Source organism: Prolixibacteraceae bacterium, from assembly GCA_019720755.1.
In the GTDB taxonomy this organism is placed as follows: domain Bacteria; phylum Bacteroidota; class Bacteroidia; order Bacteroidales; family Prolixibacteraceae; genus Halosquirtibacter; species Halosquirtibacter laminarini.
The window spans coordinates 2,998,914-3,056,584 of record CP081303.1; the positions used below are offsets into that span (position 1 = coordinate 2,998,914).

Here is a 57,671-nt window from a genome sequence, read left to right on the forward strand (position 1 = left end):
GTCATCTCTTTTAAAACCCAGACCTATTAATGTCTGCTCAATAGATGCCATGTAGTTACCAGCACCGATTATCTGTAAACGATCCGTTAAATCTGTAACTTTATGAATAAGATCCATATACGATTCAGACTCATAATCTTCTCTAACAGCCAACGATTCGTTGAGTTGTTTTAACTCATTTTCTAAAATCAAAATTTCCTCAAAAGCGGATTCAGCCTCTTCAAGCACCGTACGATTATCATTAATCATCATATGCTGTGGAAGATAACCAACAGTAACATCCTTAGGACATATAACCTCTCCAGAGGAAGCCTCTTGTTGCTTGGCAAATACTTTTAACATCGTTGATTTTCCTGCACCATTACGGCCAGTTAAACCAATACGATCCTTGGGATTTATTTTAAACGTAATATTTTTAAAAAGATCAAAACCCCCAAAGCTGACTGTCAGCTGCTCTACAGATATCATGGAACTCTATTTTGGATTAAACCTAAGGTGGACAAAGATATAATATTTCATCTCGGAATTGCGATTTTAACTAATGATATACATAAACTTTTTTACCCAATACCATGTTTATAGTTTATTATGAAATGAAAAAGACACCAGGCACATTTTTTGAGTTCAAAATATTTATTTTTCTTTTGTGTATTCAAAAAGATCACTGATCGAAAAAACACACAACAACAGACTAATCTTGAAATGACACAAAACAACAGAAACGACATACTTAGAAAACTCTTAATTAGCAGCTTACTACTAATATTCACTCATAATCTCTATGCAACAGATAAATATGAACAATATAGAGCTTACTACTTTGTCAGTAAATCAATAAAACCCAATTGGACCTATATCGGTGCTCTTGGAATTCATTATATTCCGAAAAAAGATGATTGGAATAGAACTGAAATAAGAAACGAAATAAGCTATCGATTCCGAAGAGACATTAAATTTTCCGTAGGAGCACGTATTAATTATGTTGGTAGGTATGGAGAGAAATATCAATTCGAATTACGTCCATATCAAGCAGTCTCATTAACATGGCCAAGATTCAACAGCTTTAAATTTACCAATCGGTTTTTAATGGAAGAAAGAATTACATGGGATCTTACAGGAGATAATGAGACCATAGTGCAAGGACGTTTTAGATATCGTCTAGACACCAAAATTCCAATCAACAAACCGGCACTTATTCCTAAAACCATTTATATACGACCAATGATAGAGACTTTTCTATCATTTGGAGAAAATATAGACAATGCTTATATTTCTCAAAACAAATATACAATAGCCCCAGGATATATCATCTCCAAGAAATTAACGTTAGAATTTCGATATGAATTTCTAACTGGAAACTCCTTGAACGACCATACCTTACAGAGCACGACGAATCTTTTTAGGATTCAATTAACACAGAAACTATTCTAAAAAATTGGATTATGTCTCAAAGAAATAAATTACAGAAAACAACTATCTTATTTGCGATCGTACTAGCAGCTACAGCAATCACGATATTTTGGAATAACAGTAGACAAAAAGAAGTATCCCAACCAGAAGAGAAGGAACACGTCGAGTTATCGGATAAAGTTGTCTCAACACCACCTCAAGACAACAAGATAAAAAATAAAAATAACAAATCTCAATGCAATAATAAAAGAAAAGAGAAGATAGATATAGATCAAAATAAATTGATCCCAATCAAACAACACACCCCTGTTCCAAATACAGATAAAGTAATCCCTAAAGAAGGAACTCACAAACACCCTCCTTTAGTACATCATATTCCATCATTTTCGTTAAGCAATTACGACAAACAAGAGGTAGGTCTATTTCCGAATTTTACGACAACCATCTATAAAGAGAAATACAAAACCCTTTGGGTAGCCTCCATTGATAGAGTATCTAAGTTTTTAATTTACGATTCTACCAAAATCAAATATGTTCATAGTCTTCACTATCCAAACCCATCCAACTTCAAAAAGTTTGATACCGAAAAGTTACGTAGTGAAGTAAAAGAGTTTCAGTCTATCAATGCACTTCACAACAAAGTATCTGAGATATATAAACAATATCAAATGGAGTTCCCTATTGTTACAACCACCTATAATAACCAATTTGTTATTGGAAAAGGAAACTCCCTATTTTACTATGCGGATGAAGAGTATGACTCTCCAAATGCTGCAATTGCAATTCAAGATATATGGAATATTCCTAAGAAATTAAAAAAGGATAAAAACACCAAGATTATATCAACAATTACATTTGATAAGTCTCTATTAGTACTCCTCTCCAATGGGTCTCTAATAGAGTTAAATACAAATAACAAGATCATAGGCAGTCTTAAACTTAAAAACACACAAGAGTATACTCAAAATATTATTAAAGAAGACAATTTAATTGTAGTGGTCTCCAATAAAGGGATATATGAAATTAAAAAAATAGACACCGAGTGGAAGGTTACAAACTTTAGTGCTTTCTCAATATATAACGACAGAAAAAGAAACTCAGAACCCACAATTATATACCAGGGGGATAAAAAGATATTGGTAATGATGGTGGACCCTGACATGCCTAAAGTTCTTTTTTATCAGATTGGACAACGCGATGCTTCGTTTTCTTATTTTCTTTACACCGTTCCATTTGAGGGAGATTCACGTAATATTATGACGCAAGTTGTACACAACAATCTATATCTCTATAAAACGGGGAATGCCGGAAAACTCTTAAAGCTAAAGGTCGATTACCTAAATAAAAAAGTAGTAAAACAGTGGGAAAGAGACGAGAACAATTTTATCATACTTCATAGCAATAAGACAGATAGAGTACTTGCTGTGGTCAAAGAGAGTGGAAAGTGGAAAGTGAAAGCAATATCAGTAGAAGATGGAAAAGTGTTAAGCTACTTTAAACTTAGTGCGGATCAAACTTACATTCCCTCAAGTACCAATATCGAAAATATAAGCCCAAACCACTTTATTTACTCAGGAATTATGGACTTAATTGAATGCCAAATAGTAGAGCCATAACTTTTTTTTAAAAACAACAGAATTATAGGGCTTCGTTTGATTATATTTGTCGACAAATTTTTAAGTTTTACGTTTTGGGTAGAAGTAGAAGAAAAAAACCGTTTTACGAGAATGTTCGTATCACCGATGTAGGTGCCGAAGGAAAAGCAATTGCTAAGATTGATGATATGGTTGTTTTTACAACACATGTAATTCCTGGTGATGTAGTGGACCTTCAGGTCGTAAAAAAAAGAAAAAGATACCAAGAGGCTAGAGTAACTAAAGTTCATGAGTACTCTAAAGACAGACAAGATGCATTTTGTGAGCATTTTGGGACTTGTGGTGGCTGTAAATGGCAATTCTTGCCTTACGAAAAGCAACTTTTTTACAAACAGAAACAGGTAGAAGACCAGCTGAATAGACTTGGAAAAGTAGAACTTCCAACCATGGAGCCAATTCTTGGATCAGAGAAGACTACATTTTACCGTAACAAACTTGAGTATACATTCTCAAACAAGAGATGGTTAACTTACGAAGAGGTTGAATCAGAAAAAGAGTTCGAACATATGAATGCACTAGGTTTTCACATTCCTGGAATGTTCGACAAAATTATCGATATCAATAAATGTTGGTTACAACCGGAGCCATCCAATGAGATACGAAACGAAATACGTAAGTATGCTTTAGAGAATGGTTTAACGTTTTTTGATCTCAGAAATCAAGAAGGATTCCTTAGGAACTTAATCATTCGCACTGCATCTACAGGCGAAAATATGGTGATAGTCTCTTTCTATCATGAAGATCAAGAAGCAAGAGAAGCATTACTTCAACATTTAGCAGACAAATTTCCACAGATCAATGCACTTATGTATGTCATCAATGCAAAGGCAAATGACACCATTGCAGATCAGAAGATTAAAGTCTTTAAAGGCGAAGATCATATCTTCGAAGAGATGGAAGGAATCAAATTCAAGATTGGTCCAAAATCTTTCTATCAGACAAACTCTGATCAAGCATACGAACTATACAAGATCACTAGAGATTTTGCAGGACTGACAGGGGACGAAAATGTTTATGACCTTTATACAGGAACAGGAACCATAGCAAACTTTGTTGCAAAGAAAGCAAAACAAGTGGTTGGTATCGAATATGTCCCTGATGCCATCGAAGATGCAAAAGTCAACTCTTTAAATAACAAAATTGACAATACATCTTTCTATGCAGGAGACATGAAAGACATCCTGAACAATGACTTTGTACAAGAACATGGACAACCAGATGTGATTATTACAGACCCTCCACGTGCAGGAATGCATGAGGATGTAATCAATGTAATTCTAAATGCAGAACCTACACGTATCGTATATGTAAGTTGTAACCCTGCAACCCAAGCAAGAGACCTATCTCTATTGGATAGCAAATACAAAGTTACAAGAGTACGTCCTGTAGATATGTTCCCCCACACACACCATGTGGAGAATGTTGTTCTACTAGAAAAGAGATAAAGCTTTATTCTTGGTACAAGAATACTAAAACAGCCTATTCAAAGAATTGAATAGGCTGTTTCTTTATAAAATTAAACACTATTTTATTACAATAAAGCAGGTATATTATCCGTATATTTGGTATAAAATAGCTCTAAGGCATTTTCTTCTGGAATAAAAGCGGTGCGGTATTTTATTCCAATACCATAATTGTCTATAATTGTTTGATCTACATCTTTTAAAATATTTAATACAACGACTTCACCATCTGTAGTTTGATAAATAAACTCACATTTCTCCATCTTATTCAGAGGATCTCCCCAATTAATCACAACGGAATCATCTTTTCTAGTTATAGATGTAATCTTTCTGTTTAATAAGGTTGAATTATATCGATCTCCATATACAGTACCAACAGACTCAAAGGATAAAGATTTATTCTTATACATATCATAAGATATTGTATTAAATACATACTTTTTTTCTATTAGATTTGGAATAACTAAATTAAAAACGCCTCTTTTGCCTTCAATAGACACATCAACAGAATCTAAAAAATCATTATAATAGACTCTTAAAAAATCAATATTTTGTGCATTTGAATATATATCTAGTTGCACTTTTTTATAACCACTCCGAGAAATAACACTATCAATTTTTGCTGCATATATAATCTCTCCTTGATCAAGATAAGGTTGATGAAGACTGTTCATCTTTTCACAAGAATTGAGAAATATAGAGAAGCAAATAAAACAAATAGACGTCACATATTTTTGTAGTCTACTTCTAAGATTTCGACAATCTATTCGATAAGAAATATTATTATATTTAACTGTCATATTTAAGTATTTTTTATTATTCTCTATTATCACCAAAAACTTCTAATTCACACATTTGGAAATTATCTCCATTTGACCAAGTTTGCTTGACCTTAAGTCGAAGATATCGTACTTTGGGATTGTCAATAGAAAATGTAAAATCTTCTCCATTATTTGCAACATAAATATCTTCATTAGAAACTTTTCCAAAAGGTAATCCTGAAGGTTTAATAGATTCAAAATCTCCTAGCATAGTCCATGAATCCCAATCTCCTGAAGGGTCTAAAGTTTCGCAACCCCAAACTTCAAACTTTCTTACATTACCTTCTGCAAACACAAATGATTGAGATCTCTGATAAATCCGAATGCGGCTTAACATTCCAGTCTTACCTAGATCAATAGTAATCGAATGTGGCCAAACACCAGATCCACCTGGAGAACTATATCCATTATAGCCATTACCTTTTATACCATCCCATAGTTTAGGCCTAACCCATCCAAATACACCAGGCGACTCTCCTGGTAAATCCACAGCAGTAAATAGCTTACGATCGAATTTTGTTTCATAAAATGGACTTATGGTATCATAGACAGTTTCTGACTTATTCTCCCATCTGTCTAAAATATAACACTTAATTCTCTTTTCTTTAGTATCTAATCCTCTGACTGAAAGCTCACCTGAGGCAGCATCACTATAATAAGTTTTTATATTAGAGTATTCATTTGACAAAGAATCTTGAACCCACAAAGAAACTGCCACTTTAGCAGCAAATTCGTTGTCCCATGATAAAGCTACACCTCCAAAATCAGGTTTAAATTTTAACGAATTTGCTATGGATATATATGGAGGAGTTTTAGGATTAATTTTTACAATCGTAGGTTCAGACTCATTTTGACTCCTATCTACGGCAATAAGCTTAACCTCCTTCTCTTGAACATCACTAAATCCATTAACGACAAGACTATCACAATATAATGATGATTTTGATTCACACAATTCCTGACCTTTTCTTGTATAAATAGCCTTTACGTATAAGAAATCTTCATCAATAGGATTATCATAATGTATAACTGCACTTCCAGCTTTATTTGTTACATTTACATTAGTCACAACATTAGGACTAATATTATCAATAGCTTGCTGCCCGATAGGTTCTTCTTCACATGATAAAAGTAAAAGCAAAGAACAAATAGTTAATATATATTTAATCATAACAGAACTTTTATTGGTTTTATTACCATCCATAATTTTGAATCAAATGTTCATTAACATCTAAGTTACTCTCCTTTAATGGCCAAAAATAATCCTTTACACCAAATTCAACTGGTTCAACTGCAATATTCAAGACCTTATAAAACTCTTCTTGATTATCGGCCAAAATATTCCAACCACGAGGTTGCTCATTCAGAACTTCAATTTTTTTCCATCTTCTTATATCCCAAAAACGCTTCCCTTCAAAAGCTAACTCAATTGTTCTCTCTTGATGAATAATATCTCTTAATCCATCCTTAGTATCAGGTTTTGTAGGATTTATCGAATATTGTGTCCATGACTCCTTGACACCTTGTAATCCAGCTCTAGATCTGATATCATCTAAATACTTAAAAACTTCAGAAGAAGGGCCTGAATATTCGTTAAGAGCTTCTGCATACATTAAGTATAGATTTGCCAAACGATAGATAGGAAATGAGAAATATTTTTTTGTAGAATTATTATGGGATAAAGCATCTTTAAAGCTATGCATTTTCTTTACAGAATATCCTGTAATAGAATATCCACTACCTCCTTGATAGCCGGACTTTCCAAAATTAATAAAATTACAATACTGAACATTACGTGTCTCACCTGTAAAATTATAATAACCGCTTCCAAAGTAGACTCCTTTATCAAAACCCAAACTCGCATAAAATCTAGGTTCTCTATGAAAATGCAAGTATACGGTTTGTTTGTTTAATTCTACCTTCATCCTCTCGTCTACGTTAGAAGGTTCTGGTCTTAATTTAAATCTTTGATTGTACCAATTATTATTTACCCAATCTTTATCTTCATTAATCGGGACACCATTTTCTGAATAATACTTTTCAATTAGCTTTATTGTAGGGGCCCATTCACTAGTTGCTTTATTAAGGTTCTCAGCAGACATTCTAACAATTCGAGCAGAAGCATTTATACTTAAGAACGTTGTATTTATATTTGTACTTGGCCATATTAACTCTTTATTTCTCAAACCACATATAGCTTCTCTATAAGTAGTTTGTTCTTGAAAAAAAGGATCTTGACTACTTACTAAAGGATCAACGACACGATGTAATAATTTACCATGAGCTGCACATTCATCTATTGCTATTTTACAAGCATCAGCAGCATGTTTCCACTTTTCATCATCATAACTTTGAGGAAACAAACTGATACCTCGCTCATCTTTGAAATTGACATAATCACTATTACCGTTAAATAATGGACTTGCCTCATATAATAATACTTCTGCTTTCATTGTTAAAGCAGTTAATCTATCAGCTCTTCCAAGTTCAGTCTCTAATATCATTTGTTCAGGATAAGGCAAATCGGGGATAATTTGATCCAGTTTCTCAACAATATACTTAAAAACCTTATCGACAGGATCCCTAAATACTTGTACTTCATCCACACTTACATTTATTGGCAAATTATGATCTGTAATAGGAATTGGTCCATAAGATTTAAGTAGATAAAAATGATAATATGCTTTTAAGAATTCTGCTTCTGCTATCATTCTTTTCATCTCACCTGGCTGAAAATCAACGACCTTATACGCATTCTCGATGAAGATATTACAGTCTCTAATCCCCTGCCATAAAGATCGAGATCCTTGACGTCCATCCCATGTATTTAAAATTGGATCTGATACATTTTGATAACCTCTAGCTAAATAGCTATTTGTAAAAACATAACGAGTTTTATTATAGCATTCCCATGTTTCGTCTCCACCATTCATTGCAGGATCCTTGTCAACTGATCCCACAGGAGGTCGATAACTGTAGCATGAGAATAAAAACTTCTCAGCTCCAATTCTGTTTCTAAAAGAGTGTTCTATTGTTGGAACATTGTCTGGAACAACATTCAAATAATCATCACACGAACATAATAACAACAATACTACTATATAATAAATAATATTCTTCATATTAATTCTTTAAAAAGTAAACTTTAAACCTAAATTATATACCTTCTGAACAGGATAAGCAAAACCATTCCCTCCCATTTCAGGATCCCATAACTTAAACTTACTAAAAGTCAATAAGTTGGTTCCACTAAGATAAATTCTTAGATTATTCAACTTCACTTTAGATATCAAGTTCTGTGGTAAAGAATAACCTATTTCTAAAGATTTTAATCTAAGAAATGCCCCATCACGCATGAACCAACTAGAAGTCTGAAGGTTATTTGAGATCTTTTCATCAGATAAACGTGGCCATAATGCATAGGAATTTCTATTATCTTCAGACCAATGATCATCAGCATAAACAGCAAGTAAAGCACTCTGATTGTTAATAAATGGAGAAGTTGCATCCGCATTAATCCAAAAAGATTCTCGATCTAATCCTTGGAAAAAACAGTTGAAATCGAATCCCTTATAACCAAATGAGAAACCAAAACCATACACTATTTCTGGACTTGTAGGATAGCCTAAAGGAACCTTATCCATTTCAGTAATCTTCCCATCACCGTTAATATCCTTATATTTTATATCTCCGGCCATATAATTACCAATCTGTGTAGGTGAATTTTTGATCTCTGATGCATCAATAAATAAACGCTCAGCAACATATCCCCATGTTTGGTTCAAACTATATCCAATACGTGATCTCCAAGGTGTATTTGCATATGAAGGTTCCTCATATACATCAAATTGACTCTTAGCATATGTAAAGTTTCCCATGGCTGTAAGCCAAAAATCGTTATTGAAAGAATGATTCAAATTTAATGACAAATCAATACCCTTGGATGATGCCTCTCCAACATTTGCTCTAGATGATGCCTGTAGTCCCATTGTTGTTGGTATAGAACTTCTTGTCATCAAAATATTGTTCCTCTTTTCTTGAAATAGATCAACCTGTAACTCTAAACTATTCCATAATCCAATTTCAGTACCTAAATTTAATTTTTTAGCAGTTTCCCATGTAATATTATCATTGGCATAACGAGAAATAGATACTCCGTTATTATGATACCCCTTTTCGGTACCAAAACTTGCACCTTTGTTAGAATCATTCAAATTAACATTTGAAAGATAGAAAAATCTATCATTAGCACTACCAATCGCGTCATTACCTGATATCCCATAAGTAGCTTTGAATTTAAATTTATTAAAAGTAGATGATAAGTTAGATTTCCAAAATGGTTCATTGGATACCATCCAACTTAGACCCGCAGAAGGGAAAAAACCAAATCTCTCTTTCTTTGAAAAACGCTCGGAACCATTATATCCAAAATTAACTTCAATAAAATATTTGGAATCATAACTATAGGTAGATCTTCCAGCGATACTAATGTTTTTGTATGGCAGAGATTTTTGTAGATCACCAGCATTTGCTGTCAAATGTTGTCTCATGGTACCAACTAATAGTGTACCAAAAGAGTGTTTTCCAAAAGTATTACTCCAGTTTATAGCTCCTTCAAAATAGGTTGTTGAATTTACGTTCTTTTTACCTTCTTTATAGTTAAGATATTCAGTACCTGTGTTCTGATTTAGCAACTCCAACGAATAGTCGTTACTTTGCTCATCATAAGTTGCAATTTTATATAGAAATGGATTGTAGAATCTACTTACATCAAAGTATGAATACCTAGAGGTATTAAAAATACCTCTTAAACTTAAACCCTTAAGCAAGAAATCCAAATCTTGATGCAACTCAAACTGGGCAGACATATTAGAAGTTGTATAATTCTTATAACCTTTCACCATATCTGCATATGGATTATTATAATTTCCACTTTCAGCATTTCCAAAAAGGATATGTTGTGTATTTTTATTTTTATCATCTGGTTTATAAAAAGCAGGGAATAAAACAGGATTACTTTGTAAAACTTTCCCATAAATAGCAGACCCTCCATCAATAGGTCCAGTATAATCATCAAATGCACCCTGCAGACGGACATTGACTTTTGTTGTTTTTGTTACACTAATATTCACATTTGAACGTAACATATATCTCTTCAAATCAATGTTACTATTGAAATTGTTTTTAGGGTCAACCTTCAATAATCCATTATCACTTGACAAACTTCCTGCAACATAATAACGTGCGACTTTTCCTCCACCACTGATATTCAAGTTCATTCGTTTATTTAACGCATAATTTTTGAATAGCTCATCATACCAATTTGTTGTAGGATAAACGTCAGGATTTACTCCTGCTTTAGTTCTATCAATTCTAGTTTCACTATACATGGCTGGGCGTAGAGGATCTCTTGTTTTGATTGCCTCATTATGTAGATACATGTATTGAATTGGATCTGCAAGCTTTACTTTCTGTGTAGGCATTGACATAGACTCTTCTAAACGAACATTTATCTGAGCTTTTCCTTCTTTTCCTTCTTTAGTTGTAACAAGAATAACACCATTTGCTCCACGTGACCCATAAAGAGCAGTGGCAGTAGCATCTTTCATAATAGAAAAGGATGCTATATCATCAGGATGTAATTTTGACAGTTCTGTTGAACTAACTTCGTTGTGATCAACTAATATCAAAGGATCTTTCTTGTAACCAAATGTTGTCACACCTCTAATAAAAAATTCTGCATTATCTTGACCTGGCTCACCACTTCTTTGATATGAAATAACACCAGACATCCTTCCAGCTAATGCTGTAGTCAAATTACTTGAAGGTACTTTTAATTCAGATGGTTTTACTGTAGTAATAGAGCCTATGACACTCTCTTTTTTCTGTTTACCAAAAGCAACAATAGTTATATCTTCTAGTTCATTATGCATAATAGATAGTTGCACATTTAATTGCATCTTGCTACCTACTTTGACAATTTTAGAATCAAATCCAATAAACGAAAATATCAATTCATCTTCGTTAGTTACTAGTATCTCATAACTTCCATCAACTCCAGTTATAACACCTTTAGTTGTTCCCTTTATAATCACATTTGCTCCTGGAAGAGTTTCACCTTTGGGATCAGTAATAACCCCTTTTATCCAACGCCTTTTTGATTGCTGACCTATCGTTTCAACAACTCCGATATTAATACATGTTGCCATCGTATTTATATGACATAACAAGAGTATTAAAACTATGGTCGTTAGTTTTCTATTCATAAATTTGGCTTGATTAATTAGTTATTAAACACCTGATAAGTATTGTGCTTTTATTCTTATCAGTTCTAAAGTAATGAGTTTGTTATGATAAGATGAGTTTTTTATATCATCTCACAAACAAGTACAATACTTTCATTTTTTTAGTAGTAAACAGATCATGGAGACCTCATGTGCTTGAATTTGTTAGAGAAATTATTAATAAATAGAAATGAACTCATTATTTTATAATATTGACGTATTAAAAATGAATCCATTGTCACATAAATTTTATTTTAGGCAATTATATTATATAGCATGTTAAAAACTTTAGTTCAATAAATATTATTCACTGACACATTGTGATCATCATAATATATCTAACTTAACAATTAACTAAATCAAATTTAGTAAACATTAATCCTTGATGAAATACACAAAATGATAGATATATTGCATTTTTTATTATTGCTTTTTTAAGGTTCTTCCATGAATTGCGTATATGAACAAAAAGACTGGTAAACATATTCTATAGTTATTTCTTATATAAAACACTATAGACTATGAATACCAGTAGTATATATCATTGTTTAGGATTACAAGACCAGCAATTATTATCCACATCCTATGTTGGAGATACCATCCAACTTAAAGTTAAAACAAAAAAAGACAAACTACGTTGTAGTCGCTATAAAAGAATGCATGTTATTTGTTGTGGAGTTATTGAACGTAGTTTCAAGGGGCCAATGATAGGCAAAAAGAAGTGCGTTATTATCATAGATATTCAACGCCTTTATTGCAAGAAATGCAAGATCGTACGTCAGGAACATTTAAGGTTTGCAAAAGAGCAGAAGTCCTATATTCGATCTTTAGAGAAGATGGTTTTACTTCTCTCTTCTCATATGACGATTCAATCAATCAGTCGACTTTTAGACCTTAACTGGAATATTGTAAAAGATATCATTAAGTCTCACTTAAAATCAAAATGTCATTCTCCTGGGCTAAAGGGGGTGAAACATATTGCTATCGATGAATTCGCAGTGAGGAAGGGACATGTATACATGACTTGTGTATATGACTTAGATAAAGGAGTCGTTTTGCATGTAGGAAAAGGTAAAGGTTCCGAATCATTGGTTCCATTTTGGAAACGAATAAAGATCAATAAAGTCCAAATAGAATCTGTTGCTATTGATATGTCAGCTGCCTATATCCTTTCAGTAAAGACCAATGCACCTAAAGCTACTATGGTATTTGACCATTTCCATATAATAAAGAAACTAAATGAGACTATAAGTAAAATTAGAAGAGATCTTTACAACAAAGAGAAGGATGAGGTTATCAAGAAAAGTTTAAAAGGAAGTCGTTGGCTATTGTTAAAAAACCCAGATAATCTCAATCTTCAGAAAGGGGAAGACTCAAGACTTGAAAAAGTATTAGAAACGAATACCACCTTGTTTTACGCATATTATTTGAAAGAAGAATTGAGGGAATTATGGAATCAAGATAATATTAGAGACGCTTCAAAATTACTTAAACAATGGATAGAAGAGGCAAATGAGACTGAAATCCCTCAGCTTAAGAAAATGGTAGAACTATTGACCAAACACAAAACAGGAATTCTAAATTGGTATAAGTGCAATATCTCCACGGGGCCTTTAGAAGGAATAAATAACAAGATTAAAACCTTAAAAAGACAAGCATATGGCTATCGTGACTTAGATTTTTTTATGTTAAAAATAAAAGCAATGCATCAAGATATATACGCAAAATGTGGATGAACCTCATTTTTACGATTCATTGCTCCTATAACATTAAGAGCTTTACTTCTTGATGACGGAAGTAATATTTGATTCTTCTTGTCCTGCCATGCATATGGAACATAGGGAGTTAGACTAAAGTGACTTTCATCAACGAAATATAAATCTAAGTATCCTGAATCCTCACACTTACGTAATTCTGTTAGTTGATGTTGCTTTAGTTGGAAGTCTATATCATTCCGTTTTGTCTTGAGTGATCGCCGGACTCGCTTCCATACATACCCGATCTTTTTAAAAAACGTATTAAAGTCTCTTTTGAAATGGTAAGATTATAATGTTCTTTCAAATGATGAAGTATAGAAGATAGATTACGATTATTTATTTTTACTAAATCTTTGATTATATCATCGAATCCAGCTAATTTACACTTTGCTCCTCTTCCTTGTTTAATCCTAAGTGCATCAAAATTATATTCTAACCACTTGTCAAATAGACGTGATACTGTAATGACAGATATTCCCATTATCCTTGAAATATCAACCATAGAATAGTGACTATTGGACAGTAATAGACAATGTAAACGCATTCTTTCCACCTTGTTGTCTGAATGTTCATATAGAGCAGTTAGTTTTAGAACTACATCCTGTGTTAACTTTACATAACGCATGTCCCTAAGAAACAACATCTATTGTAATCATGAAAAAAAACTATCTGTAATTATGTGAACTTACTTATATTAAAATAAACAGGATAATATAAATATGTAAAGCATAAAGGGAGTAATTAAGATCATAAAAAGGGTAATTTACACAACAATACAATACTATGTAAAGTAAAAACACAATTAATTTGTAAGAAAGATCAAATATCACTTTATATTGTTATGTAAAAGATTTGGTTTTTACTATTTTTACAAATAACAAGGCTAGGATTACCCATTAAATAAATGCTTAGAATGAATAACTGCGGTTTATATACAGACTTTTACGAAATCACGATGTCCCAAGCTTTTTTCTTATCAGGGAAAGGGAATAGTCAAGTATCATTTGATTACTTTTACAGGACAAACCCTTTTGGAGGGGGATATTTAATTTTTGCAGGTCTTAGTGATGCCATCGAGTTAGTGAAGAGATTTAATTTCTCGGAGGAGGATATTGCATTCTTAGCAGAGAAAGGGATCGATTCTAGATTTCTTGACTACCTACGTGACTTTAAATTTCAAGGAGATATCTACTCCATGAAAGAGGGAGAAATTGCTTTCCCTAGAGTCCCTATCATGCGAATAGAAGGTAATATTATAGAGTGTCAGTTAATTGAGACACTTCTTCTGAATATTTTAAACTATGAATCATTAATCGCAACCAAGACATTCCGTATTACTCAGGCAGCCAGAGGCAGAAACATTATTGATTTTGGTATTCGCAGAGCCCATGGAACAGGTGCAGTACAAGCGAGTAAAGCAGCCATTATAGGGGGAGCTGTAGCTACATCGAATGTATATGCTGCGAAAAGATACAATTTAGAAGTTTCAGGGACCATGGCACATAGTTGGGTTCAGAGTTTTCAAGATGAGTACGAAGCCTTTAAAGTATTTTCTGATATTCATCCAGACAACTGTATTCTTTTGGTGGATACCTATAACACATTGCGAAGTGGGTTACCAAATGCCATCAAGCTGGCAAATGAACTGAAAGCACAAGGACGAAAGATTAAAGGGATACGTTTAGATAGCGGCGACCTCTCTTATTTGAGTCGTAAAGCACGTAAAATGTTAGACGATGCAGGTCATCAGGATATCATCATCACCGCTTCAAACCAGTTGAATGAACATGTAATCAAAAGTTTGTTAGAGCAAGATGCACGAATTGATGCTTTTGGTGTAGGTACTGAAATGATTACAGGAAAGCCAGACTCATCTCTTGATGGGGTATATAAGCTTGCAGAATGTGATGGAATTTCGAGAATGAAAGTTTCAGAAAACATCGAAAAAGTAACGCTTCCTGGCGCGAAAAAGGTGGTTCGATATTACGATCATGATGGGATGTTCTATCGAGATGCAATTGTTAAGAGGTCAGAAAAGGTAGAAGATATTAAAGAGATATTCCACCCGAGTGTCGACTATAAAAAGACAACTGTCGAAGCGCTACAGTCCGAAGAGCTACAAAAGCATGTCATGTCCAAAGGAGAAATTCTGATAGATCTTCCATCGGCCAAAGAATCTCATGAATATCTGATGGAACGATCCAAACAATTGCCCTCAGAGCATTATCGTTTCATCAGTCCTCATATCTACAAAGTAGGATTGTCGCTAAAACTGAAACAAGAGAGAGATAACTTTTTGAACAACTTATAGGCCAAACGACCTCCCCCATGAACAGTCATACCAAACTATCAATAAATAAAGAGAGATGCCATCGTAATATTGAGAAGATGGCTCTGAAATGTCAGAAACACAAGGTGTCTTTAAGACCTCATGTAATGGCACACTGTTCGCTGCAAATCACTGAATGGTATCGTCAATTTGGTATTGACAAGATTGCAGTCTCATCACTGCAAATCGCAAACTATTTTGCAGATAATGGATGGGAGGATATTACAGTGACTGTTCCGATAAACATCCATGACAAAGAACAACTGATTACACTAAATAATAAGATAAAGTTACAAACAGTGGTAGAGCACCTCTCAACCCTAGAAGAATTGATGGATGTTCCTAGCCCAATATCTATCTATCTAAAGATAGATACAGATGGAGAGATGTTAGGGATCCCTAGTACAAATATTAAGAAAATTCAAAAGATAATTGGATTTATACTGAAAAACCCTAGTCGTTTCAACTTCAAAGGGTTTATGGCACATCCATACCACACCTTTACAAGTGAGACAAGACATAAAATAAACAATATACACTATACCACCATTCTTCAACTGACCAATCTGAAAAATCAGTTTTTAGCATCCTTCCCCCATATAGAACTTATCATTGGAGACACACTCTCTGCTCTCATATGTAATGATTTTAGAAATATTACTGAAATCCAACCAAGTACTTTTATTTTCAACGATGCACTTACGTGGAAGCTTGGTGCGTGTAAATTAGAGGATATAGCCCTAAAAATACACACCTCTGTTATTGCCAAAAATAAATCTCGTAATGAGATCATTCTTCAAGCAAATGAACATCACATCACACGAAACAGCTATATAAACATTGATGGGAAAGAGCTTTATGGTAGGGTATTCAGAGAGGATAAAGGCAAAAAAACACTCCTAGGAGAGCTAAACTATATACATAAAATATCACTAACCCACGCTACAATTAAAGTTACCCCTAGTGAATTCTTTAAAATCCAAAGAGGAGATATCATCGAGATTATTCCTGTAAAAGCATCGGCTACATTTAAGAGTTGTCAATGGGGAGAGACAGAAGACGGAGAGATCATACAGTCTATGCCAAATCATTTCGGCACATACAATACGTCTATCTAAAATCGAGTAGAATGAGGATTATTCACCCACGATAACACCAAAGTACACTCATTATGACATGGGTAGTTCAAAAAACTTTTCGATCTAAATTAACAGAATCAAAATATATTAAATTACGAAATCAAAATTACTCTTAGCCTTTGTATAGCTCATCACAGTACTTTTTAAATCAAAAAGTTTCTCATAAGCTCTAAACTTACTCTTAAATCTTTCGCGTATAAAAGATAAATCAGGTTCTTGTGATTGTAATACATTTAGAATAGATACAAAAAGAAGCGTTGTATCTTGAGTAACCTTAATTTGATTAGATTGTAAAAGTTGAGCCCCTAAAGGTCTAGATTGCTGATAAGATAGAATCATTTGTAGACTATCAAGTGATTTCTTTATAAGATTATCAATCCTGTTAGTAGCATTTTTCTTATTCTTAATATCATCATCATTAAAATCCTTCAGTTCAATCAAGTACAATTTATCTTGCCTAGTATCATACCAACAAGCATCCATCTCTTTAAAGTTAAAACCACTCAATTGCTTATAAACATCAAGGTCTTGAAAACGAAACCATCTTGTATCTGGGAAATTAAGAGTAATACCACTTTCTGTAAATCCATTCATCATTACATTAAATCTAAATCAATTTCTTCATCAATCATTTTCAAAGCTTCTGCAACAATAGAATTCTCAGGAAGTCCATCCTTTAAATCTGATGAGACAAAATTTCCAGCATGTTGGTCATCTAACGACAAAGAAATACAACTCATACTTTCTAGTTGACGTCTAGCAATAATAGACAATTGTTTTATCATAAAATAATTATGAGTTGAGATAAAAATCTGCACACCAGCTTTACTCATACTGTAAATAATTTCACACAATTCTCTAATTGCTTTTGGGTGAAGGTTAGAATCTGGCTCATCCATAAAAAGAATTGAATCTTTATGAAGTTGTCTATTACGTATTAAAGTCGTTAAGATTCCTATTTTCTTTACACCTTCAGCAGTAAAAGACATAGGAAATTCTGATTTGCCCTTCTTAAAAATGAAATCTATATTAACTCCTTCTTTTTTTTGCTGTACTTCTCCTTCAAAAACTCTTTCAAGTGTTTGATTTACTGAAACTAAGTTAGACTCAATTTTGCCTTTTTTGGTAGGAATTTTTAAAGATTTAACCAAATCATAGTATGTGTCGTCAAATTCAGGGATAAAAAGAGTATCTCTAGCAATTTCGATTGTTTTAAATATTGACAACACCTCTTTGGCTGGTAAAAAAATAGTGTTAATATGACCATCAAACTCCTTTATGTGATCCGTAATATCAGCAACTTGTTCTTTTGCTGAAGAGGAAAAAGAGAAATATAAATGGGACTTGTCACAATAACTTATCTCGGACGAGAGCTTTTCATCAGCACCTCTCCTGACCATTCTTCCGATACCACCTTTTCTACTATTAAAACAATTTCCTAATTTATTACTTAATACCTTTTTAAAAGGTTCAGGAGAGTGTTTTTGCTTTATCCCAAACTCTTCAATTGACTTTGTCGCGGCATACATGATTTTTAGAAGCCCTGTTTTTCCTGAATCATTTTCTCCTACAATCACATTGATTGGAGTAAAGCGATCGAACGAAAATTCCTTAAAAGCCTGAAAGTTTTTAATAGTAACTCTTTCTATCATTTTATTGTTTTTTTACTTTCCGAATTGGTATTCTATATCAAACATTACATCCATAACAATAAAATAAGTTTAAATGATAAAATCAGAGATAATGTTTCATATATGAACAAGTTCCTAGAACAAAAATAGTCGTTAAAAAGATACGAGATAATTGACAAATACTCGTTTAGTAACAAGGATAAAGGTATAAAGTTTTATAATTTAATACACTTATTACACACAAAAAAATATACTAGGATTTCGGATAAAAAGAATAAAAGTAGAAGCATATTGTCTAAACAAATTATAAGTCAAGGAAATTGATATAAAATACAAATATCTGATTAATCAAGGATCTAGGCTTTGGAAGTATTTTAAGACCACTAAATTTAATATTCGATATTGTGAATAAATAAACATGCCCGACATACTATAAAAGCAAAGCCTATTAAACAGGCCTTGCTTTTATATTATTCACAATGTGATTCCATAATAAACGAATCAACGCGATCAATCAATGTCCCCTTATCTATAGATGTGGATAAGGAACAGGTTGTTTTGTGTCTCTATCTACTGGAGTTTGAGCCTCTACAGCCTTCATCTGTTTCACTAAAGCATCACACAGTTTTTTAGCAATCTTAGGGTTAGATTGAATGATATCATGTTTCTCACCGATATCTTCTTTTAGATTATAAAGCTCTGCTTTGGATGCATCATAATCATACAGCAATTTGTAATCTCCCATTCTAATTGCAGTATACGGCTTAACATCTGGGTACATTCTTCTTATTCCAGGACCAGCCCAATAGTGAGGATAATGCCAAATAAGAGGAATCTCTCTTTTCAAGTGTTTTTTCTTTCCAGTAACAAGAGGTATAATGGAAACACCATCAGAAACAAAATTACTACGAACCCCTGCATGTGCCAAATCGGCAAACGACAAAAATAGGTCATCTGTAATCACAGGCTCATTCACTCTTACATTCTTCTTCTTCGCATTAGGAAGCGAAACGATCATTGGAATACGTATTCCTCCTTCATAAGCACCACCTTTTCCTAATCGTAGAGGGAAACATGAAGTCGCATATCTTCCATCGCGATTATTTCCACCATGGGTTGCCAAACCTCCGTTGTCTGAGATAAAGAAGATAGCAGTATTCTCCAACTGACCATTCACCTGAAGTGCATCCATCACCCTTCCCAAACTAGCATCCATGCTTTCTACCATCGAAGCATATCTTGCTTGGGTTCTATTATACCCCAATCCTAAGTATTTTTTAAACAATTGAGGATGTTCCATCAAAGGAGTATGAAGCGCATAGTGTGATAGATCGATAAAGAAAGGCTTCTCAGGATTTCTACTCAAAGAATCGATCATATTGACAGCAACCGAAGTAAGTGCATCAGTAAGATACGTACTGTCTTTATAGAAAGCATCCAAATCTGGTACATGATGACTCGATTTTGGATTTCCATAAGGCACATAATAACTCCCAGGATGTCCAGCAGCATGAGATGCAATCGCCACATCAAAACCGATATGTTCAGGATTAGCAGCAAAAGCACCATAATTTCCTAAATGCCCTTTACCTATAATAGCTGTAAAGTAACCAGCTTTTTTAAGCATTTGTGGTAAAGTATATTGATCTTTAGAAATTCCAGGGATATTCCAATCTGGCAACAAATATTTTTGTTGTTGTCTATTTCCTTGCCCCTCTCCAGGAATCCAATTTGAAATTCGTGTTCTCATTGGATTCTGTCCAGTCATAATGGCTGTTCTGGTCGGAGAACACACAGGACTAGATGCATAAGCATCTGTAAACGTAACCCCTGAAGCAGCCAACCTCTCCATGTTAGGAGTATGGTATAGACGATTGGTTGGTACTGTCTGGTCCCACATAGGAACAGATGAATCTTCCCAACCCATATCATCCACTACAAATAGAATAATATTGGGTTTGGAACTTTTTTTTATCTCATCTGCCTTTACAGCCGTTGTAGGGAAAAGAGCACCTCCAACAAGCAAAGAGATACCTATTTTCAGTTTATTAACCATCATAATGTATGTTTTATTCGTTTATGCTAAGTTACAGTAAAATAGCTCAAAAAAAAAGAGAGAAATCGAAATGACTCTCTCTTTAATATAATTTATAAAATACTAGACTACCATCCTAGATTTTCATTGGTATCCCAAACAGACTCAGGCGCGATATTATCTTTTTCAATATCTTTGAAATGCTTATATGTACCAACAGTCAATTCATATGTTGCAGATTCATCACACAAAATCATCGATTGAGAATGAAGTTGTAGTGCACTAATAGTCCACATATGATTCACTCCCTCTTCTACTGCATGACGAAGAGCACGAGATTTATTGTGCCCTGTAATCAGAATCATAATCTCTTTAGAATCTAATAAAGTACCAACACCAACAGTTAATGCCTTCTTTGGAACTTGATTGATATCGTTATCAAAAAATCTTGAATTGGCTACAATTGTATCTTGATTCAACTCCTTGTCACGAGTTCTAGATGCCAAAGAGGAACCAGGCTCATTAAATGCAATATGTCCATCAACACCTACACCTCCCATAAAAAGGTCGATACCTCCATAAGAGAGAATTTTTTTCTCATATCTTAAACACTCCTTTTTCATATCAGGAGCATTACCATTTAGGATATTCACATTCTCCTCTTGAACATCTACATGAGAGAAGAAATTATTCCACATAAATGAGTAGTAACTCTCAGGATGCTCTTTAGGAATTCCTACATATTCATCCATATTGAAAGTAACCACATTCTTAAACGATACTTTTCCTTCCTTATGAAGTGAAATAAGCGCTTTGTAAGTCCCTAGAGGAGTTCCTCCTGTAGGAAGACCCAATACAAAAGGTCTTTTTTCTGTTGGCTTCGCATCATTAATACGCTTAGCTATATAGTTCGCACTCCAAATTGCAACGTTCGATGCATCTTCTTGAATAATTAATCTCATGAGCTTTAATTATATTCTTATAACATTGGTAAATTGTTTTTCAATTCAAAGATAAAAAAATAGGCTATAGAAAGTCCTTCTATAACCTATCTTATATAATTAGAATGATATATTATGATATTAACTCTAATAACTTCTCAATCCATGGCATGATGATCGGCGCAAAGATTGCAGTTAAAACACCATTCATAGCCAAACCAAGAGCTGAATATGCACCATGTTGCTCACTCTTCGGAGCAATTTTAGCAGTACCCAATGCGTGAGAAGCCGTTCCAATAGCCATCCCTTGAGACTTGGCATTGGTCACACCTAATAAATTCATAAAGGCTTCCCCAACAATCGCTCCTAAAATACCAACAGCAACAACAATTCCTGCAGTAAGTGCTGGAATACCACCTAAAGCTTCTGTAACCCCCATTGCTATAGGAGTAGTTACCGATTTAGCTGCAAGAGACAAATATACCTGTTTAGAAGCTCCACATAAGAATGCGATCAAAACAACAGAAATAATTCCAGAAAGACTACCAAGAACCATTGCAGACAAGATCCTTTTCCAATCTCTTTTTATCCTCTCCAGTTGAAGATAAAAAGGTATTGCCAATGCTACAACGGAAGGATTAAGCCAAAAGCTTATAAACTTTGTTTTTGCACTGTAATCACTGTAAGGAATATTTGTCATCAAAAGAAAACCAATACAAACCCCCATCGATAGAAATACCGGATTAAATATAAAAATTGGGTATTTCTGATATATTAATTTTGCTAAAATAAAGACAATCATGGTGAAAGCCACCAAGAAAGATATACTATTTAAAAATTCCATGTTTTTCTCCCCTCTTTTATTTTCTACCAGAAACAAGACCAGTTACGGCCATGACAATTAATGTACTCAGAACTGATGCGACCACAATAGGAACCCACTCTTTTGAAATGATATCCCACTACACCATCAATCCTACTCCGGCTGGAATAAAGAAGAAAGCCATGTTTTGAATTAAAAAGTCACTCGCATCCTTCACCCACTCTAATTTTACAACCTTAAACTCAAGGCATAAAACAAGGCAAAGCATACCAATGATACTACCAGGTACTGGTACCCCCAACACCCATCTTAACCCTTCCCCCAGAGCCAAGAAAGCTAGTATGAAAGCTAGCTGTGTGAATTTAGTCATCATATGCAATTTAATTTACTAGTTCGTTGCACTAAATATAATATAAATATGTAGAGGTTATTGTAAGATCAAAAACTATTAAACAACATATTATGGAACTGCAGCATACACACACACCACACAACAATCTACTACACAATACATTACATCATACACATGTTAAACAACAGGAAACCTATTTCATGAAGTATTCATATAATTTGTTTATGTGCAAGCCAAAACAATCAGAAACACTTAATGAACAAAATATTTATAATAATAAACTTAGATTCTATTAATAAACTTAAAAACAACTCTTTATCATTTCCTTGCGATTGCAAAGATACAAATTATCCATATCAAACTGACAACTAAATAGATAACAACCCATAAAAAGATATTAAATCTAAAATAGTAACAAACATAGAAGACTCTAAAATTAAGGAATATAGACTATATCACAAACACAATTACAGCATCAAACTTACAGGCAATCCCTCCAATATCGGTTCAATTCTCCACAAATTAACCTGAGAATAATATTACTTTAATAAGGGGTTCGGTTACCCTTTGAATACCCTTCCTTTACCCTTTGGTTACTCTAGGGGGATCGCAAAACAAAAGCAAATAAACCACTTTAAAAGCCTGTATATCTGCATGTTACAAGAATGACACAAAGACTTTATTTTTCAATCTATGAAACTACAATGAAACAATATATACTACTTGTTACATCTTTTTAACCACAAGTAATTCCACGAAATAGATCATTAGATCAAAGACACTCCATAAAATCAAATATTTGCCTACACTTAAAAATACGAAATTAAATAACTCTCAAAAAAAAATGACACATCCAAAATCTACATAACCTCACTTTTGGGTTATATATACACGAATCCATTTTACTCCCCATAATTCCCAAAAAAACGAACCCTTTTCTCTTCGATATCACAATTATTCAGTCAAACATTTCCACATACCTCTCCATCTTTAAATAGACTTTTTTACTCCTCATAAAATATCATAAACTTCTCCATCTCTAAATGTCCTATTTTAACTCAAAAAAAGACACCTCAAAAAACATCAGAAAAACATCATTTAGACCTCAAAAAACACCTCAAAAAACATAGTCTAAAAATCCACTATCTAGACTAAATAAAAAATGCAAAAATGATAGATGTAGTATAAAGGGTAATAAGGGAATAAATCCTTATTTAGAATTGACGATTTTAGCCACTGTTTTTTTTCCTTAATTTTTTAGGATTTAAGTATTAGGTTTTACACGTAGCGTACAGTTCAAGTATTCAACTTGTAGTATCCTATTGTTGCTTCATTTTGACCGCCGCCCATGGTATGTCAATTTAACCTTCAATCACTGCCTCCACCCTTGACATCTTCATTATTGAGGCTTCAATCATTAAACACTTTATTCCTCTTTCAACAATCAGCCTATTGTTGCTTCATTTTGACCGCCGCCCATGGAATATCAATTCAACCTTCAATATCTGTCTTCATCCTTGAAATATTCATTATTGAGGCTTCAATCATTAAACACTATATTCCTCTTTCAACAATCAGCCTATTGTTGCTTCATTTTGACCGCCGCCAATGGAATATCAATTCAACCTTCAATATCTGTCTTCATCCTTGAAATATTCATCCTTAAAACCTCCGCCCTTGAAACCTCAATCATTTTAACACTTCATTTCGCTTTCAGCAATCTCTGACTCCATTCTCGAAACCTCCATCCGTGAAATCTTCATCCTTGAGACCTCCACCCTTGATATCATCATTCTTGAAACCTCAATCATCTTCAACACTTCATCTCTCAACCAAAACACCAAACCGAGCTCTCATTTCTCAAACCCAACGGATCCCAAACTTCACCAAAATCAACAATAACCTTCTCTATCAACATAAATTCCAATAGTTTTCAAAACTCTAGCCTCTGCAGCTCCACCCAAAAAACATCAATCGATCCTTATCCAACAATCTCAGCTCTTATATTTTTATCACTATTTATTAATTTAAATACCATTATCATTTAATTTAAAATTACATGAAACCGAATAATTCATTACCTGTCGAGGACATCCTTGACAATAGCTTCAACACTTTTTCCTACAAAGATTTTTCTACCAACAACTTGTACACAGTAGCGAATCAAGCAATCTCCGACCACTTTGACACGCTTATCTCTCCAGATGCAATAAAAGACATCTTCAACTTCGTCAAACAAAAAGCATTATCGTTGGCCAAACAACAAATCCACCTCAAAAAAACATTCTATTCTCAGATTACCAATGACCACAAAAACATACACCGGATCATCAATCGAATCAAAGTTTTATCCATCACCCTCCCGAATCCAGTCTATTTTTTATACGACCCCACTGACATTCAGGTATATCATATTTTTTGCATCAGAGCACATCGTGACCTCGTTCTTGAAGCGCTTGAATTAGGTCGTTTCTTCTTCCTGGATCAACTCAAAGGAGACTTGATAATGCTCTTTAATCATGAACTTTTAGATTGCCCTATCCCAGTAAATGAACCGTGGACTACATCCAATGACACCCCATCCACAATAAACTCAAACCTTATCAAGCTAACCCAACCTATCGCAATACTTACCGCAACACTTATCATCGCACCGCTTCATCCTTCTCAACGAAGAATCATTGCCAACTTCTTGCAATGGGAAAAAGAATCATGGGCAAAACATGAAAATAAGATGTATGCTATCCTCGAACTTAACGACAAAACCACTGAGCTCTATAAGTCTTTCTGTGAAATTTTTCAAAGAAAAGAAACCGCTTTCCTTGAATCTCCATTTGCTCCACTGATACCTCTGGCGTACAATGAAATGATCTCCTTTAACACAATAACCTCCATTGATTTCCCATCCAGCCAAGACCAACACCTACTAAATATTACAGAGAATATGTTAAAATCGCTGGAACACCTCTACTTCACCAATGCTTTAATCAAAAGAAAAAAACCTACAATAAACCCAACGCCATCAGTCCCATTCTCTTTGACCTCTTCCGTTTACATTAAATATTTAGATGAGATCTACGAACATCTCAATGACATGAAATGGATCATCAAACAACATACCGACTTCTTCGATCTTTTTACGGGGATATACCCAAAACAAAACATCCTTTGGCTTGGAACCCAAAGCGATCTCAAATCGCTCTTCTTTGAACTAAAAGACCTCAAGATTATTACTCCGACAACGAAAAAGTACTGGGAAACCTTATCTCAAATTTTTGTTGGAAAAGACAATACACACTTCTGCCCACAATACATTGCTCGTGCTGCTCACTCTAAACATCGAAACAAAATTCACATCTGGTGTTTGAGTATCAAAAAACGTATGAAACAATAGATCTTAGAATATTCTAATAATGCGCACGCCCTGCGCATTATTAGACTTAAATCTATCATTATCTCTAATATTTAGCCATTGAAATCCCACTTACTTTGTGTCGTGTGCACGTGTGTTAACAACAAATTTTCAAATTTTTTACCCTTTTTATATCTCGCATTGGCTACCATTAGCTCGAACAAATTCTCTTTTCTCCTCACTTTGTCTTACACGTGTGTTGGCACACGTGCAACAGATCGTATCTATTTACCACTTAACTTTGATCTAAAGATAATCCCAATTCTATTGGGCATAAAAAACAAATTATTAACCATCCATTACATCTCAAAAATGATTACTACCACACAAAAATCACAAGAGTACTTAATCCCTAGATCTCCTCCGTATGAATCAAAAAGAGCAACGTGTCAAAATCAATCGAACCATAGACACAATGATCAACACTCTTTTAAACCTTAAAGAACAGATCAACCTTCTCCCTCAAAAAAAAGAGGTATGGCTCGATGCCCAGGATGTCATGAACCTCCTGCATATTTCTCAACGAAAACTGCAGAACCTCAGATCATCAAAAAGACTCCCATTCACCAGACTAGGAGGTAAAATACTCTACAAAGAATCCGATATCATGAAGATTCTTTCAGACAATTACAATACGAAATCGAAGGATTGAGTCATACTATAGCCGTCGAGTAGGATTGCGTCTCCTACCCTCTAGCGCGCTAACCACAGGCGAAAAAGGGCGCCTTTAACCTTCTATGTATTAGATAACGTGTATGCCCATTGGTTGACAGCTCTTGCATATCCTTATTTTAACTTATCATCAGTGTATTATGTTATACCAAAGTATTCCTATTACAGTCATTGAACATGTCTTTAGAAAGAGGGCACTCCCTTCTTTTCAAACATACTGTCATTTCCTGTTTCTAGGAAAAAAACAGATACTACTGGACCAAAAAACCATCACAGAAGCAACAACTTCTCTTCAAATTTCATACGCTACACTCAAACGCAGAATCTCATCTCTAATCAAGATCCGATTTATCGTCAAAGATACAAGTGGAAACTGCTACAAAATCCGGTCTTTAAAAGAGATCCAGAACTCTCTTAGCAACAGCAATGCTACGAGAGCACTCGTCTGGGTAAAATCCTATGATATATTCAACCTCAAAACCATCTGCAAGGCTGCGCTTCTATACAACATAGCCTTTAAAAGATATCTGGTGGAGCAACAGATATATCACAACCAAAATCCAAAGAAGATCATTCAAAAGCTGTGCGTCAAAGACAATATCCTAAACACAACCGTAGTGAGCCTTGCCATATTTTGCGTGCCTACATCATATTTTGCAAAAGCACTCAAAACCACGGAGGTGCAAATCTATCGTATTCGTCAGGAAGCGGCCACCATAAAACTACTTTCCTTTAAGAATGCATACCAAAAGCTAAATATCTCTGCAGAAGAACTAGCATCTTTTAAATCCAATTCAGTGGAGCTACCTCACATCTTCACCACGAATAGGAAATCGATCCTAAAAGAGACTGCAACCATCACCTTTAACTTAAAACTAAAACCATGAGAAATATTAACAAAGTCATTATCCACTGCTCCGACAGCGACAATCCTCACCACGACAACGTCAAAACGATTCGTCAATGGCACCTCGATAGAGGATGGCAAGATATTGGATACCATTTCGTGATCACTAAAAATGGTCGTATTAAATGGGGGAGATCACTCGAAATGATCGGTGCGCACTGCAAAGGACACAACATTGACTCTATTGGAATATGTCTCACTGGACGAAACAATTTCACCCAGGAACAATTCCACTTTCTAGTAGTCCTACTCAAAAAGATAATGCGTGAATTTAAAATTCCCAAAGAAAATATCTTTGGCCACAACCATTTTAACAAACATAAGACTTGCCCAAACTTCGATCTTTCAAAGATCATAGAACAGTTATAGCATCACGTAAACGCCATCATGTTGAGGGAGATATATAAACAAAGATTCGATTGTTTTACCCATAAACAAATGCTTAAATACATCTAAGATGAAGTTGACCAAAAGACAGCGAAAGGAAATTCTCGAAACACTCAATACTGTAGAGGACTGCAGTTTAATAGTGAAAAAAATGCAAGAGAAACACCCAGACCTTTTAACACTTCGCTACGCAGACCGAAAACTACTTGTTCGGGATATGGTCGTTAGACTAGGGAAAGACTACCTCATTCCAGAAATCAAAGAACTGGACAAATACATTACGCACAAGTATCGACTAAAAATAAAACGAGAAAAACGTTATGCAATCAAAAGACAACAAAAGAAAGAAGCATATATCCAAGAACTTCTCTCTATATACCCCAAGGAGAAAGTGGAAGATATACTCAAGAGGCAAGACGAACAGAACTTCCATCCATACGATAGATACTAAGCCATAATATTCAAAACCAAAGTGGGGTTTTGCTAATGTAGTTAGACTAACGGAGCATCTTCTCGCTCCTTAGTCTTTCATTCAATATCAACGAGGACAATAGAATAACACAATTAATTAGACGTAGACAATCCGAAGTCCTCACATAGCATCTCAACGCAGGTCTAAAATAAAATCTGGTTATAATTCTCAATCTTGTAAGGTTAAAATCAAGTGATGAAGACAGACAAAGAGTAGTTCCACTAATCCCCAGGAACTATCTCTCTGTCTTCTATTATAAACTTCAGCTTACAATTATTTCAAACACAACATGAATACATACTCTGAAAAAAGTACCAGAACACCTAGAACCATAATCACACCAATAATCAAATGGACGATCCCGAACCTTATCAAAATACGTTTCCGAATCTTATAAAGAAAGGTCCTGAGTTTGTCGAAGGGCAGAAACTTATCCAAGAAAGATTCCTAAGCCTATCAAATGGCAGTTCTAGATTTTACCAAGGAAGATCCCGAACCTTATAAAGAAAGGTCCCTGAGCTTGTCGAAGGGCAGAAGCGTACCTAAGAATAGTTCCTGAACCTATCGAAGGACAATTCCAACCCCTGCCAGAGAAATTCCAACCTCAACCCAAAAGAGGCAATATAATAATCAAAAACATATCCCATGAAAACAAAAAACATCAAACACTTTACCAGAACAGCACGTCACATCTCCGAACGAATCATCAAAAACACCTCCACAGCCGACAAACAAGACGCACGCAACCGCAACATCCAAGCCAATCAAACAACCACCACAGGCTTCTTAGATCGGAACATCCATGAAATAGTAATCCTCATCATCCTCTTCACATGTCTCTTTGGCCACAAACTCAACATCCCATCTCCAACCCTCAACAAATTCACAGAATACCTCGCCTACGTCATGTGTTTCCTCTTCGGTCGCAACCGCCAAAACTAAAACAAGCCCCTTCTTCTTCACGAAAAAGGGGCTCATTTTTAATATTCCATGCCAAACTCTAAAAATCAACATCTACTTTATAACTACAAGATAGTTAAAGTATTACAAAGCAACCATATAATTACAAATGAATATAAAAACCGAAAGATCTACCTTGCCAATAAACTAAACTAGACTCATTTAGGCTTCTTATTTAATGCGTTTCCCAAAAGCAATCAACTCTTCTTTCATCTCACAAACATATTCAACAACATCCTTCAGCTCCTCTGACTCATAAATATTATCACCTTTGCGATTCATCATTTCAACAATTACCTTTTTGACTATGTAAAAGTAATCAAGTTTCAAATTCTTTAATTTCAAATAATTTAGATAAAGAAGCTTTTTTGGACTCCTTTAGAGTTGGCACAGAAATAAATAATCGTTCTTGTGCTCTACTAATTGCAACATATGCAATTCGTTGTTCTTCTTTCTCTAAATCAGGTTTTAGAATAAATGCTAAATCCTCCTCTTTTTTAAGAACAAGTAATACATTATTGAATTCATCGCCTTTAGCCTTATGTATTGTTCTGTGATCACTTGAGTCTTCAGGAATGTTAACACAGAGTGCCAATTCTTGAAACGTATGATTTTCATAGAAACTCTTTGCGTTGCTGTTTTTTTGGAATTTTGATATTTGATTATCTAATTCTCTCTTCAACAATTCATAAAACACCATTAAACTGGCATTGCTATAATCATCATATTTTTTCAACAAACACAGTAAGTCGTTCAAGGCTCTTTTCTTTCGTTCTTCTTTATCTTCAATGGTACTTTTATAAAGAACCATTATCTCTTTTATTGCTTCCTTAAATTTACGTTCTTTAGCAAAAACAACTCCCTTTAAGTAATGAATAACAAATTTACGCCTATCTTTACTGCTATCATTATTTTTGAGATCGCTGAATAATTTATCTTTCAAATTACCATTTCCAAATTCTCGTCTCATGGCATTTGAAGTGATATTATCTCTTGATAAAGTAACAACTTTTTTATTATTGGATAGCTTCAATGCTTCCTTATATGCATCATTGCTATTTCCACAAAAAATCACTGGTTTCATACCACAGACTTTTCTATAGGGATGCTGCAATAAATCAGACCTCACAGAATTTAAAGTGTTAATAATATTGTCTGTACTTCTTCGATTTTGAGCCATTTCATAGTTTCGCATTTCCGGTAATTCAAGTTCTGAAAATTGTTTTGGATCTGCTCCTTGAAAACCATAAATAGATTGAGCTTGATCTCCTATAACACCTATAATTGTCTCTTTTTCGGAGATCTTCTTGATAATCTCAACTTGAATAGGATTACTGTCTTGAAATTCATCAATAAAGAAGTATGGAAATTTTGCTCTTAAAACATCTAAGACAAATGGACACTTTGAAATAATTTGATAGCTAAAGAATAGAATATCATCATGATGCAATATTCCTTTCTTCCAATATATTTTCTTATATTCTATTAAATCTTTTTCTAGCATATCCAAACATTTTCTATTAATTTGATGTTTAGGCTGAATTTTATTACTAAAGAAATTTTTATTTTTATCAGTGCTTAATGCAATATCATTAGAGTCTGTCAACTCATAATATATTGTCTCTAGCCATTGCTTTATTGTCTCATATTTAATCTTTAATAACTGTTTTTCTGAATTCGGATGCTTAAATAATGATTTTTGCGAATGATTCTCAATCCATTTTTTTACAATATTAAAATATACGATATGTTCATCATGGCCATCAATATTTGAAACGTTTAAATCATATTCTTGAGCTATAAATTTAGCATAAGGCTTAATTAAATGCTTGTAAAGAAAGCTATGAATCGTAGACACTTCCACATGATGGGTTGCATTTCCCAATCTTTTAACGATTGTATCCACAGCAACATTAGTGTAAGTTATACAAGCAATTTTTCGTGTTTTACCTAGTCTTTTTGATTTTCCTAATACATTTTTAATATGCTGAACCAACCAATGTGTTTTACCAGCTCCTGGTCCTGCAGATATTTTAAAATGATGCTCTATATCGTCGAATACTTTATCTGATGTTATTTGCATACCCATTCAATTGCTTCTTTTATATATTCAGGCACATTAAACTCAACATATTCAGCAGATCCATACTTTGCTAAATTCTCTTCTAGCGCAACGGCTAAATCTAATGCATTTTCTCCTTTCCCAACTGAATTCAAATATCGTGAAGCGATAATCGCTTTTTTCTTATCGTCTTCATTCCACTGTGGTTTTTCATTTCTCTCTAATTCATCAATACCATTCTTAATCGCCCAATTTTGACGGTTAGGATTTTCTTCAGTTCCATAACTCAACACGTTAAGAAAATCTTGAACAGTCTTCGTTGAATCCTCCATAAAGCTCATTAACGTGGAAAGTTGTTTCTTATTAGATACTGATTCTGTGATAAGTCCTTGAAAGGTTGGATTACTTGTAACCAAATCATACTCTAGTGTTTTTCCTTTTTTAGCATCTTGGCTAAAAAATCTAATATTTGAATGACTTGTGTATTTATCGATCAATTCACTAGCATTATTAGAATACTCATATTCATCTTTGTTTTGATCAATCTCAAAGGGATAACACTTCTTAAAATGAGAATCCTTTTCAATAATCGATTTTCTAACAGGATCTCTATCTGTTATGCAAGCTACTTTCTTGTTTATAGTATTTGGCTTATCTGAATCAAAAATATGAAGAAAATGATCAAAATACCGACCTCCTACATTAATAAGTGCTATATGATTATCTTCAAAATTTACAGGCTGATAATCACTAGAACTTCCTCCATTATCCTTATGTTTAGCCCTCTTTTCTATATCATAATAACGAGCAAATAAAGAAAGCAATAACTGTTCTGCTAGACCTTCAACAAATACAACTTTCTGTGCAAAAAGCATATCTGATTTTGTTGCATCCAAAAACCTTTGTACGTATTTTTTACTATTGTTATCAGGTGGGAAAATAGTACCTGGATACCCAACTCTTGTTTCTCCATTTTCATTGTGTAAACAAATTAGCTCATCTAGTGTGACTGCTGAAGTGATATGTGTTGAATGAGTTGTTACAAAAATCTGCCTCGCCGTATTTCTCCCCTCTTTTAAAAATTTTAAGAATTTAAACTGCATTGCAGGGTGAAGATGTGCTTCTGGCTCCTCAATGGCTAAAATTGAGAAGACCTTTGAATTACTCCCCATATATGACCCATCTGAATCGACCTGCATCTTAGCCAACAACAGGGACATAAATATTAAATTATTATATCCAAGGCCATTGTGAGTTGCTGGGATTTCAATTCCCGTAGTATGTTTTATAATGAGTTGCAAAGTCGAAAACATTTCTGTTTCAGAAATACTTCCTTCAAAATCAGGTTTAGCATGATTAAAGGATGCTCCAGTTTCATTCGCATAGGATAAAATCTCTTTCTTTCCTCCTTCCATCCTTTTTTGTAATTTTTGGAGTAATTGATCTGTTTCTTCTGAAAATTCATTCTGACGCAACCTAATCTCACCTTTTCTTTGTTCTTGCTCTTCAGGAGTTTGACAAGCCATTTTTTCTTTTAAATCATAATCGATGAAGAACTGAAATACATCTCGCAACAACGCATTTCTACCTGTCAACATATCCCTCTCCACATCACGAATCGCATCTAAAAATTGAAAGTCTAATTTTTGCAATGAATCTGTTTCGGCTTGATTATGTAGTAATGCATCTCCTCCGTAAATATTGTAGGTATACAAACGCATAAAATTCCTTCGAATTGATCTCCAAGCTTGTTTCTTTGCCTTGTCTTCATTACGATCATCTATTTGCTGAAGTTCATTTATATACTTTCCTCGCTCTTTTTCAGGAAGAAAAAATCTATAAGTTAACTGAGCCTTATATGATGAATCTAGTTCCGTTAACCAATTTGCAACTGTCGGTAAATCGTCAATGGTTTCATTTTGTCCTTTTGAAATAGTAAGTTGAATGATAACTTCTGGAGGATTCTGTTTTAATTCACTGAAACTAACATTCTTACAAAAATCATCCACTTCTAGTCGTCTCGATCTTTTATTGTCCAACACCAATGAGATCGCTCTAAGTAAATTTGATTTTCCAGCATTGTTATGTCCTATGATAACGTTCACACCCTCTCGAAAATCAATTTCTTCTGATTTGAAGTTTCGAAAAGATTTTATTTTAATTTTAGAAATATACATATTGCTTTTGTTTCTTAATTCTACGTAACCAAATTTACTTTAAATTATAATTTAATTCAATAATTAATATTATACGTGTATTCAGTCAGTGTATTGTGCTGATATTGCTGTAGCAGTATATTGAATCATCAAATGCAAGGTTTTTAACGCTTTAATAATAAAACACTAGGACTTAAAAACAACTGCAAATTAGATAAATAGCTTAATTACAAACGAATATAGTTTTTTTCAGGAACCCCTATCTTAATATTCAAAAAAGCTTATAAAGGCAGTCTCAAGCACTTATATTCTACAAGCCTACATTATTCAATACTTCAAGGGCTTTATTACTCTTTTCTTAACCTTAATTCTGCTATATGTATAGTACAACGAACCATATTGAAACAGGACTTAGTTAAAAAACTGTACCCAAACAGTATTTCAATTCGGTCAGTGATGCAGCAGCTCAGGAATGAAATTAACGATTGCCCAGATCTAAAGAAACAAATAGAAAAGGGAGGAAATACAAGACGATACTATTACACCAAAACAGCACCTCCTTTTAAAACACTTGAAGAATTTGAACAACGATGAGGTATTTTAATGCTTTTACCAATTTAGAACAAGCAAAATTACATTACAGAAAATCAGCAAAGCAACGACACCCTGATGTAGGAAGAACTGCTATTGAATTTCAGGATATGCAAACGTAATGCAAAGAATCTCTTTTATGCTTGCAACAAAAAAAACAAAACCGTTTCTGCCCCACAGAAAACGAATTACGGAGAACAAGAATTGATAAACGAATTAGGAAAGTTTCCAAAGTATTGATTAAAATAACAAGTACCACAGGACTATTTACGACAGATAGTACAAACTACAGAATCACAACAACCAAAAGGTTTGATTATTAAACTTGTAGACTTATTGGATTCAATGTGAAATACATCAAAAATATATTCCAATTCCTACAAATAATAGAAACTAATTATATATTTTTGACTAAAACAGACAAGTCAATATCTAGAAAGATGATAATAGGACAAAAACTCAGAGAATTACGAGAGGAAAAAGGCTTATTGCTTCGACAAGTTGCTGCTGAATTAGAAGTAGATACTGCTTATGTCAGCAAAATGGAACGAGGAGAAAAAAATATTAAACGAGAATTCATTTTTAAGCTTGCGAACGTATATAATTTTTCTAAAGAGGAATTGTTGACTTTTTGGCTAGCTGATAAAGTATTGGATGTGATAAAAGACGAACAAAATGCGATGAAGGCTTTAAAAATCGCAGAATATAAAATATCAAAAAAATAATTAAATGTCAACCAACAAAAACGCAACAATAAGATACCAGGCATTAGACAAATGCTTCCGTAATCCGGGCAAGCGATATTATATCAAAGATTTAATAGACGCATGCAATGAGGCGTTGTTGGACATTGACCCCAAATCAACAGGAGTAAAGCGTCGTCAGATTTATGATGACATTAAGTTCATGCAAGATTCCAAAGGTTTTGATGCCCCAATTGAATCAATCAAAGATGGTCGTAAAGCTTTTTATCGATATGCCGATTTAAACTTTTCTATAAATAGTCAACCATTAAACGAACAAGAAGCGCAGCAATTGAAAGAGTCATTGCTTACTCTTTCCCGATTTAAAGGCATGCCTCAATTTGAATGGGTAGAAGAAATGAAAGCGCGTCTGGAACAATCTTTTCACTTAAAATCAGAAGATAATATTTTAAGCTTTGAGGAGAACCCATTTCTAACAGGGCGTGAATACATTGGTGACATATACAATGCAATAGTTAATAAAAGGGTTTTGAAGATCGTCTACAAGCCGTTTAAATCAGACACAGCGTTAGACTTTGAACTGCACCCGTACCATTTGAAGCAATACAACAACAGATGGTTTTTATTCGGCTTAAACAACGAATATAAAAACCTGACTAATTTGGCACTCGACCGAATCCAGAACATTTCTGAATCTAGCATTCAATATATTCCAAATGACGAAATCGATTTTGATGAATATTTCGATGATGTTATTGGTGTTTCGGTGGATGTTGAAAAGCAAGCGGAGAAGATACTAATAAAAGTGGATGAAGAACAGCTTCCCTACATGATTTCAAAACCGATTCACGGTTCGCAAAAAATAAAAAGAAATAATGAAGGGGTGGCATTAGTGGAATTGAAACTACAATTGAACTTCGAATTAGAAGCCTTATTGCTATCATTTGGAGAAAAAATTGAAGTGATAGAACCAGAGAAGCTGAAAAGTTCAATAAAAAAGAGAATTAAAACATTAAATCAAAAATATAACACCTGTGTGTAATGGCTGCACAGGTTGCAAATAATATTGCATCATGAAACGAATCAAGATAACAAATTTTAGAAAAGCTAAGGAGCCTTGCGAAATAGAATTGGGACCTATTACGTTTTTTACAGGTCAGAATAATTCTGGGAAATCAACGGTTCTTAAGTCACTTATGGTTTTGAGTGATTACGGTAAATCCGACAATCATCTTGAGTTAACTTTTCGTGGAGAAAACAAATGGAATCATAAGATTGACTGTTATCAAAATGCATCAAATTGGGATAATTTCAAACAAGGTATGCATGAAATTGAATTTAGTTTCGACAACAGAGATTTCCAGACTACACTAAAGTTTCGTCCTCTTATTCAAACATTAAAAAAGACAGAAAAGATTCAAAGTGGATTGTTAGAATCCATAAGTATTACAAGGATTAGTGACGGCTCTTGGTTTAAAATGGAACATTTAGAAGAGGATAAATTCCAAATTCATGTTGAAGAGCGTTTTATTGAAAGCAGAAAGACAGACACTTCAAGAGAAATAGAAAACCTTGAAATATATAAATCAAAAATTGAAAGAAGAATTGAGTCGGGCGAAAAACGCCTTTTGGATACTAAAGAAACTAGAACTCAGATAAGGTTAAAAGAAGATATTGCAAAACAAAAGCAAACCATAAAAGATATAAATATTAGTCTTAAAGAGCTTCATGGCGAAATGCAAGTTGATAAGGATATATTGGTTTTCAGTCCAATATTCGAAATGAAAGACCTTAGGGACGGACTCCCCGTTATCGACCGTATTATCCGAATGAGCCTAATGAAGTACTTCCGTGAAAATGAAAAGCAAATTGGTTACTCCAATGATAGAAATATCAACTTTACATTAATGCGAGTTTCCGACACAATAACTGGTGCAATTAATTTTACAGTTGACCATTTAAGCCCCCATCGAAACAGCCAAACAAGGCTATACATTAACGATGAGCACACAAATGATATTTACGATTTAATCAGTAAACATGCTCAAAACCCCATCAAAAAAACAAGCAGAGCAGGAAAGTTTCTTAAAGACTGGATGGTGAAGTTTGATATTGGTATAGACTATAATATCAAACCTGTTGAAGGTATTGCAAGTATGATTCATATCTATGAATCGGAGGAAGATAAAAAGAATGAAACTCCTATTAACCTTGTTGATAAAGGGTTTGGTGCAGGTCAGATATTTACTATTCTATTATGTATCGCATTAAAAATAAATGATAAAGAAAACGGTAAAAGACCAATGACCAGAGAGCGGTTTTTATTGGGTAAAGAAGCAATTATAATGATTGAGGAACCTGAGACTAACCTTCACCCTGCATTACAGTCAGAACTTGCGGAACTATTTTTTGATGCTTATGATAATTATGGTATACGATTTATCATTGAGACGCATTCTGAATATATTCTTCGCAAATCACAGCTTTTTGTGAAATCATTTAATTCCGAAAAGTCCGAGAATGAAATACCTTTCAAAGTTTACTATTTCGATAAAGATAAAGGTCCTTATCAAATGAGATATAATTCAGATGGTTCTTTTAAAGATGAATTTGGAAAAGGCTTTTTTGATGAATCTTCCCGTTTAATCTTTGATTTGTATTAACCTATGAGATTCTATATAGACAAAGAAAATATGTTGTCATTACTAAAAAGTGAAGACAAGCTGTTTTTAGAAGATGTGATAAAGGTATTTCGCAACCAAGTAGATATAGCACTAAATTTTAGTAAGGATGAAATTTTGTCAAATGAATTAATTAAAGCTTTCTTTGCTAAAATGGCTTATGGTAGAAAAAGAGAGAAAGCTCCTATGTTTTTAGACGAAAGATTTCCTGAAAGGCCATTATGTAATAACCTACATACTACGTTAAACTCATTCAATCTGAAAAATGGATATTTAGTGAATGATGAAAATTGTGATAACACGACAGCAGAAGGAGCATTAGCTATTAAAAACAAAGGACAAGAGTTAAATTTGTTTAATCAACTTGTTTTTGGTAAAAGTGATTACGATTTCGAAAAGAAGATGAACATAGGAGGAGACGAATTTAATAAGTGGGAAGACCTAGAAAGATTTACTATGCCATTTACAGACTTACTCCTAATTGACCAATTTGTTTTTTCTGATGCCTCATTAATTGAATCAAATTATATTCCATGTTTGAAATCTCTTCATGCAAATAAATGCATTCAAACAAACATTATTGTTTACACCGACCACGATCAATTTGTAAAAGGAGGAAGGTCTTTTAAAAATATTGAAAAACAGACAAAAAAGGCAGTTGAAACTATAACTGGCATTAAACCAACTTTTACTTTGATTCTTGTACGTAAACAAAGAGGACAAAAAAGTTTTTCTGAACATGATAGAACCATCTGGACAAATTACTTACGCATATATACAGGAGACTCCTTTAATCATTTCAATAGTAGAGGAGAAAAAATATCAACGGGAAGAGAAATTCATTTATCTAGTCATTTGAAGGATGAAAATAGAAAAGTTAGTAATAAATTAATTGAAGATATTCAGTCAAATATAAAAGTGCTAGGCGGAAAAAGTTCAACACAAATTAAAGGAGATTGTGTATCAGGAATATTAAATTTCTAACCTACGCACTATCACTGCACATATTAAAACTATATTTGCAGTGTCATTAAAAAAAGAAAGAAATCGAATCAAGATATGAGCAACGATATAAATAACAACAACAAAGTAGAAGTAGGATTCATCTGGAGAATTACAGATGATGTGTTGAGAGATTCCTTCAAAAAGAATGAGATTGGTGATGTGCTATTACCTTTTGTTGTTATCAGGCGTTTAGATTGCATTTTGGAAAAAGTAAATCAAAAGGTGCGAGATGCCTACAATAACTTTCACGATAAAGTTGCAGAAGATAAACTAGACCCAATCCTGCGTAAGGCGGCAGGTGGATTAAAATTCTACAACACTTCAAAGCATACACTAATATCGTTAAAAGACGACCCTCGCAACATTGAGATTAACTTCAATAATTATTTGAACGGATTTAATCCAGATGTAAGAAATATTCTCGAAAACTTCCAATTCGATAGAATAGTAGCTCGTTTAATTAAAAACAAGTTGCTTTACGAAATGATTGATGCCATCTGCAAGGTGAACCTGAACACCGACCAGATTGACAACCATGGAATGGGTTATGTTTTTGAGGAACTCATAAGAATATCAAATGAGCAAAGTAACGAAACAGCCGGGGAGCACTTTACTCCTCGTGATGTAATTGCTTTAATGAATGCCATTGTTTTTGCTCCTGAAAAAGAAGAATTAAGCAAACCTGGTATTATTCGTACAATATATGACCCTGCTTGTGGAACTGGGGGGATGGTAAATTTAGCAAAGAAATATATAGACCAAGTATTACTTGCAGATAGTACAAACAAACCAACCATTAAAACCTATGGTCAGGAAATAAACGAGCAATCTTTTGCAATTGCAAAATCTGAAGCTTTAATTACTGGAGAGGATGCCAACAACATCAAACACGGCAACTCTTTTTCTGAAGATCAGTTTGTTGGCAAGCACTTCCACTACATGATGGCGAACCCCCCTTACGGTGTTACCTGGAAGAAAGACCAAAAATTCATACAAAACGAAGCCTTAAATCCTGCAGGGCGTTTCTATGCCGGATTACCACGTACCAGCGATGGACAGTTGTTGTTTTTGCAACACATGATCTCTAAAATGGAACGCGAAGGCAGTCGTATTGGTGTTGTTACCAATGGCTCTCCGCTTTTTACAGGCGATGCAGGTAGTGGCGAAAGCGAAATCCGTAAATGGATTATCGAAAACGATTGGTTGGAGTGTATCGTTGCTTTGCCTAAAGACCTATTCTACAATACAGGCATTAACACCTACATCTGGTTCATTACCAATAAAAAGACTGCGGAGCGTAAAGGCAAAGTACAATTGATTAATGCAGCCGCCAACATTGAGAAAGGTACTAATGGCAGTAAAAAAGTAGAATACATTTTTGCCAACCCCATGAAAAAAAGTTTGGGTAACAAGCGTAATAACATGGAGGAGCAATTCATCGCCAATATTACGGACATCTATAATAATTTTGAAGAAGGCGACTACTGCAAAATATACGACAACGACCATTTTGGATACTACCAACTTACTATCGAGCAACCTCAGTTAGATGACAAGGGCAAGGTGGTAACCAACAAAAAAGGGGAACCAAAACCGGACAGCAAAAAACGCGACAAAGAAAATGTATCTTTAAGTGCCGACATTGAGAAATACTTTGAAAAGGAAGTGAAGCCGCATGTGCCCGAAGCTTGGATTGATTTTGATAAAACACGTATTGGTTATGAAATCAACTTTACCAAGTATTTCTATCAGTACAAAGGCTTAGAATCTTCTGAGAAAATAAAAGAAGATATTTCGGGGCTTGAAAAAGAAATTAGTGTTTTACTTAAAGACCTACTTGCTTAATGAAGAAGTACGATAATTATAAGGAAAGTGGAATTGAGTGGCTGGGAAAAATTCCTGAAAACTGGAAAGTTGTTAAGATTAAGCATGTATTGTCCAATTTAAATAGTCGTAGGATTCCTTTGAGTTCCGTAGAAAGAGCTGAAATGAAGGAACATCAATACGATTATTATGGAGCATCAGGGGTTATAGATAAAGTTGATAATTATCTTTTTGATGAAGAAACAATTCTAATAGGAGAAGATGGTGCTAACTTACTTTCAAGGAGTAAACGACTAGCATTTATAGCATCAGGAAAATATTGGGTTAATAATCATGCTCATATTTTAAAACCTATTGATGGTAGTATTAGGTATTTTGCAGAGTTACTTGAGACAATAGATTATACTCCTTTAATTGTAGGTGCAGCACAACCTAAACTTACGCAAGAAGCACTAATGAATGTAGAGGTGATTAAGCCTCCAATGAATGAACAATATACCATAGCCTCATACCTAGATCATAAAACCATCCAAATAGACACTCTCATTGAGAAAAAGGAAAAGCTCATTGAAAAACTAAAACTGCAACGCCAGGCAATTATTAACGAGGCAGTAACGAAAGGTTTAAATCCTGATGCACCTATGAAAGATAGTGGCATTGAGTGGTTAGGTAAGATACCTGAGCATTGGAAATTGAAAAAACTAAAGTATTTTGCAAAAATACACAATGGTAAAGACCAGAAAGAAGTTTTGATTGAAGAAGGAGGTTATCCTGTTTTAGGAACAGGAGGAGAGTTTGGCAGGGCTAAACATTTTCTATACGATAAGCCATCTGTATTATTAGGTAGAAAAGGTACTATTGATAATCCTCTTTTTATTGAAGAGCCATTTTGGACTGTTGATACGCTATTCTATACGAAAATATCTGAAACGGTATTTCCTAAGTTCTTTTATTATCTATGCAAAACTATACATTTTGATTACTATCAGGAAAGCTCTGCTGTTCCAAGTATGACACAAGATAATTTGAATAATATATTGCTATGTTGGACTTCTTTCGAGGAGCAAGTAGAAATTGCTCAATACATAGATGTGAAGTTAAAAGGTATTGATAGTACGATTGAAAAAATATCACTTTCTATCGAAAAACTCAAACTCTATCGTCAATCCATCATTTCCGAAGCGGTAACAGGCAAAATTGATGTGCGTGATTGGAAAACAACAAAATGATAACAATATTATGGAGGTAGAAGAACAAAATATTTACAACTTAGAAGAGTTAAGATATAAAACTGCATTAGAACAAAAAAAAGCCTATACACTATTATTAGAAATTAAAACCAAAGAATTAGAACTCGAAAAGACTCGGTTGAAAAGAGAAAATGAGCTCTCTTCAATCCATCAATATCTTCTTGATGTCGAATTTGGTAATTATTTCTCTTTTGTTTCATTTCTAGACTGTGCTTCTAACTTAGAAGATCATATACTTAATCTTTACAAACTAAACAAATATGCACTGCCAGGTGCAGAAGTTGTTTCAGATGTTCAACTATGTTTAAGAGAAAACAAAAGTTGCATAAACTATGATAACCTAAAACTGCTCGCTTCGCGATTCTTTAACAACTACAAACGTTTCATCGCATTAGGTCATCCAGGCTATTCCCTAAGAGGTGAACTGTGGAACATCAGAACCCTCAACGGCCTTCTAAAAAAAGATATGAAACTTTACCACTTAGGTATATCCATCGACCAAATTTTCTGGTGGTTTCAAGATCGTGTTCAGAAAGGTGAGGCTATACTTCAAAAACTATATCAAGAAGCTGAGCTTAAAAGAGCAAAAGAAATTATTCAAAACCACGAGATGACTAAAAACTCTATCAAATAAAACCTATCAACTTATGGCAACAGGAACTTATGAAATACATTTTGAAGCACATATCGAAGATTATCTTGTAAACCAGGTAAAGGAATATAATGTTGTTTCCCCAAAGGAATACAATAAAGACCTATGTGTTATCCCAAGTGAGATTATTGCTTTTGTTAAAGATACACAACCCGAGAAATACAAGGCTTTACAAGAGCAGTACGGAGACAATGTTGATATGCAAATTGTAAACAATGTTGCCCGTAATTTAAGCAAAAATAAAACGCTACATGTTCTGCATAACAAGGTAAAAGACCGTGGTCAGGCTTTGAATATGGTCTATTTTCAACCTGCGAACAATAAAACTCCGGAACATGAAGCTTGGTACAAACAGAACCGTTTTGCTATTGTTCGCCAGTTGCAATATTCAAAACGTAACACCAACGAAATTGATATTGTGCTTTTTATCAATGGTATTCCTGTGGTTACGATGGAGCTTAAAAATGCATTGACAGGACAAAACCACCACAATGCCATTAAACAATATATAAAAGATCGTAATCCTAAAGGAGAGGCTTTTCTCGATTTTAAACGCTGTTTGGTGCACTTTGCAGTGGGTACCGAAAAGGTCTTTATGACTACCCAGTTAAAAGGCGATTCCACTTTTTTCTTGCCTTTCAATCAGGGATTAGAAAATAAGAACGACAATGGCTTTGCCACTTCATATCTATGGGAAGATGTATTGCGTAAAGACTCTTTATTGGATTTAATACAAAATTTTATCAGCGTTCAAACTGATAAGGACACATACTACGATGAAAAGACAAAAGCCTTAAAGGAAAAAACATCAACAAAATTACTCTTCCCTCGTTTTCATCAGCGCAGAATTGTAAACCGCATGTTAGAAGCGGTTCGCAAAGATGGTGTGGGAGGTAAATATTTAGGACAACACTCTGCTGGTTCGGGTAAATCAAACAGTATTACATGGTTGGCTTATCGTTTATCGGGTTTTTATCAGAACTACACCGATGATAAAGCCATGTTCGATTCTACCATTATAGTTACCGACCGTAGGGTTTTAGACAAGCAGATTCAAGAAAACATACGTCAATTAGACGATACCCCTGGTGTTGTTGCTTACATTGACGAACGCATGACAAGTCAGGATTTAAAACAGGCAATTATTGATAACAAACGAATTATTGTAACCACACTGCAAAAGTTCCCTGTTATTTCCGATACCATTGCCAAACTGCCAAATAAAAAATATGCAGTAATTATCGATGAGGCACACAGCTCCCAATCGGGCGATGCAGCTGGTCACTTGCGCAAGTCTTTATCTCTGGAAGTTGCCGAAGAATTGGAAGCAAAAAACAAGGATTTAGATGAGATTATTACTGACGAGATAAAGAGCAAAGGCGTTCAAAAAAATATTTCATTTTTTGCCTTTACTGCTACACCAAAACCAAAAACCATTGAGCTATTTGGTACTGTTCAGGCAAATGGAAAGAAAGAACCTTTTGATATCTATTCCATGGAACAAGCCATCAAAGAAGGCTTTATCCTTGATGTATTAAAGAACTACACCTCTTTTAAGCGTTACTACAAAATTGTAAAGCGTAACGTTATTCCAGACAAGGAATACGAGAAAAAGAAAACCGTTCAGCTATTGGGTTCTTATGTCGATTTGCAAGACCATGCCATCGAAAAGAAAGCCCGAATAATGATTGAGCATTTTGTGGCACAAACGCAAAACGAAATTCAAGGCAAGGCTCGAGGCATGTTGGTTACTCGTTCTCGCCTACACGCAGTACGCTTTAAGCGCAAGTTTGATGATATTATGCGTGAAATGAAACTACCTTATAGCGCATTAGTAGCTTTCTCTGGTACGGTTCGCGATGATGAAACAGGCGAAGACTACACCGAGGCAAACATGAACAATCTGCAGGGTAAAACAAGCATACCCGAAGCTTTAAAACTGCCTAAATTTCGCCTACTTATTGTTGCCAACAAATACCAAACGGGGTTCGATGAACCACTGCTTCACACCATGTTTGTTGATAAAAAATTAGGTGGAACAAGTACTGTGCAAACCCTTAGTCGTTTGAATAGAACCACCAAGGGAAAAGATTCAACGATGGTTCTCGATTTTGTAAATGAACCTGAAATGGTTCAGGAAGATTTTCAAAAGTTCTATGGTAAAAACTACATGGAAGAAGAGCATCAGACAGATCCCAATGCTTTGTATGATGTTCAGAGCAAAATCAATTCCTATAATTTATTGTATGAAAACGAAATTGATGCTTTTGCCGATATTTTCTTCCGTAAAGGGGATAACTTCGAAAAGCTGCAACCTATTTTAAATGAGGTATGCCACCGATATGAGGAAGAATTGGACGAAGAACAGCAAACAAACTTTAAGAGCGATGCCAAATCTTTTATCAATCTATATCGTTTTTTGAGAGGTATAATTACCTTCACAGATGTAGAGTTAGAAAAATACTATGTTTTTCTAACCGCATTAATAAAGAAATTACCTTACATTAAATCACGCATGCCATTAGATGTATTGGGTGAAGTTGAACTACACAGTTATAAAATACAACACAAATACACTTCCGATCTAGAATTGGTCTCAGGGGATGGTGAAATGGAAGGTATGACTCCTGGCGGTGGAGGTCATAAACCAGAAGAAGAGTTAGACTTTTTGACCAACATCATTAAAGTTTTAAACGACACCTTTGGTTTAGATTTAACAGATGATGACCGTGTGGACTTTGAAAAGATGAAAGACAGAATCTATTCAAACGACGAGTTAATGAGTTTCTTCAATCAGAACAACACCAAGGACAATATTCAGGAAAAATTCAATGAGGAAATTGATGGTGAACTACTAAACTTTATCAACACTAAATTGGAGTTTTACAACAAACTATCCGAAGACCGTGCCAATACAATGTTTAAACGATTATGGTTTAATGAACTTTATGATACAAAAGTTAGGGGGATGGCTATATAAACAAATTTCGATAGAATAGTTGCATTTGTCGCTTGAATCCACGAAATATAATACCCTTAACTTGCATTCAAATCAACATAATTAAATTATTGAATGTTATCTTTATTTATAATTTACAACAGGGCTTATTCATAAAGTATAAATCACTTTGTTTTTTACATCTCTTGCATTCAATTAGAAGAAATCATCCTAATATAAAACGATTTGTTCTATGGAGACACATGTAATATCACTTAAAATGAAGTGATATTACATGTATATTTATCTTATAAACAAGCCACGTAATTTACAATAAACCCAAAACTCTTTAATTCCAAAAGATATATGAATAAACAAAACTTTGCTAGCTTACTTGAAGGAAAATTATTTAGAATCCCTGATTATCAAAGAGGGTATGCCTGGGAAGAAAAACAATTGTCTGATTTTGTACAAGACATAGATGCGTTAGTAGATGAAGATATCAAGAGTCATTACACTGGAACGATAGTTACATTTCAACCACCAGAAAAACCTACCATGCAATATGGTAGAACAAAAACGTTGAATATTGTAGACGTTGTAGATGGTCAACAAAGGCTTACGACTTCATGTTTATACCTATCTGTCATTCTTAAAAAATTGATTGATTCAGGAGCGGATGAATATAATGCTGAAAAGATTAATTTTCTTCATAATAAAAGAGTGACCAAACTGTCTTTAAATAATGGTTCTAGTGATTTCTTTTGTGACCTCGTTACAAAGGGATACACGAATATTGAAGCAACATCAATACACGATGAAAGGTTAAAGTATGCTTACGCTTATTTTGAGAACCACATTGAGGAACAATTGAAAGAAAAATCAGGTGAATACTTAGATAAATTGTTTGATGCAATAACCAGAAAGCTCTCTTTTACCTACTATACAATTGAAGAAGAGTGTGAAATAGGAATGACTTTTGAATTAATGAATTCGAGAGGTAAAGGACTCTCAACCATGGAACTGTTGAAGAATTATCTTTTATATTGGGTATCAAGAAATGTTCTGGAAGATTTTGATAGGACTGATTTAACAAGCAAGATTAATAAATCATGGAAAGAGATATATACTAACCTTGCGAGATGTCAAGGTAATGAAGACCAGTGTTTACGAATTGCATGGATACTTTATTGTTCACATATTCCAAAATATTGGGAGGGATATGAAGGATTTAAAAGTAAATGGGTTATTCCAATACGTGATTTCTCTGAAAAGAGTTTAGAAGAAACGAAGGAGTTCATTGAAATGTTTATTGATGGACTTTCTAGTGTCTCAAAGCAATATGCATCAATACTTAATATTCCATCCTTAGAAGACACACAAGAATCAAAATGGTTAAGAAAAATTCATAACGCAGGTAATATTGCCAACTTTCTTCCTCTTATTGTTTCAGCAAAAATAGGGGTTGATAAAAAGCAAATAGATGATGACCAATATGTCGAGCTTCTGAAGAACTTGGAATTGTTTTCGTATAGAGTGTTTTTGTGGTCTGGGAAAAGAAGTAATGCTGGGAAATCTGCATTTTACAGATGGGCAAAAGAACTATTCCATAACGAATATAGTATAAATGACATCTCTAGTTGGGTAAATGGTTTAATCGAATGGTACTCTCCTCATGACATCTATTTAGCATCAGTATCTATACCTTTTAATTGGTATTCATATCGTAGATTATTAAAATATACGTTATTTGAATATGAGCTTTGGTTACTCGAAAAGGAAGGGAAGAATTTAAAATCAAAAATTCAATGGAGGGATCTATCAGATTCAACACTAGAACATATTCTTCCACAAAATCCCAATATAGACTCTAAATGGTTGCAAGATTGGTCTAATGATGATAGTCAAATTTATTTACACGATATATCAAATATTGTATTGACGTTTGATAACTCACATTACTCAAATTTTGATTTTCTAAGGAAAAAAGGAAGTTTCGGAGAAGGTCACTGCTATGCAAACTCGGATATTAGGCAAGAGAGGAAAATCTCTGTTTACGACAACTGGGACAAGGAATCATGTGAAAATAGAAGACAGCAATTGGTGTCTTGGATTAAAGATAGATGGAATAGTCAGAATTTAAAGATGCCAGTAGATGTTGAAATGAATGAAGACGATAATGAAGATTAAGTATATTTTCCTGATTTTATTTAGAATAACATACTAATTCCCCAATAAGATTTTCTTTACAAAATCATTTTGTGAGCCAATTGATGAAATATTGAATATTGGGATAAGGGCTAGAATTTTGGTTGGGTGTAAGCAAGCATACGTGAAGGCAATCTTCCTGCTGATTATTTTAAGAATTGTTCAAAAGAGTTATTAGAAATTTCAAAGGAGATAAGAGAAAAAATACCCCCAAAGATAATAGAGTTAGAAGATAAAATTAGAAGTATTTTAAATGTTAAAGATGAGTAATGTATCATGAGAATAAATCATAAAATGTAAGAATTAAATTTTCAATTTATGACTAAAATGTAAGATAATTATAAAGCCCTCGGGTCTATTTTCTATTTCGCATAATCTCCGGAATATTCTTTCCCAGGAGGGGGATAAATAGAAGGTTATCTCTCCACATAGATCTCCATAATTATTTAACATAGCTTGGGGTTATATAACATTTTCCTTCGTTCTCTCGGAAAAAGTCATATAACAACGCTATGTATAAATATCTCAGAGATCTAAGATCGATAACCATCTATTTTTACACCCCCTCCAGAGAATATCCCTCCGATAATGCTTCATAGAAAATAGGCGAGTTGGCCCCACCCACCCAATTATCTGTCCCTGAAACTCCATGCCTTTAAGCTTCGCTTCTTCAGCATTCGTTCAGCTCCCTGGGCCTTCTTTCTCGTGGCTTCGCCACATCAAAGTCATCGGTCCAGAAACAATCCCCAACAATTTGCCCCGCCCGCCCTTTCAAAGGGGTTGTTTAAGGGATTGCTCCATCGGAGAACCGAAAAGAAAATCCTTCTGGAATCATCGCTACGCGAAATCATCCAGAAGGAATATCTTTTTTATTCGGTCTCCTCAATCGGCATTTCCGTGCTCCTTTCGGCTGCTCCGCTTTTACAGTCGTACCTCCTTTATCGAATGCATCGTACCTCGCACTCTCAAAAAGCTCCTCACCGCCTCAAGTATCGCAACAAAAGCCTATTCGCAATCCCTAAAACAACGCGAGTTAATCCCACTGGCAAACAAACAAAACATCAAACCCCCTCAACCAAAACTCCAATACCTCAAGATTCAAATCACACATTCTCACCTCAGCAGAGAAAAACACATCCAACCGAACACACTTCATCCATTCAAAAAAGAACAAATATCCCCACCTCCATACAGCCCCATCATTATAAAACAACCCTTACCACATTAGCAAAACCACCATACAACTGATCAACCTCCAGAAAACAAAAAACAATCTCTATACCTCCTCAAATAAATTCCCCACCTCTATTCAGGTCCATCATCATAAAACCAACCAAACCTCAATAGCAAAAACACCATACAACAAATCAAACAGCAGAAACCATACCTCAATAGAAAGCAAACTAGAACGTATAAACCCCAAATGCCTCTATACCTCCCATGCCTTATGAGCTTCGCTCAACGGCTTTAGGTATAGAGACAATAAAAGAACATACAACAATTTGCCCCGCCCGCCCTTTCAAAGGGGTTGTTTTAGAGATTGCTCCATCGGAGAACCGAAAAGAAAATCCTTCTGGAATCATCGCTACGCTAAATCATCCAGAAGGAATATCTTTTTTAATCGGTCTCCTCAAACGGCATTTCCGTGCTCCTTTCGGCTGCTACGCTTTTACAGTCGTACCTCCTTTATCGGTTGCTTCGTACCTCGCACCCTCAAAAAGCTCCACACCGCCTCCAGTTCGCAACAAAAGCCTTATCGCAATCCCTAAAACAACGCGAGTAAATCCCATTGCAAACACACAAAACACCACACACCCCTCAAGCATAACCTCAATAGCAAAAACACACAAAACATCACACCACTTAACAGATCACCATAACACATCTATTTTTACCAATAATCAAAAAAAAAGAAGGATCACTCCTTCTTTTCTCCTCTCTTCTCATAAATCAGATATCCACTCAACCCAATCAAAAAGGAGAGCACCATATGCATCAACCCACGCAAACTATCCAGTTGCTTCTGCTGTCCTCTAATCTCAGCATTTATCCTTGCCTCAGCACCATCCAGACGCTCAAAAAAACGTTCCTCCATAAAAACCAACTTCTGCTCCTGAGTAAGCAATCGCAATTTCGTTTCATCTAAAGTCTCCTTCACAACCTCCACATCCTCTTTCGTTGAAACAAAAGACTCCACACCATCTTTCGTAGAAACCGAAGCTTCCACATCTTTAGTTGAAGAAACCAAAAATTCCACTCCATTAAAAGAGCTCAATCCTGTCAAACTAGCAAATACACACACCACAAAAATCAATAAATCTTTCATAGCTACCAGTTTTGTTACAACTCATAATTAACGAATAACTCAGCCATATCAAAATGCAAAACAGCGCATCCAAAAGCAAAACAACGCACTAATTATAAAACACTTGCGATTGATATATAATATATATAAAGTTGCACATGACAAACGTTTATTAACCTAAAACTTTTCATCATGGGTAAAATTTCTAAAGGTATTCTTGGAGGATTCTCTGGTACTGTTGGATCTGTTGTTGGTTCAACTTGGAAAGGGATCGATGTCATCCGTTCTAAGCCAAAGATGTACAAAAAATCATCCACCCAATCTCAAATTGAACAACGCAAAAAATTTGGTGCTGCAGTAAAATTCTTCTCGAACATTCAAGACGTAATTAAAATCAGTTTTCATGAAGCAGCCATTCATCAAACTGCGCACAATGTGGCAATCAAAGAAAACTTCAAACACTTCTCTTACGATGCACAAAGAGACGAAATTAAAATCGATTACAGTAAATTGATCATCTCTAATGGATCAAGACCTCCTGTACGTAATCTCGTCGCAACAAAGAGTGCTGACAACATGTTTGAAATTGATTGGGAGTATGACGCTTTTGAGGATGAATACAAAGATCCATATATCCATTTCTTATTTATCGCTGAAGATGGTAAAGTTCTCCCACGCATGAAACTTGATTTACTGGTTTCGACACAATGTAATATTAACATGAAAGAATTGGGCTTGAGTGGAAATGTTCACGCTTATTGTTTCTTCAACTATACCGATAGTGAAGGAATACATCGCACTTCTGATTCTGCTTATGTACTAATTAACAACTAGTATATCATTCTGTCTGGTAAACTTAAAGCTGTTCTTTGATTAATACAATACACACCAAGAAAGGGCTCTCTATCATAGAAAGCCCTTTCTATTCAATCCGTATTTCCTCCGTACGAACCCTATACCATCTTTACCTCCATGCCATCCCCTTCAAGAACTAAATCCCGAACAAAAAACACCTGGGAACGGGACACAACAATACTACTATTCCTTTTTTCGGGATTAAGCTTTCGTTCCACGATATAACCTTTCTCTACAGCTCGGTCATAAGTAGAGCATCCTAATAACTTCTTCGCTTCCGCTTTGCGTATATCTGCAGTGATTAAACCGAGTTCTATGAGAGTTTGTCTAACTCCATTGCCATGGCCAGCATAAAACTGTTTCTTCAAACAGTCTAAGAACTCTTTCTTTTCGATAGATAAGTAAACTAAGTCCGACATATTAGGAATATATTATTCCAATACACCTCAAACAACCCATGACTACCACACCATAAATTGTTTACTTAAAATTAATTCTTTATTCTGACACACACAAACATAAACTACATGATTTTTATTATCATCACTCTGATGCTTTCTCAAATGGCCCCGTCTCAAACAAATAATCAATCATTTGACGATTTGCATCATCCATAAGTTTCACCTTCTTAACAATGTAATAAGCACCGGCCAACGTATGACTTACTTTGTGAGCCAACGCCAAGTCAATCACTGTTTCATTTATATTCAAATCATTAAAAGCAATGGTACTCCAAGTATATCGACTTCGTCCAATGGCAAAAGCAGGAATATTCAAATTAGCACAAATTCTTTTCAAAGCCGTTGAAATCGTTTGATTACATGCATCTCTAGATGAATATTTCTCTTGGAAAAGAAACAACTCCTTTTCACCCTTTAATCTCTCAAAATACTCCAGATGTTCTGGTTCAATCTTCACACTATGTTTAACCCCAGTCTTCGACCTAGTATAATGCACTCGTCCATCCTGGATATCTTCCTTCTCTATAAAATACATATCCTTAAAATTAAGACCCATCAACAAGTAATTAAGAATAAAAGTATCTCGAGCAAAAATCTCATTCTCATTGGTCGTCTCATAGTGCATCACAGATCGAACCTCTTCAATATTCAAAAATCGTGGAGTACTATTTCCCTTAAATTTTGCGATACTATAATATCGAAATGGATAGCATTCAGCACTTAACTTTTGATCTTCAGAATTAATTAAAGAATTAAACAAATGTTTCAAACTCTTCATATAAGTCCATATCCCAGTATTCACACCACTTTCCCGAAGAAATTGCTCATAATCTTCCAACCACTTTTTATTAATGTCCTTAAATAGTACCCGTTGATCCCCTTTGAATTTACGTAAGTTCTTATATAAATTCGAATAATTCTTCCATGTACTTTTCGAAGCTTTTTTATCAACCAGAAGAAGAGCCTTATATTTTCGATCCAACTCCTCTAGATACTCCTCTAGATAGGAGAACAACTCCACATCCTCCTTCTTTCGAACCTCTTCAACATACACATTCAAAAGATACTCCTTAATCTCCTTTGCAGTCATCTTAGTCTGCTCAACATAGATCTTATCCAGTTTCTGTTCATAATCAGAAAGGATAGAAGCCAGACGTTTATTAATCAGAGTACTATTGGGGTGATTTCTCACCCGTCCCTCCTTAAATTGATTTTTTTCGACATAATAATTCGTTTTCAAAATCGCTTTAGTCCTATTACTTAAGATCTGTACAGAGATATTATACTTATTAACAGCATTCTTATTTACCAGTACCAATTTTATAGAAGCCATATCATTCTTGAATTAATCTAATGAAACATTAATGAAACAACACACATTACTCAACCCTTAATTCTAAGGTAGTGTAAATTTAGTAATTTCACCAACGCACTCAAAAACAATATGTTGCACTGTGTTTCAGTAAGTTAATATTCAATAGGTAAGACCCTCTAGGGGTAATCAAAGGGTAACTGATCGGTTCGTGATTCGTAACTAAAGGACGAGTTTAAAAGGGTTCTCTGGTTCTTCTGAGAGTGTTATTTCCGAACTTACGACATCCTGTTGTTTTGCTTAATGATTTGCTCTCTATTGAAAGTTGCATGTTATCGAATTGAGTACGAAGTTGTTTTATTTTGTGGACCCTCTATCATTCGTAGAATATTTGGTTGGTTATAGAGTCTTTACCTTTTGTAATGAATGAATCTCAATAATTTTGGATGAGGAGTTTTGAGTAGTTTTGCCATTTTTTATGAACAAGGATTGATGGTCGGTGTTAATAATATGGGTTATCATCAAAACATCAATAGAATTGTTATCTTTGTTAGGAAAGGATATCGAAAGTTGTTCTTGTCGATGTTAATACAAACAATATAAGAGAAACATGGATTATGAATCAAAAGTTTTTTATTTATTGCGGAATTATCACCGTTGCATTGGCTTCGTGTGTTTCTAAGAAGAAATATGTGGAGCTTGAATCACTAAAGAAGAAAAGTGATTCGCATGTGGTTTCATTAAAGAAAGAGTTGGCTTCGACTCAAAAGGAGCTTGAGGATAGAAGTGCTGCTTTTGATAAAATACGAGAAGATCTTGAATATAGCAACATTAAGATGTTGAGCAAAGTCGATGATGTGTCAAATAGAATGGCATTGGAGTCGAAGAAAAATGAGGAAAAAAGTGGAGAACTCGAGGAGTTATTGTTTGTATACAAAAATGAGAGTCGTCAATTAAGTACTCAAATAGTCTCTTTAAATAAGACAATTGACAAAAATAAAGCAGAAGTCGTTGAACTTAAGAAAAAGATTGAGGCCAAGACTGCTGAGTTGATTGATGTGAAATATACTCTAAATAATGAAAAAGATAAATCCTCTCTTTTAAATAAGAAGATCTCTTCTTACGATAAAAAGGTTGCTTCTTTAGAAAAAGAGAAAAATGATCTTTCTTCATCCATAAAAGTACTTCAAGGCAAGGTTAACAAACAAAAAGAGGAGATTGAACGTCTTCAAAATAATGTCAACCTTCTTAAAAAGCAGATGTAGATATAAATATTCCTGCATTTTAATAAAATGCAGGAACTGTTATACCTTCCATCCTTCTATATAACTCTAATGCATAGACGTCTGTCATTCCTGATACATAATCTACAATAGCTAATATCTGTTTGTAGGTATCATCGTTATGGATATCATATTGCTTTGGGATTAAGCTTAATAGGTTTTTCGAATGAGGGGAGTTTTGACTCTCTAGTGCTTTGATAAATCGATCCAGTAGTGTGGTGATTATCTTGTGTCCTGCAATCTGAATCTCAACCACCTCTCTATGCATATATATCTCTTCCCTAGAAACTTTCTGTATGTTCTGAATTGCTCTAAGGGATGTGGATGAAACATTTTTGATCAGAGGTTTAATTTTTTCCCCTTCCATGATTACATCATATTGTAATATGAACTGTTCAAAGCATTCGTTGATTAGTTTTCCTATACTAATAGATCGTAAGTAAGCTACCTTTTCACTTAAGTCAAGTATTGAATTTAGTGTTTTTTGTGTCTGTTTAAAGGTGGATTCCTCTTTGTGAAATGGTATCAAAAGATCTTGAACACGAGAATAGGTTAATATACCGATTTTAAAGGCGTCTTCTATATCCATTATTTGATAGCAGACATCATCTGCTGCTTCCACAAGATATACCAATGGATGTCGTGCATATTTAGCTCCATCATATGGGATCTCTAACTTTTTTGCAATTTTAGCATACGTTGATTTCTGATCCTGAAAAAATCCAAATTTCTGTATGATGGTGTGTGTGGATTCGTAGGGATACTTAACAATTGAGGATAAGGACGAATAGGTTAATGCAAATCCACCTGCTCTTCGTCCGATGAATTGATGAGATAAAAGGCGAAAAGCATTGGCATTTCCATCAAATTGCGTGAAATCAGTCCATTGCTCTTCGGTGAATTGTTCTTGAAACTTACGCCCATAATGATTTGTAAAGAAGTCGGAAATTGCATGTTCTCCCGAATGCCCAAATGGAGGGTTTCCTAAGTCATGGGCCAAACAGGCTGATGCAACAATTGGTCCAATCTCACTTGCTCTTTGCCAGTCTAACTCTTTTCTTTTTATTAATTCTGCCCCTAGCATCGCTCCCAAAGAACGTCCAACGCTTGCAACCTCTAGACTGTGAGTTAATCTATTGTGAACAAAGATGGATCCTGGAAGCGGAAATACTTGTGTTTTATTTTGTAGTCGACGAAAAGAAGGAGAGAAGATTATACGATCGTAATCGCGCTGAAATTGAGAGCGGTGGTCGTAGTTCTCTGTTATTCTATCTTCTTGTCCTAATCTCGTTGCGCAAATTAATTTTTCCCACTTCATGCTGTATACTCCTCTTTTATTTATGACCATTGGTGAGGATGGTATGTTTTTAGCTCTTGCTCCATCTCTTTTACCCTTGGTATTATTTTCTTCATGAATGCTTTAAACTCTTTTCCGTGATTTGGAATGATCGTGTGTGCTAGTTCATGAATAATAACCATATCCATCAAATGCTCGGGCAATCGAATGAGGTGCATATTTAAATTAATATTTCCCAAGTAAGAACAGCTTCCCCAATTTGTTTTGTTGTTCTTTATGGAACAACTATTGAACGGTAAATTAAGTTTTGTGCTCCAAAAGTTGAGTCGTTTGGGAATTGATTTTTGAGCTTCGAGTTTTAGAGTATTGTTTAGAAATATCTCATGTATCTGTCTATTCCTTTCAGTATCCCCTCCTTGTGGGAGAATGAGGTTTGCTCCACAGGTGGTATGTTCTACTTTTGCTTTTAGTATCTTTTCATACTTCACACAATAGCAACAATTGTTTATAGAGAGGATGGTTGGTAAAGCTACGTTATTATCTTTAGTTGCTTGGATTTTTTTTGCGATAAATGCGTCTCTATTTTCTTCTATCCAATTTTCGATCTCTTTCCAACTAATCGTACTAGGTGTACTGACTGATATTGTACCATCTGTTTTAAATGTTGCTCGTAATGCACTTTTGGTACGTCCTCTTCTAATAGTGATGTTACCTAACGATGAGTCTATTATCACTCTCTGTTCAATCATTTTTTTCTCTTTTTAAAACTTCTCCGTAACCATATAGGGAAAAGAATGGATCCAATCAATAAATATGGATAATAACTTACAGATCTCCAAATTAAAGCGACCATGTTTTCGAGCCCTGCAGGAATGAATTCTACCATATATCTTGAGAATAAAAATTCGGAGAACCCTGCTCCACCTGGACTAGGCATAACCATCATCATAATCCACATAATTAACTGTCGTGCAAAGATGATTAATTGGTTCGACATTTGGAAAATATCTTGAGATGGTAAGGTGGATGAGATGGTAACTCCTAATATGATGAGATTTGCAGTCCAATATCGAGAAATCCAAGATAATGCTGTGGAAAGGAACGAACCGATCCAATAAGATAAGGAGCGTTTCTGTAAACTATATGATGCTGTGATAAACTCATCTCCATATTGAATTGCAGCCTTTTTCCATTTGTTGATAAATGGAAGAGAGGCGATCGACACGATTAGTTTTTTGAAGAGTTTTGGATTGAAGAAAAGAGAATAGGATACAAATAAGATGTATAATAATTTGATACTATATCCAGCTATAGCAAACCATATTAGGTTGTTTACAAAAGTGGATTCTTCATATTGAACAAATAGATTTTCGCCTCCTATGGTAATTAGTAATATCGGAAAGCTAATGGCAAAAAATAGCTCATCTAAAAAACTTGTTGCCATCACTACTGTTGTACTTTCAGCCCATGACATCTTTTCGTGATGAAGAAAGAAAACGGCCACTCCTGTCCCTCCAATTGCGGTGGGGGTGATGGCTGATGCAAATTCCCATAGAAATACAATCTTGGTACATTGTAGCCATGTAAGTTTTTGGTTAGACAATATATGTAGACGGATGATATATCCAATATCTCTCGTAAGCATCAACGCACAAGCTCCTAAAATAAACCATTTACCCTCGCTGGAGAAGGAGAAGTCTTCTATTTGATCTCGTTCATTATAGAATAAATAGAATGCGACCATTAATCCTATTAATATTGGTAGGATGATTCTTATAGGATGAAAATTCTTCAGTGCGTCCGTCTTTTTGTTCATAGCCTCTGAGTATGATTTGATTGCCTCATTCTAAAAATATGAAAAACAATTGGGTTTTTTGCAGGTTCAGATCCACTAATCCTATTTTACCCGAACATTTTATCTTCTATGTGGTTTAATTTATATAATTTAAGTTGTTAAGAGAAACCTTTAACCAATTTGGCTTATGAATAATATTGAAGTACATGGCAACTTGTTCAAAAGAGAAAGCCTAAATAGAGTGGTAGACCATATCATTCCCAATACATTAGTTTTCGAAGTGGTAAATCCTTTCTATGGTTATTATGGAGAAAGAATACAAGGGCATACTCCGGTATATTTTTATATCATGTTTGATCATAATTATCCACTTTCATGTTTAGAACATACTATTGAATTAATGAAAGTGGCCCAATTGATTGATCTAGATGCTGTGAAAGTGCAATTAAGAATCGCTGGAGAATCGCTTTATGGAATACGACTAAGAGGTATTGAAGGGTATCAGAAAATAGTAGAATTACAAGAGTGTTTCGATAGATATGGGTATAAACTTAAGGTGAATGAATATCCTGAATTAACTTTTGAAGCAAATGTAGAGGTGGATAAGTTCTTTGAACTAAGTGAAATTGCCGAAGATTTATATTTCGATAATACGGAAAACAATCATGCATATTTTGCCTTGCCCTCTTTCTTAAAATGGAAAGAATTTGAACGACTTGATAGACAGGCTCACCTTAACTGGGAAGGTCTGAACTTCGATTCTGCACTCTGTTCTTTACGCTTAGATGGTACTTACCGAAGTGCAATACGTATTTATCGAAAGTCGCTAACTCCAGAGTTTG

45 protein-coding genes (2 of these 45 cut by a window edge) are annotated in these 57,671 nt (G+C 34.4%); 23 read left to right on the forward strand and 22 right to left on the reverse strand.

All coding sequences use genetic code 11. The annotated features are described in order from the left end of the window. Positions 1–468 carry the 5' portion of an ABC-F family ATP-binding cassette domain-containing protein gene (locus K4L44_11815; protein QZE13271.1) on the reverse strand. The gene continues 1,488 nt to the left of window position 1, outside the view, so only the first 468 of its 1,956 coding nucleotides appear in the window; its start codon is at positions 466–468; its stop codon lies off the left edge, out of view. A 234-nt stretch (positions 469–702) separates the two neighbouring features. Here K4L44_11815 and K4L44_11820 point away from each other — a divergent pair, with 234 nt between their 5' ends. The 3 genes from K4L44_11820 to rlmD all read left to right on the forward strand — a co-directional run bounded on the left by K4L44_11820 (position 703) and on the right by rlmD (position 4,510). Then, positions 703–1,431: a DUF2490 domain-containing protein gene (locus K4L44_11820; GenBank protein ID QZE13272.1), complete on the forward strand. Its 729-nt coding sequence runs from the start codon at positions 703–705 to the stop codon at positions 1,429–1,431. 11 nt (positions 1,432–1,442) lie between these two features. Next, positions 1,443–3,026 carry a hypothetical protein gene (locus K4L44_11825; GenBank protein QZE13273.1) on the forward strand — a complete coding sequence of 528 codons (1,584 nt, stop codon included), beginning with the start codon at positions 1,443–1,445 and terminating at the stop codon, positions 3,024–3,026. 74 nt (positions 3,027–3,100) lie between these two features. Further along, positions 3,101–4,510, forward strand: a complete 1,410-nt coding sequence (gene rlmD / locus K4L44_11830; GenBank protein QZE13274.1) for a 23S rRNA (uracil(1939)-C(5))-methyltransferase RlmD — start codon at positions 3,101–3,103, stop codon at positions 4,508–4,510. Between the two features lie 86 nt (positions 4,511–4,596). Here the strand turns inward: rlmD and K4L44_11835 are convergent, their stop codons facing one another. The 4 genes from K4L44_11835 to K4L44_11850 all read right to left on the reverse strand — a co-directional run bounded on the left by K4L44_11835 (position 4,597) and on the right by K4L44_11850 (position 11,615). Beyond that, a complete protein-coding gene (locus K4L44_11835; GenBank protein ID QZE13275.1) occupies positions 4,597–5,202 on the reverse strand; it encodes a DUF4998 domain-containing protein in 606 nt (201 codons plus the stop codon). Between the two features lie 142 nt (positions 5,203–5,344). Then, positions 5,345–6,520: a DUF4959 domain-containing protein gene (locus tag K4L44_11840; GenBank protein QZE13276.1), complete on the reverse strand. Its 1,176-nt coding sequence runs from the start codon at positions 6,518–6,520 to the stop codon at positions 5,345–5,347. A gap of 22 nt (positions 6,521–6,542) precedes the next feature. After that, entirely contained in the window at positions 6,543–8,471 is a 1,929-nt protein-coding gene (locus tag K4L44_11845) for a RagB/SusD family nutrient uptake outer membrane protein (protein ID QZE13277.1), read from the reverse strand. 9 nt (positions 8,472–8,480) lie between these two features. Continuing rightward, positions 8,481–11,615, reverse strand: a complete 3,135-nt coding sequence (locus tag K4L44_11850; protein ID QZE13278.1) for a TonB-dependent receptor — start codon at positions 11,613–11,615, stop codon at positions 8,481–8,483. 539 nt (positions 11,616–12,154) lie between these two features. On the opposite strand from K4L44_11850, the gene K4L44_11855 reads away from it, so the two are divergent. Continuing rightward, positions 12,155–13,369, forward strand: a complete 1,215-nt coding sequence (locus K4L44_11855) for an ISL3 family transposase (GenBank protein QZE13279.1) — start codon at positions 12,155–12,157, stop codon at positions 13,367–13,369. Between the two features lie 208 nt (positions 13,370–13,577). On the opposite strand, the gene K4L44_11860 is transcribed toward K4L44_11855, so the two are convergent. Then, complete coding sequence (locus tag K4L44_11860) at positions 13,578–14,033, reverse strand: helix-turn-helix domain-containing protein (protein QZE13280.1); 456 nt, start codon at positions 14,031–14,033, stop codon at positions 13,578–13,580. A 270-nt stretch (positions 14,034–14,303) separates the two neighbouring features. Here K4L44_11860 and K4L44_11865 point away from each other — a divergent pair, with 270 nt between their 5' ends. Both K4L44_11865 and K4L44_11870 read left to right on the forward strand, forming a co-directional pair. Then, positions 14,304–15,701 carry a nicotinate phosphoribosyltransferase gene (locus K4L44_11865; GenBank protein ID QZE13281.1) on the forward strand — a complete coding sequence of 466 codons (1,398 nt, stop codon included), beginning with the start codon at positions 14,304–14,306 and terminating at the stop codon, positions 15,699–15,701. 17 nt (positions 15,702–15,718) lie between these two features. Next, complete coding sequence (locus tag K4L44_11870; protein ID QZE13282.1) at positions 15,719–16,837, forward strand: alanine racemase; 1,119 nt, start codon at positions 15,719–15,721, stop codon at positions 16,835–16,837. A 108-nt stretch (positions 16,838–16,945) separates the two neighbouring features. Here the strand turns inward: K4L44_11870 and K4L44_11875 are convergent, their stop codons facing one another. The 6 genes from K4L44_11875 to K4L44_11900 all read right to left on the reverse strand — a co-directional run bounded on the left by K4L44_11875 (position 16,946) and on the right by K4L44_11900 (position 22,661). Continuing rightward, positions 16,946–17,455, reverse strand: coding sequence for a hypothetical protein (locus K4L44_11875; GenBank protein ID QZE13283.1), 510 nt, complete (start codon positions 17,453–17,455; stop codon positions 16,946–16,948). Further along, positions 17,455–18,435 (reverse strand): ATP-binding protein, encoded by a 981-nt coding sequence (locus K4L44_11880; GenBank protein QZE13284.1) that lies wholly within the window; start codon positions 18,433–18,435, stop codon positions 17,455–17,457. Before K4L44_11880 ends, K4L44_11875 begins: the two co-directional genes overlap by 1 nt. Positions 18,436–19,018: 583 nt before the next feature. Beyond that, positions 19,019–20,548: a sulfatase gene (locus K4L44_11885; GenBank protein QZE13285.1), complete on the reverse strand. Its 1,530-nt coding sequence runs from the start codon at positions 20,546–20,548 to the stop codon at positions 19,019–19,021. A 104-nt stretch (positions 20,549–20,652) separates the two neighbouring features. Beyond that, positions 20,653–21,486, reverse strand: coding sequence for a glucosamine-6-phosphate deaminase (locus K4L44_11890; protein QZE13286.1), 834 nt, complete (start codon positions 21,484–21,486; stop codon positions 20,653–20,655). 112 nt (positions 21,487–21,598) lie between these two features. Beyond that, complete coding sequence (locus K4L44_11895; protein QZE13287.1) at positions 21,599–22,309, reverse strand: LrgB family protein; 711 nt, start codon at positions 22,307–22,309, stop codon at positions 21,599–21,601. A gap of 118 nt (positions 22,310–22,427) precedes the next feature. Continuing rightward, positions 22,428–22,661: a CidA/LrgA family protein gene (locus tag K4L44_11900; GenBank protein QZE13288.1), complete on the reverse strand. Its 234-nt coding sequence runs from the start codon at positions 22,659–22,661 to the stop codon at positions 22,428–22,430. Positions 22,662–24,699: 2,038 nt separating this feature from the next. Here K4L44_11900 and K4L44_11905 point away from each other — a divergent pair. The 5 genes from K4L44_11905 (at position 24,700) to K4L44_11925 (ending at position 28,469) form a co-directional block, all read left to right on the forward strand. After that, a complete protein-coding gene (locus tag K4L44_11905; GenBank protein QZE13289.1) occupies positions 24,700–26,034 on the forward strand; it encodes a hypothetical protein in 1,335 nt (444 codons plus the stop codon). A 385-nt stretch (positions 26,035–26,419) separates the two neighbouring features. Next, positions 26,420–26,704, forward strand: a complete 285-nt coding sequence (locus K4L44_11910; protein ID QZE13290.1) for a helix-turn-helix domain-containing protein — start codon at positions 26,420–26,422, stop codon at positions 26,702–26,704. Between the two features lie 160 nt (positions 26,705–26,864). Further along, complete coding sequence (locus K4L44_11915; GenBank protein QZE13291.1) at positions 26,865–27,611, forward strand: hypothetical protein; 747 nt, start codon at positions 26,865–26,867, stop codon at positions 27,609–27,611. After that, on the forward strand, positions 27,608–28,000 hold the full coding sequence (locus K4L44_11920) for an N-acetylmuramoyl-L-alanine amidase (GenBank protein ID QZE13292.1): 393 nt from the start codon (positions 27,608–27,610) through the stop codon (positions 27,998–28,000). The genes K4L44_11915 and K4L44_11920 overlap by 4 nt, the downstream gene beginning before the upstream one ends. A gap of 88 nt (positions 28,001–28,088) precedes the next feature. After that, complete coding sequence (locus K4L44_11925) at positions 28,089–28,469, forward strand: hypothetical protein (GenBank protein QZE13293.1); 381 nt, start codon at positions 28,089–28,091, stop codon at positions 28,467–28,469. Positions 28,470–29,276: 807 nt separating this feature from the next. On the opposite strand, the gene K4L44_11930 is transcribed toward K4L44_11925, so the two are convergent. The 3 genes from K4L44_11930 to K4L44_11940 all read right to left on the reverse strand — a co-directional run bounded on the left by K4L44_11930 (position 29,277) and on the right by K4L44_11940 (position 33,689). Then, positions 29,277–29,468: a hypothetical protein gene (locus K4L44_11930; protein ID QZE13294.1), complete on the reverse strand. Its 192-nt coding sequence runs from the start codon at positions 29,466–29,468 to the stop codon at positions 29,277–29,279. A 301-nt stretch (positions 29,469–29,769) separates the two neighbouring features. Continuing rightward, complete coding sequence (locus tag K4L44_11935; GenBank protein ID QZE13295.1) at positions 29,770–31,539, reverse strand: ATP-dependent helicase; 1,770 nt, start codon at positions 31,537–31,539, stop codon at positions 29,770–29,772. Continuing rightward, a complete protein-coding gene (locus K4L44_11940) occupies positions 31,524–33,689 on the reverse strand; it encodes an AAA family ATPase (protein ID QZE13296.1) in 2,166 nt (721 codons plus the stop codon). The genes K4L44_11935 and K4L44_11940 overlap by 16 nt, the downstream gene beginning before the upstream one ends. A 1,010-nt stretch (positions 33,690–34,699) precedes the next feature. On the opposite strand from K4L44_11940, the gene K4L44_11945 reads away from it, so the two are divergent. The 9 genes from K4L44_11945 (at position 34,700) to K4L44_11985 (ending at position 47,503) form a co-directional block, all read left to right on the forward strand. Further along, a complete protein-coding gene (locus K4L44_11945; GenBank protein ID QZE13297.1) occupies positions 34,700–34,984 on the forward strand; it encodes a helix-turn-helix domain-containing protein in 285 nt (94 codons plus the stop codon). 4 nt (positions 34,985–34,988) lie between these two features. Continuing rightward, positions 34,989–36,005 carry a WYL domain-containing protein gene (locus K4L44_11950; GenBank protein ID QZE13298.1) on the forward strand — a complete coding sequence of 339 codons (1,017 nt, stop codon included), beginning with the start codon at positions 34,989–34,991 and terminating at the stop codon, positions 36,003–36,005. A gap of 31 nt (positions 36,006–36,036) precedes the next feature. After that, complete coding sequence (locus K4L44_11955; GenBank protein ID QZE13299.1) at positions 36,037–37,626, forward strand: AAA family ATPase; 1,590 nt, start codon at positions 36,037–36,039, stop codon at positions 37,624–37,626. Positions 37,627–37,629: 3 nt separating this feature from the next. Further along, a complete protein-coding gene (locus K4L44_11960; protein ID QZE13300.1) occupies positions 37,630–38,628 on the forward strand; it encodes a hypothetical protein in 999 nt (332 codons plus the stop codon). A 75-nt stretch (positions 38,629–38,703) separates the two neighbouring features. Further along, positions 38,704–40,494, forward strand: a complete 1,791-nt coding sequence (locus K4L44_11965) for a type I restriction-modification system subunit M (protein ID QZE13301.1) — start codon at positions 38,704–38,706, stop codon at positions 40,492–40,494. Then, positions 40,494–41,702 carry a restriction endonuclease subunit S gene (locus K4L44_11970; GenBank protein ID QZE13302.1) on the forward strand — a complete coding sequence of 403 codons (1,209 nt, stop codon included), beginning with the start codon at positions 40,494–40,496 and terminating at the stop codon, positions 41,700–41,702. Before K4L44_11965 ends, K4L44_11970 begins: the two co-directional genes overlap by 1 nt. A 10-nt stretch (positions 41,703–41,712) precedes the next feature. Continuing rightward, on the forward strand, positions 41,713–42,357 hold the full coding sequence (locus K4L44_11975) for a hypothetical protein (GenBank protein ID QZE13303.1): 645 nt from the start codon (positions 41,713–41,715) through the stop codon (positions 42,355–42,357). 13 nt (positions 42,358–42,370) lie between these two features. Continuing rightward, positions 42,371–45,355, forward strand: coding sequence for a DEAD/DEAH box helicase family protein (locus K4L44_11980; GenBank protein ID QZE13304.1), 2,985 nt, complete (start codon positions 42,371–42,373; stop codon positions 45,353–45,355). A gap of 324 nt (positions 45,356–45,679) precedes the next feature. Further along, positions 45,680–47,503, forward strand: coding sequence for a DUF262 domain-containing HNH endonuclease family protein (locus tag K4L44_11985; protein QZE13305.1), 1,824 nt, complete (start codon positions 45,680–45,682; stop codon positions 47,501–47,503). A 1,679-nt stretch (positions 47,504–49,182) separates the two neighbouring features. Here the strand turns inward: K4L44_11985 and K4L44_11990 are convergent. Both K4L44_11990 and K4L44_11995 read right to left on the reverse strand, forming a co-directional pair. Next, complete coding sequence (locus K4L44_11990; GenBank protein QZE13306.1) at positions 49,183–49,347, reverse strand: hypothetical protein; 165 nt, start codon at positions 49,345–49,347, stop codon at positions 49,183–49,185. Between the two features lie 92 nt (positions 49,348–49,439). After that, a complete protein-coding gene (locus K4L44_11995; GenBank protein ID QZE13307.1) occupies positions 49,440–49,847 on the reverse strand; it encodes a hypothetical protein in 408 nt (135 codons plus the stop codon). Between the two features lie 171 nt (positions 49,848–50,018). Between K4L44_11995 and K4L44_12000 the strand changes: the two genes are divergently transcribed. Further along, entirely contained in the window at positions 50,019–50,660 is a 642-nt protein-coding gene (locus K4L44_12000) for a hypothetical protein (GenBank protein ID QZE13308.1), read from the forward strand. 119 nt (positions 50,661–50,779) lie between these two features. Here K4L44_12000 and K4L44_12005 read toward each other — a convergent pair whose 3' ends face one another. Continuing rightward, on the reverse strand, positions 50,780–51,100 hold the full coding sequence (locus K4L44_12005) for a hypothetical protein (GenBank protein ID QZE13309.1): 321 nt from the start codon (positions 51,098–51,100) through the stop codon (positions 50,780–50,782). A 124-nt stretch (positions 51,101–51,224) separates the two neighbouring features. Next, on the reverse strand, positions 51,225–52,475 hold the full coding sequence (locus K4L44_12010; protein ID QZE13310.1) for a site-specific integrase: 1,251 nt from the start codon (positions 52,473–52,475) through the stop codon (positions 51,225–51,227). Positions 52,476–53,071: 596 nt separating this feature from the next. Between K4L44_12010 and K4L44_12015 the strand changes: the two genes are divergently transcribed. Further along, complete coding sequence (locus K4L44_12015; GenBank protein ID QZE13311.1) at positions 53,072–53,719, forward strand: hypothetical protein; 648 nt, start codon at positions 53,072–53,074, stop codon at positions 53,717–53,719. 19 nt (positions 53,720–53,738) lie between these two features. Here the strand turns inward: K4L44_12015 and K4L44_12020 are convergent, their stop codons facing one another. From K4L44_12020 to K4L44_12030, 3 genes are read right to left on the reverse strand one after another with little or no spacing between them, the layout of a single operon-like run. Further along, positions 53,739–55,055 (reverse strand): deoxyguanosinetriphosphate triphosphohydrolase, encoded by a 1,317-nt coding sequence (locus K4L44_12020; GenBank protein ID QZE13312.1) that lies wholly within the window; start codon positions 55,053–55,055, stop codon positions 53,739–53,741. A 20-nt stretch (positions 55,056–55,075) separates the two neighbouring features. After that, positions 55,076–55,783 carry a M48 family metallopeptidase gene (locus tag K4L44_12025; protein QZE13313.1) on the reverse strand — a complete coding sequence of 236 codons (708 nt, stop codon included), beginning with the start codon at positions 55,781–55,783 and terminating at the stop codon, positions 55,076–55,078. Then, positions 55,780–56,850, reverse strand: a complete 1,071-nt coding sequence (locus K4L44_12030) for a flippase-like domain-containing protein (protein ID QZE13314.1) — start codon at positions 56,848–56,850, stop codon at positions 55,780–55,782. Before K4L44_12030 ends, K4L44_12025 begins: the two co-directional genes overlap by 4 nt. A gap of 166 nt (positions 56,851–57,016) precedes the next feature. Between K4L44_12030 and K4L44_12035 the strand changes: the two genes are divergently transcribed. Further along, positions 57,017–57,671, forward strand: the 5' portion of a protein-coding gene (locus tag K4L44_12035; protein QZE13315.1) for a hypothetical protein. It continues 50 nt past the right edge of the window; only the first 655 of its 705 coding nucleotides appear in the window; the start codon lies at positions 57,017–57,019; its stop codon lies off the right edge, out of view.

Bases quoted from the DNA above. Each gene is read 5' to 3' on its own strand.
- K4L44_11990 (QZE13306.1), bottom strand. From the start codon at position 49,347: ATGCTTGAGGGGTGTGTGGTGTTTTGTGTGTTTGCAATGGGATTTACT.
- K4L44_11970 (QZE13302.1), top strand. From the start codon at position 40,494: ATGAAGAAGTACGATAATTATAAGGAAAGTGGAATTGAGTGGCTGGGA.
- K4L44_11870 (QZE13282.1), top strand. From the start codon at position 15,719: ATGAACAGTCATACCAAACTATCAATAAATAAAGAGAGATGCCATCGT.
- K4L44_11950 (QZE13298.1), top strand. From the start codon at position 34,989: ATGTCAACCAACAAAAACGCAACAATAAGATACCAGGCATTAGACAAA.
- K4L44_11835 (QZE13275.1), bottom strand. From the start codon at position 5,202: ATGAACAGTCTTCATCAACCTTATCTTGATCAAGGAGAGATTATATAT.
- K4L44_11860 (QZE13280.1), bottom strand. From the start codon at position 14,033: ATGTTGTTTCTTAGGGACATGCGTTATGTAAAGTTAACACAGGATGTA.
- K4L44_11945 (QZE13297.1), top strand. From the start codon at position 34,700: ATGATAATAGGACAAAAACTCAGAGAATTACGAGAGGAAAAAGGCTTA.
- K4L44_11865 (QZE13281.1), top strand. From the start codon at position 14,304: ATGAATAACTGCGGTTTATATACAGACTTTTACGAAATCACGATGTCC.
- K4L44_11995 (QZE13307.1), bottom strand. From the start codon at position 49,847: ATGAAAGATTTATTGATTTTTGTGGTGTGTGTATTTGCTAGTTTGACA.
- K4L44_11935 (QZE13295.1), bottom strand. From the start codon at position 31,539: ATGGGTATGCAAATAACATCAGATAAAGTATTCGACGATATAGAGCAT.
- K4L44_11920 (QZE13292.1), top strand. From the start codon at position 27,608: ATGAGAAATATTAACAAAGTCATTATCCACTGCTCCGACAGCGACAAT.
- K4L44_11955 (QZE13299.1), top strand. From the start codon at position 36,037: ATGAAACGAATCAAGATAACAAATTTTAGAAAAGCTAAGGAGCCTTGC.
- K4L44_11875 (QZE13283.1), bottom strand. From the start codon at position 17,455: ATGATGAATGGATTTACAGAAAGTGGTATTACTCTTAATTTCCCAGAT.
- K4L44_12000 (QZE13308.1), top strand. From the start codon at position 50,019: ATGGGTAAAATTTCTAAAGGTATTCTTGGAGGATTCTCTGGTACTGTT.
- K4L44_11840 (QZE13276.1), bottom strand. From the start codon at position 6,520: ATGATTAAATATATATTAACTATTTGTTCTTTGCTTTTACTTTTATCA.
- K4L44_12020 (QZE13312.1), bottom strand. From the start codon at position 55,055: ATGAAGTGGGAAAAATTAATTTGCGCAACGAGATTAGGACAAGAAGAT.
- K4L44_11980 (QZE13304.1), top strand. From the start codon at position 42,371: ATGGCAACAGGAACTTATGAAATACATTTTGAAGCACATATCGAAGAT.
- K4L44_11895 (QZE13287.1), bottom strand. From the start codon at position 22,309: ATGGAATTTTTAAATAGTATATCTTTCTTGGTGGCTTTCACCATGATT.
- K4L44_11960 (QZE13300.1), top strand. From the start codon at position 37,630: ATGAGATTCTATATAGACAAAGAAAATATGTTGTCATTACTAAAAAGT.
- K4L44_11985 (QZE13305.1), top strand. From the start codon at position 45,680: ATGAATAAACAAAACTTTGCTAGCTTACTTGAAGGAAAATTATTTAGA.
- K4L44_11850 (QZE13278.1), bottom strand. From the start codon at position 11,615: ATGAATAGAAAACTAACGACCATAGTTTTAATACTCTTGTTATGTCAT.
- K4L44_11845 (QZE13277.1), bottom strand. From the start codon at position 8,471: ATGAAGAATATTATTTATTATATAGTAGTATTGTTGTTATTATGTTCG.
- K4L44_11940 (QZE13296.1), bottom strand. From the start codon at position 33,689: ATGTATATTTCTAAAATTAAAATAAAATCTTTTCGAAACTTCAAATCA.
- K4L44_11820 (QZE13272.1), top strand. From the start codon at position 703: ATGACACAAAACAACAGAAACGACATACTTAGAAAACTCTTAATTAGC.
- K4L44_11975 (QZE13303.1), top strand. From the start codon at position 41,713: ATGGAGGTAGAAGAACAAAATATTTACAACTTAGAAGAGTTAAGATAT.
- K4L44_11855 (QZE13279.1), top strand. From the start codon at position 12,155: ATGAATACCAGTAGTATATATCATTGTTTAGGATTACAAGACCAGCAA.
- K4L44_12030 (QZE13314.1), bottom strand. From the start codon at position 56,850: ATGAACAAAAAGACGGACGCACTGAAGAATTTTCATCCTATAAGAATC.
- K4L44_11925 (QZE13293.1), top strand. From the start codon at position 28,089: ATGAAGTTGACCAAAAGACAGCGAAAGGAAATTCTCGAAACACTCAAT.
- K4L44_11885 (QZE13285.1), bottom strand. From the start codon at position 20,548: ATGATGGTTAATAAACTGAAAATAGGTATCTCTTTGCTTGTTGGAGGT.
- K4L44_11890 (QZE13286.1), bottom strand. From the start codon at position 21,486: ATGAGATTAATTATTCAAGAAGATGCATCGAACGTTGCAATTTGGAGT.
- K4L44_11915 (QZE13291.1), top strand. From the start codon at position 26,865: ATGTTATACCAAAGTATTCCTATTACAGTCATTGAACATGTCTTTAGA.
- K4L44_11905 (QZE13289.1), top strand. From the start codon at position 24,700: ATGAAACCGAATAATTCATTACCTGTCGAGGACATCCTTGACAATAGC.
- K4L44_12025 (QZE13313.1), bottom strand. From the start codon at position 55,783: ATGATTGAACAGAGAGTGATAATAGACTCATCGTTAGGTAACATCACT.
- K4L44_12015 (QZE13311.1), top strand. From the start codon at position 53,072: ATGAATCAAAAGTTTTTTATTTATTGCGGAATTATCACCGTTGCATTG.
- K4L44_11825 (QZE13273.1), top strand. From the start codon at position 1,443: ATGTCTCAAAGAAATAAATTACAGAAAACAACTATCTTATTTGCGATC.
- K4L44_11965 (QZE13301.1), top strand. From the start codon at position 38,704: ATGAGCAACGATATAAATAACAACAACAAAGTAGAAGTAGGATTCATC.
- K4L44_11910 (QZE13290.1), top strand. From the start codon at position 26,420: ATGAATCAAAAAGAGCAACGTGTCAAAATCAATCGAACCATAGACACA.
- K4L44_11930 (QZE13294.1), bottom strand. From the start codon at position 29,468: ATGAGCCCCTTTTTCGTGAAGAAGAAGGGGCTTGTTTTAGTTTTGGCG.
- K4L44_12005 (QZE13309.1), bottom strand. From the start codon at position 51,100: ATGTCGGACTTAGTTTACTTATCTATCGAAAAGAAAGAGTTCTTAGAC.
- K4L44_11900 (QZE13288.1), bottom strand. From the start codon at position 22,661: ATGATGACTAAATTCACACAGCTAGCTTTCATACTAGCTTTCTTGGCT.
- K4L44_12010 (QZE13310.1), bottom strand. From the start codon at position 52,475: ATGGCTTCTATAAAATTGGTACTGGTAAATAAGAATGCTGTTAATAAG.